This is a genomic window from Algoriphagus litoralis, assembly GCF_003259255.1.
GTDB lineage: Bacteria > Bacteroidota > Bacteroidia > Cytophagales > Cyclobacteriaceae > Algoriphagus > Algoriphagus litoralis.
Map to the genome: position 1 here is coordinate 519042 of NZ_QGOL01000002.1, position 55205 is coordinate 574246.

General features: G+C 43.1%; 63 protein-coding genes (2 of these 63 cut by a window edge). 27 read left to right on the forward strand and 36 right to left on the reverse strand.

Annotated elements, in window-relative coordinates:
* Positions 1-393, forward strand: the final stretch of a protein-coding gene (locus DK188_RS02110) for a capsule assembly Wzi family protein (RefSeq protein ID WP_232825637.1). 1311 nt of this gene lie to the left of the window's left edge; the window shows 393 of its 1704 coding nt (coding positions 1312-1704); the start codon falls outside the window, past its left edge; it ends in the stop codon at positions 391-393.
* Here DK188_RS02110 and DK188_RS02115 read toward each other — a convergent pair.
* Complete coding sequence (locus tag DK188_RS02115) at positions 378-1223, reverse strand: glycosyltransferase family 2 protein (protein ID WP_111669124.1); 846 nt, start codon at positions 1221-1223, stop codon at positions 378-380. The two genes, DK188_RS02110 and DK188_RS02115, sit on opposite strands and share 16 nt — an antisense overlap.
* 95 nt (positions 1224-1318) lie before the next feature.
* Between DK188_RS02115 and DK188_RS02120 the strand changes: the two genes are divergently transcribed.
* Both DK188_RS02120 and DK188_RS02125 read left to right on the forward strand, forming a co-directional pair.
* Positions 1319-1834, forward strand: a complete 516-nt coding sequence (locus DK188_RS02120; RefSeq protein ID WP_111669379.1) for an FKBP-type peptidyl-prolyl cis-trans isomerase — start codon at positions 1319-1321, stop codon at positions 1832-1834.
* Between the two features lie 127 nt (positions 1835-1961).
* Positions 1962-2468, forward strand: coding sequence for a DUF6252 family protein (locus tag DK188_RS02125; protein WP_111669125.1), 507 nt, complete (start codon positions 1962-1964; stop codon positions 2466-2468).
* A gap of 120 nt (positions 2469-2588) precedes the next feature.
* Here the strand turns inward: DK188_RS02125 and DK188_RS02130 are convergent, their stop codons facing one another.
* The gene (locus DK188_RS02130; protein ID WP_111669126.1) at positions 2589-3419 is read right to left on the reverse strand and encodes a hypothetical protein; all 831 of its coding nucleotides are present in this window, start codon (positions 3417-3419) and stop codon (positions 2589-2591) included.
* Positions 3420-3519: 100 nt separating this feature from the next.
* Complete coding sequence (gene rlmH / locus DK188_RS02135) at positions 3520-3993, reverse strand: 23S rRNA (pseudouridine(1915)-N(3))-methyltransferase RlmH (RefSeq protein WP_111669127.1); 474 nt, start codon at positions 3991-3993, stop codon at positions 3520-3522.
* A gap of 186 nt (positions 3994-4179) precedes the next feature.
* On the opposite strand from rlmH, the gene DK188_RS02140 reads away from it, so the two are divergent.
* Entirely contained in the window at positions 4180-4680 is a 501-nt protein-coding gene (locus tag DK188_RS02140; RefSeq protein WP_111669128.1) for a fasciclin domain-containing protein, read from the forward strand.
* A 53-nt stretch (positions 4681-4733) separates the two neighbouring features.
* Here the strand turns inward: DK188_RS02140 and DK188_RS02145 are convergent, their stop codons facing one another.
* Positions 4734-5204, reverse strand: coding sequence for a YcxB family protein (locus DK188_RS02145; RefSeq protein ID WP_111669129.1), 471 nt, complete (start codon positions 5202-5204; stop codon positions 4734-4736).
* A gap of 151 nt (positions 5205-5355) precedes the next feature.
* Here DK188_RS02145 and DK188_RS02150 point away from each other — a divergent pair, with 151 nt between their 5' ends.
* Positions 5356-5586 carry a hypothetical protein gene (locus DK188_RS02150; protein ID WP_111669130.1) on the forward strand — a complete coding sequence of 77 codons (231 nt, stop codon included), beginning with the start codon at positions 5356-5358 and terminating at the stop codon, positions 5584-5586.
* Here DK188_RS02150 and DK188_RS02155 read toward each other — a convergent pair.
* Complete coding sequence (locus DK188_RS02155; protein ID WP_111669131.1) at positions 5583-5996, reverse strand: Fur family transcriptional regulator; 414 nt, start codon at positions 5994-5996, stop codon at positions 5583-5585. The genes DK188_RS02150 and DK188_RS02155 overlap by 4 nt on opposite strands.
* Before the next feature lie 78 nt (positions 5997-6074).
* Entirely contained in the window at positions 6075-8546 is a 2472-nt protein-coding gene (locus DK188_RS02160; RefSeq protein WP_394335834.1) for a zinc-dependent metalloprotease, read from the reverse strand.
* A 161-nt stretch (positions 8547-8707) separates the two neighbouring features.
* Between DK188_RS02160 and DK188_RS02165 the strand changes: the two genes are divergently transcribed.
* Positions 8708-9826, forward strand: coding sequence for an NAD(P)/FAD-dependent oxidoreductase (locus tag DK188_RS02165; protein WP_111669133.1), 1119 nt, complete (start codon positions 8708-8710; stop codon positions 9824-9826).
* On the opposite strand, the gene DK188_RS02170 is transcribed toward DK188_RS02165, so the two are convergent.
* Positions 9827-10723, reverse strand: a complete 897-nt coding sequence (locus DK188_RS02170; RefSeq protein ID WP_111669134.1) for a UbiA family prenyltransferase — start codon at positions 10721-10723, stop codon at positions 9827-9829.
* A gap of 89 nt (positions 10724-10812) precedes the next feature.
* Between DK188_RS02170 and DK188_RS02175 the strand changes: the two genes are divergently transcribed.
* From DK188_RS02175 to DK188_RS02185, 3 genes are read left to right on the forward strand one after another with little or no spacing between them, the layout of a single operon-like run.
* Complete coding sequence (locus tag DK188_RS02175; RefSeq protein WP_111669135.1) at positions 10813-11892, forward strand: type III polyketide synthase; 1080 nt, start codon at positions 10813-10815, stop codon at positions 11890-11892.
* Positions 11889-12593, forward strand: coding sequence for a methyltransferase domain-containing protein (locus DK188_RS02180; RefSeq protein WP_111669136.1), 705 nt, complete (start codon positions 11889-11891; stop codon positions 12591-12593). The genes DK188_RS02175 and DK188_RS02180 overlap by 4 nt, the downstream gene beginning before the upstream one ends.
* Positions 12594-12617: 24 nt before the next feature.
* On the forward strand, positions 12618-13448 hold the full coding sequence (locus DK188_RS02185; protein WP_111669137.1) for a mechanosensitive ion channel family protein: 831 nt from the start codon (positions 12618-12620) through the stop codon (positions 13446-13448).
* Positions 13449-13487: 39 nt separating this feature from the next.
* On the opposite strand, the gene DK188_RS02190 is transcribed toward DK188_RS02185, so the two are convergent.
* The 6 genes from DK188_RS02190 to DK188_RS02210 are packed head-to-tail and all read right to left on the reverse strand — an operon-like array spanning position 13488 to position 17771.
* Positions 13488-14336 (reverse strand): hypothetical protein, encoded by an 849-nt coding sequence (locus DK188_RS02190; RefSeq protein WP_111669138.1) that lies wholly within the window; start codon positions 14334-14336, stop codon positions 13488-13490.
* Positions 14337-14395: 59 nt separating this feature from the next.
* The gene (locus DK188_RS02195; RefSeq protein ID WP_111669139.1) at positions 14396-15073 is read right to left on the reverse strand and encodes a nitroreductase family protein; all 678 of its coding nucleotides are present in this window, start codon (positions 15071-15073) and stop codon (positions 14396-14398) included.
* A 57-nt stretch (positions 15074-15130) separates the two neighbouring features.
* Complete coding sequence (locus DK188_RS02200; protein ID WP_111669140.1) at positions 15131-15958, reverse strand: hypothetical protein; 828 nt, start codon at positions 15956-15958, stop codon at positions 15131-15133.
* 30 nt (positions 15959-15988) lie between these two features.
* Positions 15989-16156: a hypothetical protein gene (locus tag DK188_RS21615; protein WP_198672953.1), complete on the reverse strand. Its 168-nt coding sequence runs from the start codon at positions 16154-16156 to the stop codon at positions 15989-15991.
* 4 nt (positions 16157-16160) lie between these two features.
* Positions 16161-17354, reverse strand: a complete 1194-nt coding sequence (locus tag DK188_RS02205) for a GTP-binding protein (RefSeq protein ID WP_111669141.1) — start codon at positions 17352-17354, stop codon at positions 16161-16163.
* Positions 17355-17357: 3 nt separating this feature from the next.
* On the reverse strand, positions 17358-17771 hold the full coding sequence (locus DK188_RS02210) for a hypothetical protein (RefSeq protein WP_111669380.1): 414 nt from the start codon (positions 17769-17771) through the stop codon (positions 17358-17360).
* 141 nt (positions 17772-17912) lie between these two features.
* Here DK188_RS02210 and DK188_RS02215 point away from each other — a divergent pair, with 141 nt between their 5' ends.
* The 7 genes from DK188_RS02215 (at position 17913) to DK188_RS02240 (ending at position 24237) form a co-directional block, all read left to right on the forward strand.
* Positions 17913-19673, forward strand: a complete 1761-nt coding sequence (locus DK188_RS02215) for a MutS-related protein (protein WP_111669142.1) — start codon at positions 17913-17915, stop codon at positions 19671-19673.
* 65 nt (positions 19674-19738) lie between these two features.
* A complete protein-coding gene (locus DK188_RS02220; protein ID WP_111669143.1) occupies positions 19739-19891 on the forward strand; it encodes a lmo0937 family membrane protein in 153 nt (50 codons plus the stop codon).
* 76 nt (positions 19892-19967) lie between these two features.
* Entirely contained in the window at positions 19968-21113 is a 1146-nt protein-coding gene (locus DK188_RS02225; protein ID WP_111669144.1) for a 5-(carboxyamino)imidazole ribonucleotide synthase, read from the forward strand.
* Positions 21110-21625, forward strand: coding sequence for a 5-(carboxyamino)imidazole ribonucleotide mutase (gene purE, locus DK188_RS02230; RefSeq protein ID WP_111669145.1), 516 nt, complete (start codon positions 21110-21112; stop codon positions 21623-21625). Before DK188_RS02225 ends, purE begins: the two co-directional genes overlap by 4 nt.
* Before the next feature lie 92 nt (positions 21626-21717).
* Positions 21718-21867: a hypothetical protein gene (locus DK188_RS21620; RefSeq protein WP_198672954.1), complete on the forward strand. Its 150-nt coding sequence runs from the start codon at positions 21718-21720 to the stop codon at positions 21865-21867.
* A 136-nt stretch (positions 21868-22003) separates the two neighbouring features.
* Complete coding sequence (locus DK188_RS02235; RefSeq protein ID WP_111669146.1) at positions 22004-23128, forward strand: Fic family protein; 1125 nt, start codon at positions 22004-22006, stop codon at positions 23126-23128.
* Positions 23125-24237: an amidohydrolase gene (locus DK188_RS02240; RefSeq protein WP_111669147.1), complete on the forward strand. Its 1113-nt coding sequence runs from the start codon at positions 23125-23127 to the stop codon at positions 24235-24237. The genes DK188_RS02235 and DK188_RS02240 overlap by 4 nt, the downstream gene beginning before the upstream one ends.
* A gap of 98 nt (positions 24238-24335) precedes the next feature.
* On the opposite strand, the gene DK188_RS02245 is transcribed toward DK188_RS02240, so the two are convergent.
* From DK188_RS02245 to DK188_RS02265, 5 genes are all read right to left on the reverse strand, one after another.
* Positions 24336-24815: a hypothetical protein gene (locus tag DK188_RS02245; RefSeq protein ID WP_111669148.1), complete on the reverse strand. Its 480-nt coding sequence runs from the start codon at positions 24813-24815 to the stop codon at positions 24336-24338.
* A 55-nt stretch (positions 24816-24870) separates the two neighbouring features.
* Entirely contained in the window at positions 24871-25554 is a 684-nt protein-coding gene (locus tag DK188_RS02250) for a hypothetical protein (RefSeq protein WP_157963145.1), read from the reverse strand.
* A gap of 20 nt (positions 25555-25574) precedes the next feature.
* On the reverse strand, positions 25575-27401 hold the full coding sequence (locus tag DK188_RS02255; protein WP_111669150.1) for an AHH domain-containing protein: 1827 nt from the start codon (positions 27399-27401) through the stop codon (positions 25575-25577).
* A 271-nt stretch (positions 27402-27672) separates the two neighbouring features.
* The gene (locus tag DK188_RS02260) at positions 27673-30006 is read right to left on the reverse strand and encodes a M1 family metallopeptidase (protein ID WP_111669151.1); all 2334 of its coding nucleotides are present in this window, start codon (positions 30004-30006) and stop codon (positions 27673-27675) included.
* Positions 30007-30086: 80 nt separating this feature from the next.
* A complete protein-coding gene (locus DK188_RS02265; RefSeq protein ID WP_111669152.1) occupies positions 30087-30665 on the reverse strand; it encodes a HupE/UreJ family protein in 579 nt (192 codons plus the stop codon).
* Between the two features lie 83 nt (positions 30666-30748).
* Here DK188_RS02265 and DK188_RS02270 point away from each other — a divergent pair, with 83 nt between their 5' ends.
* Entirely contained in the window at positions 30749-31240 is a 492-nt protein-coding gene (locus DK188_RS02270; RefSeq protein WP_111669153.1) for a DUF6702 family protein, read from the forward strand.
* A gap of 112 nt (positions 31241-31352) precedes the next feature.
* Here DK188_RS02270 and DK188_RS02275 read toward each other — a convergent pair whose 3' ends face one another.
* On the reverse strand, positions 31353-32819 hold the full coding sequence (locus tag DK188_RS02275) for a glycine--tRNA ligase (RefSeq protein WP_111669154.1): 1467 nt from the start codon (positions 32817-32819) through the stop codon (positions 31353-31355).
* A gap of 211 nt (positions 32820-33030) precedes the next feature.
* Between DK188_RS02275 and DK188_RS02280 the strand changes: the two genes are divergently transcribed.
* Complete coding sequence (locus tag DK188_RS02280; protein ID WP_111669155.1) at positions 33031-33693, forward strand: outer membrane beta-barrel protein; 663 nt, start codon at positions 33031-33033, stop codon at positions 33691-33693.
* Positions 33690-34328: an outer membrane beta-barrel protein gene (locus DK188_RS02285; RefSeq protein WP_111669156.1), complete on the forward strand. Its 639-nt coding sequence runs from the start codon at positions 33690-33692 to the stop codon at positions 34326-34328. The genes DK188_RS02280 and DK188_RS02285 overlap by 4 nt, the downstream gene beginning before the upstream one ends.
* A 53-nt stretch (positions 34329-34381) precedes the next feature.
* Here the strand turns inward: DK188_RS02285 and DK188_RS02290 are convergent, their stop codons facing one another.
* The 10 genes from DK188_RS02290 to DK188_RS02335 form a co-directional block, all read right to left on the reverse strand.
* Positions 34382-34819, reverse strand: coding sequence for an outer membrane insertion C- signal (locus DK188_RS02290; protein ID WP_111669157.1), 438 nt, complete (start codon positions 34817-34819; stop codon positions 34382-34384).
* 53 nt (positions 34820-34872) lie between these two features.
* Complete coding sequence (locus DK188_RS02295; protein ID WP_111669158.1) at positions 34873-35919, reverse strand: Gfo/Idh/MocA family oxidoreductase; 1047 nt, start codon at positions 35917-35919, stop codon at positions 34873-34875.
* A 12-nt stretch (positions 35920-35931) separates the two neighbouring features.
* Positions 35932-36558, reverse strand: a complete 627-nt coding sequence (locus tag DK188_RS02300; protein WP_111669159.1) for a response regulator transcription factor — start codon at positions 36556-36558, stop codon at positions 35932-35934.
* A gap of 64 nt (positions 36559-36622) precedes the next feature.
* A complete protein-coding gene (locus tag DK188_RS02305) occupies positions 36623-37378 on the reverse strand; it encodes a sensor histidine kinase (RefSeq protein WP_111669160.1) in 756 nt (251 codons plus the stop codon).
* Positions 37371-38087, reverse strand: a complete 717-nt coding sequence (locus DK188_RS02310; RefSeq protein ID WP_157963146.1) for a hypothetical protein — start codon at positions 38085-38087, stop codon at positions 37371-37373. The genes DK188_RS02305 and DK188_RS02310 overlap by 8 nt, the downstream gene beginning before the upstream one ends.
* Positions 38088-38096: 9 nt before the next feature.
* Complete coding sequence (locus tag DK188_RS02315) at positions 38097-38459, reverse strand: molecular chaperone DnaK (protein WP_111669162.1); 363 nt, start codon at positions 38457-38459, stop codon at positions 38097-38099.
* Positions 38460-38581: 122 nt separating this feature from the next.
* Positions 38582-41560: a protein translocase subunit SecDF gene (secDF, locus tag DK188_RS02320; protein ID WP_111669163.1), complete on the reverse strand. Its 2979-nt coding sequence runs from the start codon at positions 41558-41560 to the stop codon at positions 38582-38584.
* A 93-nt stretch (positions 41561-41653) separates the two neighbouring features.
* A complete protein-coding gene (locus DK188_RS02325; protein ID WP_111669164.1) occupies positions 41654-41998 on the reverse strand; it encodes a hypothetical protein in 345 nt (114 codons plus the stop codon).
* A gap of 146 nt (positions 41999-42144) precedes the next feature.
* Positions 42145-42765 (reverse strand): uridine kinase, encoded by a 621-nt coding sequence (gene udk / locus DK188_RS02330; RefSeq protein ID WP_111669165.1) that lies wholly within the window; start codon positions 42763-42765, stop codon positions 42145-42147.
* Between the two features lie 21 nt (positions 42766-42786).
* On the reverse strand, positions 42787-43380 hold the full coding sequence (locus DK188_RS02335; protein ID WP_111669381.1) for a non-canonical purine NTP diphosphatase: 594 nt from the start codon (positions 43378-43380) through the stop codon (positions 42787-42789).
* 179 nt (positions 43381-43559) lie between these two features.
* Here DK188_RS02335 and DK188_RS02340 point away from each other — a divergent pair, with 179 nt between their 5' ends.
* Entirely contained in the window at positions 43560-44123 is a 564-nt protein-coding gene (locus DK188_RS02340; RefSeq protein WP_111669166.1) for an LOG family protein, read from the forward strand.
* A 145-nt stretch (positions 44124-44268) separates the two neighbouring features.
* Positions 44269-44772: a hypothetical protein gene (locus DK188_RS02345; protein WP_111669167.1), complete on the forward strand. Its 504-nt coding sequence runs from the start codon at positions 44269-44271 to the stop codon at positions 44770-44772.
* Positions 44773-44822: 50 nt separating this feature from the next.
* Here the strand turns inward: DK188_RS02345 and DK188_RS02350 are convergent, their stop codons facing one another.
* A complete protein-coding gene (locus DK188_RS02350; RefSeq protein WP_111669168.1) occupies positions 44823-45554 on the reverse strand; it encodes an LOG family protein in 732 nt (243 codons plus the stop codon).
* Positions 45555-45713: 159 nt separating this feature from the next.
* Here DK188_RS02350 and DK188_RS02355 point away from each other — a divergent pair, with 159 nt between their 5' ends.
* From DK188_RS02355 to DK188_RS02370, 4 genes are all read left to right on the forward strand, one after another.
* Positions 45714-46298, forward strand: coding sequence for a YkgJ family cysteine cluster protein (locus DK188_RS02355; protein ID WP_111669169.1), 585 nt, complete (start codon positions 45714-45716; stop codon positions 46296-46298).
* 89 nt (positions 46299-46387) lie between these two features.
* On the forward strand, positions 46388-46753 hold the full coding sequence (locus tag DK188_RS02360) for a phage holin family protein (RefSeq protein ID WP_111669170.1): 366 nt from the start codon (positions 46388-46390) through the stop codon (positions 46751-46753).
* Entirely contained in the window at positions 46746-47126 is a 381-nt protein-coding gene (locus tag DK188_RS02365; protein WP_111669171.1) for a hypothetical protein, read from the forward strand. The genes DK188_RS02360 and DK188_RS02365 overlap by 8 nt, the downstream gene beginning before the upstream one ends.
* Positions 47074-47865: a phosphoglycerol geranylgeranyltransferase gene (locus DK188_RS02370; RefSeq protein WP_232825640.1), complete on the forward strand. Its 792-nt coding sequence runs from the start codon at positions 47074-47076 to the stop codon at positions 47863-47865. The genes DK188_RS02365 and DK188_RS02370 overlap by 53 nt, the downstream gene beginning before the upstream one ends.
* Here DK188_RS02370 and DK188_RS02375 read toward each other — a convergent pair.
* From DK188_RS02375 to panC, 6 genes are all read right to left on the reverse strand, one after another.
* Complete coding sequence (locus DK188_RS02375; RefSeq protein ID WP_111669172.1) at positions 47848-48777, reverse strand: AraC family transcriptional regulator; 930 nt, start codon at positions 48775-48777, stop codon at positions 47848-47850. The genes DK188_RS02370 and DK188_RS02375 overlap by 18 nt on opposite strands.
* A 138-nt stretch (positions 48778-48915) precedes the next feature.
* Positions 48916-50055 (reverse strand): acyl-CoA dehydrogenase, encoded by a 1140-nt coding sequence (locus DK188_RS02380; protein ID WP_111669173.1) that lies wholly within the window; start codon positions 50053-50055, stop codon positions 48916-48918.
* 104 nt (positions 50056-50159) lie between these two features.
* On the reverse strand, positions 50160-50852 hold the full coding sequence (locus tag DK188_RS02385) for a zinc metallopeptidase (RefSeq protein ID WP_394335832.1): 693 nt from the start codon (positions 50850-50852) through the stop codon (positions 50160-50162).
* Positions 50853-50885: 33 nt separating this feature from the next.
* Positions 50886-51890: a lysylphosphatidylglycerol synthase transmembrane domain-containing protein gene (locus tag DK188_RS02390; protein ID WP_111669174.1), complete on the reverse strand. Its 1005-nt coding sequence runs from the start codon at positions 51888-51890 to the stop codon at positions 50886-50888.
* Entirely contained in the window at positions 51890-52237 is a 348-nt protein-coding gene (gene panD / locus DK188_RS02395) for an aspartate 1-decarboxylase (RefSeq protein WP_111669175.1), read from the reverse strand. Before panD ends, DK188_RS02390 begins: the two co-directional genes overlap by 1 nt.
* 24 nt (positions 52238-52261) lie before the next feature.
* Positions 52262-53110, reverse strand: coding sequence for a pantoate--beta-alanine ligase (gene panC / locus DK188_RS02400; protein ID WP_111669176.1), 849 nt, complete (start codon positions 53108-53110; stop codon positions 52262-52264).
* A gap of 123 nt (positions 53111-53233) precedes the next feature.
* Between panC and DK188_RS02405 the strand changes: the two genes are divergently transcribed.
* Both DK188_RS02405 and DK188_RS02410 read left to right on the forward strand, forming a co-directional pair.
* Positions 53234-54046 carry a glycogen/starch synthase gene (locus tag DK188_RS02405; protein WP_111669177.1) on the forward strand — a complete coding sequence of 271 codons (813 nt, stop codon included), beginning with the start codon at positions 53234-53236 and terminating at the stop codon, positions 54044-54046.
* Positions 54006-55205: the 5' portion of a DUF4270 family protein gene (locus tag DK188_RS02410; protein WP_111669178.1), read on the forward strand. 171 nt of this gene lie beyond the right edge of the window; only the first 1200 of its 1371 coding nucleotides appear in the window; its start codon is at positions 54006-54008; its stop codon lies beyond the right edge, outside the window. Before DK188_RS02405 ends, DK188_RS02410 begins: the two co-directional genes overlap by 41 nt.

Genomic DNA, 55205 nt, shown 5'->3' on the forward strand with positions numbered 1-55205 from the left:
ATTCATGATCATGTCCGCCATGGGTACACCCATCAGGGACAGGTTCTTGGCATAGGCAACGGCCCGGCTGCCAACCAGCTCTTTGTGGGTTTTGCCTGGGTAGAAGGGCTGAAAAAAATCGGGCTGCAGTTTGAGCGGATCGAATACAACAATGACTTCTACTACTATCGATACGAAGCTTCCAAAGACTTCAGAAACAAGTACGTTGATTTGGTCTTTACCCTTGCTCCGGAATGGAAATTTGGAGACTTCCTGCTCTCTGGCAAATTCCAATACGTCAATACGCTGAATTACAAATGGTTTCTGGAAAATCAGCCGGATCAATACTTCGTGCCGGGGTATGACCGAAAAAACTTTGTAGGAAATATCGGTTTGACTTATTTATTCCGGTAGGGGATTTTCATAAGCAGTGATTTCCACGATTTTTTAAGAATTTCTTTCCAGATCATCCACTTATCCTGACTGGGAATCCGCATGCCAAAAACCGCCTCGGCCATGGCTAAGTATACTGCGGATCGGTTCTTAAAATTATATTTCCACTGGACTGAGAGCGTTTTTACGGTGTAAAATTTCTCGAATAATACTTGGTCCGAACACACAAATGGGCCCAAAGCGGCCATTTTTATTAGCCAGATCAGGTCTAGGGCAAATTCTTTTTCTCCGAATCTCAAGTAATCGATAGGGAGGATGCTTGGAATAAATCTACTCCGTTGCAATCCGTGATAAGCAGCCCACCAACCTTCTACTTCCCAAGTCACCAACGGTTTGATCCGAAGTCCTGCGCAGTCTGAGGTTCCTAAGTTTTGAAGAATAGTACTGTTCATTCGTCCATCGGCATAATTGTTTTTCATGCCGGGAACGCAAAGGGAAGCGTTTGGATATCGCTGCAATAGGTCTACCTGGGCTGCCACAAACTCTGCAAATGGCACATCATCATGAGGCTGGAAGAAGCAGTAATCACTCTCTTTGGCAGCTTTTTGCCATTGGTAGACTGAGGTTTTCCACCAACCCAAGTTTTTTTCATTTTGATAGAATTTGAATCGCTTATCGGTTTTACAAAAATCCCTGCAAACCGAAGCAGTATTGTCTGTCGACGCATCATCACAGATCCAAAGTTCGAGATTGGAATAAGTTTGAACAGCAAGTGCTTCTAAAGTTTTGGAAATGAATTTCTCGGAATTATAGGTGGGAATAAACCCAATGACTTTTGGATCTTGAAGCATAGAATGGATTGTCGAAAGGAGGGTTTAGAAATTCAAGTGAATTACAGAATTTCAAAAGAGAAAAACTTCGATCTTTGGATCGAAATTTAATTGAAATGAAAGCAGACAAAGATAAAGTAGTAGCAGTGGCGTATACGCTGAAGGTGGACGATGGAGAGAGCGGCCAGGAATTATTCGAGACGGTGTCCGAAGATCAGCCCTTTTACTTCTTATTTGGTTACCAGAATGTTTTGCCCAAGTTTGAAGAGGCCATTCTGGGCAAAGAATCCGGAGATACATTTTCTGTAGCAATAGATTTTGAAAATGGCTACGGGGACTACGACGACAGTAAAAAAGTGATAATTCCCAAGGCGAATTTCAAAGAAGAGGGTAAGAAAAATAAGGACTTACTTCGGGTAGGCAGGGTCATTCCGATGCAGGATGATAAAGGAAATCAAATGCGTGGCGAAATCACAAAGGTTGATTACATGGGAGTTCACATGGATTTTAATCCACCTTTGGCAGGTTATGATTTATTTTTTGAAGGGAAAATAATTTCTGTTCGCGACGCAGAGCCTGTGGAAATTGAACACGGTCACGCCCATGGGCCCGATGGCCATCATCATCACTGATTCTCAGCGCAGTTTGACACTTTTTAGATGCCCTATTTCCAAAGAATAGGGCATTTGTCGTATGGTGGGCGGAAGACTGGAAGGATAACTTTGATCCGTTCAGTTAAAAAACCAAACCATTTCTTTTATGAAAAATCTAAGTGAAATTTTGAGAAAAGCCAGTTTGTTGCTTTTTGTGATTGCCTTTATGGCGTGCTCAAATGATGATGGGCAAGATGTATCAGGTGCGGGTGAAGAATTTTCGGCAGAAGTAGCCGGAGTAGGTACTATCACCGCTTCCAAGGACTTTGATACTGTATCTGGGACAAAAATTTCAGCCGGAGGGACTAATGTGGTTGTCCTGCAAGGAACTGATAATTCCGGCAAAGGCTTCATGATCAGATTTACCACCTACAACGGTCCCGGCACATATGACCTTGGCTTTACCAATATCGCCAATACCGCTACGTATATCGGAGGAACGGCCCTGGGTGAACAATATTCCACTTCCTATCAGGGAACTTCCGGGAAGATCATTGTGACAGCGGATGATGGTAAGCGCGTGGAGGGGACTTTTGAATTTGTCGGAAAAGTGAATAATACCTCGGCATCCATGACCGTCACAAACGGTAAGTTCAAAGTCAACCTGCAATAAGCTAAGCCCCTGAAATCAAAAAATAATTGTAAACTTTTTAATGGTTCGCAATTTCGCTTGATTGGGGTGATGAAGCGGAAATTGTTTTGGCCTCTCCATCACTGGAGAGGCCGAATTTTTTTACTTCTTCAATTCGTAGCCATAACTTTTATACGCCAGATCCACACTGAGTTCGCGAAGGCCAAGAATCCGCTCAGAGGGATACAGTAAATAGGCTTTTGACAATTGATCCACAGCTTTGGTATATTCTTGTGAATTGAAATGGACAATAGCATCATTGTAATACTGAAGTCCAGCCAGCTGTTTCAGGTTTACTTTTCTGAAAATGGAATTGTCGCTGAATTCGATTTCAGTACCGGCCAGACTTTGGTTGTAAGATTTCAATAGGGCAAATTCTGCAGGCTTGTAAGAGTCAATGTATTTTTGAACTTCAGAGGGAGTGGTGATCATTCCTCCTATGGGTAGCGTGCTTTCCAAAACTATCTTTTTCCCCTCCAGATTTACTACTAGAAATACATGGTAGTCGGTCTCTACGATATCAAATTCGTATCCGTATCGATCGAGAAGTAGACTAAGTGCTGCAGAACCGCTGACGCAGTCAAATTTACCTTCATTAAGCATCTGGTTGAAGGTGGAGTGCTGCTCATAGGTGTGAAATAGTTTTTGATGAGTTTTTTCAAAAACCTGCCTGATAAACTTGAAGTCATTTCTTTTTTTTGAGGCTTTGAGATCTAATTCATCGACCAATCTTTCCCATTCCGCTAAAGAAGGTGTCTGCTCGGCCTGTACCGCTTGAAACAACGAAAAGGGATTGGTTACCCCTGATTGCCAGAATTCTTTTTCTGCCTTTGTTTGAAAATTGAGGTTTTCATAAAAGGCTACTGATTCTTGAGACCAAGTCACCCGGACTTGACCGATAAGAATGAGGAGTACTAGAAGTGCCTTTTTCATCTTGGATGAAGCTAATGTTAACCAATGTTTTCAAAGTTAACAATTTGGTAACATTAGAAAAGCACTTATGCAAAAACTTAACACTGAGCACTTCAGGTACTCATTCGTGATGATAGGGCTCGTTTCTCAAAATAGTAAAGGCACGATACAGCTGTTCGATCAGGAAGGGTCGGATCATTTGGTGTGAAAAAGTCATTTTAGAAAGCGAAATTTTCCCATTGGCTCTTGCATATACTGCTTCGGAAAATCCATATGGTCCGCCTATCACCAAGACCATTTGCTTCAGGCCAGAATTCATTTTTTTCTGAAGGAAATCCGAAAACTCGACGGAACTGAAGGTTTTGCCCCGCTCATCCAGAAGAATAAGGTCGTCTGAACTCTGAATTTTTTTCAGGATCAACTCTCCTTCCTTGTCTTTTTGGATCACTTCCGAGAGGGATTTTGTGTTTTTGAGATCAGGAATGATCTCTACTTCAAACCGAATGTAAAACCCCAGTCGAGACGAATATTCCTCACTAAGTTTTTGAATAGCCGGATGGTCTGTTTTGCCAATTGCGATAAGCTTGATTTGCATGGGATAAATATCAAAAATCTCATGGAAAGTATTTTCAAAAACTATTGAACAAAAACTAATTTCCTTTTATATCCATTCTATACCGTATTTACCCGAAAATACCCACTTAAGATTCTTAACAAATCTTTGACAAACAATTACTTAAAACAACCTGTTCGACCTCCACAAACCAAAAATATTTCTACCATGAAAAAATTTCTTTCTATTCTGATGGTGATGACGATTTTCCTTGCGTCAGCATTCACCCCTAAAACCACTTCAGTGCATGAGGTCGAAGCAGACATTGTCGATCTGGCTGTGGCCACTGAATTTCTCTCTACCTTGGTAGCGGCAGTAAAAGCCGGTGACCTAGTGGAAGTATTGAAAGGTGACGGTCCGTTTACGGTATTTGCCCCAACTAATGATGCGTTTGCCAAATTGCCCGCAGGTACTGTTGAGAATCTTTTGAAGCCAGAAAACAAAGCACAATTGGTCGCTGTATTGACGTATCATGTGGTACCTGGAAAAGTAATGTCGAAAGACCTTAAGAATGGTCAAAAAGCGAAAACAGTGCAGGGTTCTGAAGTGACTGTAACCCTAAAGGACGGTAAAGCTATGATCAACAATGCAACTGTAACCACTGCTGATATTGAAGCTAGTAATGGTGTGGTGCACGTGATTGACACGGTGATTTTGCCAAAAATGTAAGTTTACCCAAAATCAAAAAATTAGCCCTCTGGATTCCAGAGGGCTTTTTTGTGTTACAGAAGTTCTTTTCGCTTGAGAATCGTTTCCAAAAATTTCTTTTCGTTTTCTGAATTGAAAATTCTGAAAGGCAAATGGATGAATTGGGCTTTGGACAGGTAAAGCACGAATGCATCCTTGGTCATTTCCACTCGCTTGATCATGTTCCATTGCACAGGCATTCCTTCGCGGGCGTTGATTTTCATCAGGATTTGACGGCTGTCAATTTCATAGGCCATTTTCTGAAAAATGGGCTTATTCTGTTCCATTTGGGTTACACCAGTGAATTGAATAGTCCAAAACAAGACATAAAGTCCATAGGCAATCACAGCCCCGATAAACCACCAAATCGACGCAATCCAGAGGTACCCCAAGCAAATGGCAAGTGCAATCAAAATCACCCACCACTGTTCGATCAGGATGGATTTTAGTCCCATTTTGATGTATGTCCCGGTTGGAAGTTGGTATTTTTTGGTTTTAATAATCATCAGTCACGAATTAAGAAGCGCAAATATCCACCTATCCTAGTGATTAAGCAAGTCGAAAAAAATCATAATTCTGGCTATTGAGTGAAAACAAAAAGCTTAATTGATTGATTTTAAATCTGTATTCGATTAACTTATCTCAAAATTTTTAGCCATGAACAGTCTGGTAATCGATCTCTTTATGTGTGGTGTGGCTTATGTCATTCTCATCTATTTTGTAGCCACGATGACGAAGAATTCATTGCGTAGAGGAAACAGCAGCAATGACGATGGGGATGGTGGGATAGAAAATTTCACTCCGCCTAAAATCGATTTGCCTCCCGGAGTGATTTGGCCTGCCGATTCTCCCAAAAAATCAAAGACCCCTGAGCCAGTCGATTATTAATGGCATTTTTCGCAGATTCCCTGCACGAGCAGATTCATTTCTTTCTTTTCGAATCCTGCTGGTAATTTGATCTGAGGCAAAGTAATATCTTCAAGACAGGTTGTTTCGCCGCAAGTTTCGCATTTGAAGTGTACATGCTCATGACTGTGGTTATGCTCTGTTTCTCCGTGCGCGCAGAGGGCATATTTGGTTGCTCCACTATCATCCAAAACCTTGTGAATCAGGTCTTTGTCCAAAAAAGTCTTAAGCGTACGGTAAATTGTCACCCGGTCAAAGCGCTGATTGAGAGTATCTTCTAAATCGGAATGCGAGAGTGCAACATTTTTTTCCAGAAACTCCTGAATAATGTCCAATCGACAATCCGTGATTCGGAGTTTGTGTGATTGGAGTATGGTTAATGGGCTGAGCATGATTTTGATTTGGAATTCAAATTAACTCAAAAAATGGAAGTGAAAAAAAAGGCGCTGAATTCAGCGCCTTTTTCAGTGTTATTCACCGGATTCTTCGGAAAGAATCTTTTCTATCCTTGCCAAAGCATCTTCAAGGTGGAGTTTTGACATGCGGTCCGAGGTTCTGCCAATAGCACCTCTGATCTGGGCCTGAAGCGTTTTGAGTTCGCCTCTGGCCATAGGTCTAATGTCAGATTGGGAGGCATTGATCTGAGGGCCAAAGAACTGTCTGAATTGAGCAGGGACATTGACTTCACCTGTCAAAAGTAGCTCCAGACGCTCAATGTGCGCACGCTGTAGTGCTCTGCGATGCACATCAATGGTCTTGCCTGTAGGAAGTTCTGTCCAGATACCTTTTCTCAAGTCATCAAAGAGCTCGGTGATTTTGTAAGCCTCATTTCCGTTGAGCGCTTCATTTTCGATCACTCGACCCAGTCTTCCCCATTCCAGAATTCCATTGAGGGTTGTTTCCTGAATACCTCTGATTCGCTCCAGCGCACCAAAGTCACTGGTTCTGGCGATAATGGTTTCGTCCATCAGCCATGTCGGTGTAGCAAATAATTGTTTATTCAGGAAGTCAACGGCTGACTTTTGGATTTCTTTGCTGGTGTGGGTGTAGACCGCCTCGTTTTGTCCAGCTGATTTGTAGATTTCTGATACCCCGCCTACATTGGTTCTTACATGGCCCATATATCGGTTGAATTGACCGATGACCTGACCGTACATTTCGGATAAGTCAGCGTAGTCTTTGTAAGGCTTCTCTTTTTCAGCAGTCCATTCTACCAAGTTTGGCATGATCCGCTTGAGGTTTTTGATTCCATACTCAGACGCAAGCATGGCATTGTCTCCCAAATCTTCAGACTGTGTCGTAGGATCATAGCTGTTACCTTGACGACCATATCTGTAGACCGGGTCTCCTTTTTTATCCAAAATCCATTTGTCTAGGATTGGCAGTTCTTCCTCTGGAGTACTAGCCTCCGGAATCGGCCGATATCCCCACATAACGGCATATTTATCATATGGCCCAACATCAGGCATCAGGCTAACACCCTCATCTTCTGGCTGCGCGATGTAGTTGAATCGGGCATAATCCATAATGGAAGGAGCGGTTCCAAATTCTTTGGTGAATGCCGGATCACGGAGTTTTTCTACCGGATAAGCTACGGATGAGGCAAAGTTGTGCGGCAGACCCAAGGTATGGCCTACCTCATGTGCAGATACAAACCGAATCAGTCGACCCATTACTTCGTCACTGAATTTCACACCTCTTGCATCAGGATTGATCGCAGCAGTCTGGATGAAGAACCAGTTTCTCAGCAAGTTCATCACATTGTGATACCATCCGATGTCTGATTCGAGAATTTCTCCAGATCTGGGATCCGATACGTGAGGACCGTAAGCATTCTGAATATCTGAGGCGAAATATCGGATTACTGAAAATCTAGCGTCTTCTGGACTCCAAGATGGATCTTCCTCTGCTGTAGGAGCTTCTTTGGCAATAATTGCATTTTTGAATCCTGCTGCCTCGAAAGCTTTCTGCCAGTCTTCTACCCCCTGTTTTAGGTAAGGAACCCACTTTTTAGGAGTCGCAGGATCGATGTAATAGACGATTTGTTTCACTGGCTCTACCAACTCTCCTCGCTTGAATTTCTCCAGGTCTTCCGGTTTTACTTCCAGTCTCCATCTGTCCAAATATCTACGGGAAGTCGCACGCTGCTCATCAGCACCATAATCCACATAGGATCTAGCAAACCAACCGACTCTTCGATCCGCCAGTCGCTGCTTCATTGGTTCCTTAGGTAGGAGAACCATTGAGGCATTCATTTCCAGTGTAATCAGTCCCGTGGCACTGTTTGAAGGTGGTTCGGAGGCTGCATAGGTCAATACGTACCGTGCTTCTATATTTATTGGATATGTATTGACATGCACGATGTATGATCTGTCATTGTCCAGACGGGAGACTTTGTATTGAGTCCTCCTGTTTCGCTGTAGACCCAGTGCCTGGTTATCTTTGTTGAAAAGATCTGTAGCTTCGATGACGATGCCTGTAGAATCAGTTCCTCTGGATTTGATTGAGAATTTCTGAAGGATAGGCTCTAGGTTTGAAGCTTTTACCGCCAATGAGATCGGTAATGAATCCGCTGCATAGTTATTGACAGAGACTACTTTTAAGAGAATGTCGTCGTTGTTTTTTTCCCAGCGTACCATCAGGTTATTGGTGTTTTCTCCACCATACCCTATTCCATCTGCAGTCTTCGCGATTCGGACCACCATGAGCATGTCACGACCCAAAAGCGAATCTGGGATTTCGTAGAAGTACTTGTCCTCAATCTGGTGGACTTTGAATAGTCCTTCTTTTGTTTTGGCTTTGGCAGTGATTACCTCTTTGTAAGGCTTGGGACCATTGGATGGTGCTGCCGGTTTTGGGGCAGGCGCTGCTACTGGAGTTTCTTTTCCTTTCTTTTTTTTCTTTTGGGCTAAAGAATCTTCTGCATAAAACAGCGATCCCATTACGCCCAAAACAAAGGCTGTTCTCCTCAGTAATTTGGGTAGAGTACTATTCATTTTTTTATAAGTTGTATTTTTGAATTAAAGTAACTTCCAAACCGTGGGATATTCGGGAGAATGAACTTATTTTTTGATAAGCGGTTGAATCATCAAATCAAAGGCTCTTGAAAGCAGAAGGAAAAATAACGGGTGTGATTGGAGGTGGGCTCGCAGGATTGATTTCATCTATTCTTTTGGCCAAACAGGGACTGCAGGTGATTCTTCTAGAGCGGAAAATGTACCCTTTCCACAGGGTGTGCGGAGAGTACATCTCCAATGAGGTGTTGGACTTTTTAAAACGAGAGGGTCTCTACCCGGAGTTTCTCGATTTGCCCCAAATTAAGTTCTTTGAGTTTAGTGATACCGATGGCAAGTCGGTGAAAATCCCCCTTGATTTGGGCGGATTTGGCATTAGCCGCTTTGTATTGGATCAGTGGCTAGTTGATCAAGCGGTCAGGTTGGGCGTCAGTGTACGAACAGGATGTCAGGTGATTTCAGTGGAATTCCATGAGAATTCCGATTCATTTTCCATTGGTCTAGCTGATCATACCGCTGTTCATGCAGATTTTGTTATTGGTGCATTTGGCAAAAGAAGTAAACTGGACAAAGTTCTTCACCGGCCATTTATCCAAAAAAGAAGTCCCTACATCGGAGTTAAATATCATGTCAAAACTGACTATGTCAGAGATGCTGTTGCCCTTCATAACTTCAATGGCGGTTACTGTGGACTGAATGCGATCGAAGACCATCAATTTAATCTGTGTTACCTCGGTAGTCGTGATCAGCTGCGTGAATTTGGGACAGTGGAAGAAATGGAGCGGCAGATCTTATGGAGAAATCCGATTTTGAGGAAGATTTTTAAGGAGAGTGAATTTCTGTTCGAAAAGCCAGAAGTGATCAATGAAATTAATTTTGAACCAAAACTTCCTGTAGAAAATCACATCTTAATGGCGGGTGATTCAGCAGGACTGATCACCCCACTTTGTGGCAACGGGATGGCGATGGCGATACATTCGGGGAAGTTGGCCGCTGAAGCAATCACGACAGGTAGAAGCCGAAAAGAGATCGAAAAACTTTATGAAAAGAATTGGACTGGGGAGTTTAAGCAGCGCCTTTGGGTAGGCAGGAATGTCCAGCGTCTTTTTGGCTCGGGAGGAGCTTCGGTTTTTGCCAGAAATCTAATCGAGCGTACCCCCTTTTTCGCGAAGCAAATCATCAAAAACACACATGGAAAGCCTTTTTGATCAGAATCCAAATACCTGCATCACTTGGGTGTTTTCGAGGAAATAATAAATAAAAAAAGCATTTAGCGCCGCCGCAGAAATGGTGTTCATTCCCATAGCCCAGGAGAAAGAAGCATATTTTTCAGGATTTTGCTGAATAAATCCAAACCAAATCAGAAAGAACAGCAGAATGGGAGCCATAGCCCCCAAATAAACCCAAATAATCTCGAGCTGGGATTTACCATAGAAAAACCAAACAAAAGCAGCACCCGTGATCGCAAAGAAAACTGCGGAGAAAAGGAAAGTGCCTTTGATTCCAAGCGTAATACTAAGTGTTTGATCGCCTCTTCTTGAGTCTTCACCATGCTGGTAGACTTGGGTGAGGGGATAGTTGCCCCAGAGCATCAAGCTTGTCAATATCCCGGGAATAAGTACATGTGGACGAACCATCACCTCCCATCCCAAATCACTCAGGCCGGCATATGCCATAGCAAAAGTGAAATATCCTTGGAAAAATCCGGCAATAAACCAGCTTGCCCAGGGGTATTTTTTGATTCGGATCCGTGGGTGCGAATAGGCCATACTTACCAATGCGTATACCAGCAGCATACTTGCAAAGGTCAAACTGATCATGGCAGCCAGGATAAGTGCCAAAACCAAAAAGCCCTGCGAAAGCCAATACAGATCCGGAGTAACTTTAGGAGGATGTTTCAATCCACCGATGCTCTCCTCATCCCGATCATAGAAGCTATTGTAGCCGTTGCTGCTGGGATAAAGAAACAGGTGAAGAGCAAGAAAAACCAAAAGAAGACGCCCTCCATCCAAGTTGGGCGTAAGTGCCAACGCAAAAAGGAAAACGGGTAAAAGAAATAGGGAGAAGGGAATTCGCAGGTGGCGGATGCTCGAAAGGGTAATCATGGATTTTAAGTTGTTAAATTAACCTTCTTCTGGCAGGATGGTTGTACCTAGTGAGTCCCAATTTAGAAATAATCACTTAACTTGATTTGATGAATTCCAGTATTGTCAGCATTGGGCTCTCCAATCCGGGTGCCCCGATCCCACAGGCAGAAATAGCCCGATTTATGAAACTGGCTCATCAGCTGGACGAGACCGAGAGCCGGAAGTTGGGCTTTTTTTACCGCAAATCGGGAATAGATTTTCGCCACAGTGTTTTGAATGATTTTAATAAGCGAGATGTAGGTGATTTTTCATTCTTCCCAACAAACGAGGAATTGACTCCTTTTCCAGGCACGAAAGCCAGGATGGAAGTTTTTCAGCAAACAGCCCCTGACTTGTCAGCACAGGCCGTGAGCTCATGCTTGAGTCAGGTGGGCGAAAAGGCCAGCTCCATCACACACCTCATCCTAGTTTCCTGTACGGGTATGGTGGCTCCCGGTGTCGAACTTCAGCTGATGCAACTGCTCGGTCTAGAGGAGGATGTAGAGCGATATTGCATCCATTTTATGGGCTGTTATGCAGCATTTACGGGGCTTAAACTGGCGGATAAAATTCTTAGAGCCGAACCCAAAGCTAAGGTGCTGGTGGTCTCCGTGGAGCTTTGCACCCTCCATTTCCAAAAAGAATATACTGAAGATAATATCCTTGCCAACTCACTTTTTGGCGATGGTGCTGCTGCGGCATTGGTCAGGAATTCGGCTGAAGGTCTACGAATCAATTCTTATCTCAGTCAGGTTTTCAAGGAGGGAGAGCAGGATATGGCTTGGGGAATTGGGGATTTTGGATTTGAAATGCGACTGAGTAAGTATATTCCGGCTTTGCTGGATCGAGGAATATCCGACCTAAAAGAAGTTTTTGAACAGAAATTCGGGCTAAGTACCATCCGAAATTTTGCTATTCATCCGGGAGGAAAGCAGATTCTTCAAAAAGTTCAGGAGGCTTTTGAGCTCGGTCCCGAAGTGAATTTTCATGCAAATGAAGTGCTGAAAAACTACGGCAACATGTCCTCTGCAACGATTCTTTTTGTATTGGATCGGATGATGAAAGACCCCAAAATAGGGGGTGAGATCCTCAGCATGGGATTTGGACCCGGGTTGACTTTGGAAACGATGCATCTGACCAAACAATGAGTATGTTCGAAAAGCGAAGCGAGAAAAAAGAACTCATGGACGACTTGGACTGCTCGGGAGAAGAGCTCGCGCAGACCCTGAGGGAACTCAAGACGATCAATCGCTGGCTGGGGGGGAATCATGTCACTACCAATGGACTCAAAAAACTGATGGATCTCCATCCGCAGGACAGCTATCAAATCGCGGATATTGGCTGCGGTGGCGGCGACATGATTCGAATCATGGATCAATGGTCCAAGTCTCAAAAGGTAGCGGTAAACTTCCTGGGAATCGACGCCAATCCAAACATTATTGAACTTGCCAAAGTTAGATTAGCTGATGTGGCCAATGTAGGCTGGCGGGTTCAGAATGTTTTCGAACCTTCATTTTCTGAAGAAAAGGCAGATATTATTACTTGTACGCTCTTTACGCATCATTTTACCGACTCGGAACTCATAGCTCTCCTGAGGTCTTTTCGCGAGAAAGCCACGCTCGGCTTGGTGATCAATGATCTTCACCGACACTGGTTTGCTTTTCACAGCATCCGAGTTTTGACCAAGCTATTCAGCAAGTCTCCCATGGTTCAGCATGATGCTTCCCTTTCTGTTTTGAGGAGTTTTAGAAAGTCCGATTGGGAAAGAATACTAGGAGCCGCAGGGATAAAAAAATACCAAATCAGTTGGTTTTGGGCTTTCAGATGGCAAATTTTAATCTTGTTTTAATTTAAAATCAAACTCGTAAAATTTATGGAATTATCTCCGGAAACCATTAATTCACTTTTAAATCAGGGAATTGAACTTGCATACAAAGTGATTCCTTCGCTGATCTATGCCTTACTCTTTTATATAGTAGGTAAATTTTTGATCAATAAATTTATCAAGGGATTTACTAGGATTCTGGAGAGAAGAGATGCGAATCCTTCCTTGAATACATTTTTGGTGGGGTTGGTGAAGGCCCTGATGTATGTTTCCTTATTCATCGGTATTGCTACAATTTTGGGTGTTCCGATGTCTTCATTTTTGGCGATTTTGGGTGCTGCAGGTTTGGCTATCGGCTTGGCCTTACAGGGATCACTTTCCAACTTTGCGGGAGGGGTATTGATTTTACTGTTTAAACCATTCAAGGTAGGTGATGTGATCACCGGCCAAGGACATACCGGGACAGTCTCCAAAATCGATATCTTGTATACTCACCTCTATACGTTCGACAATAAAGAAGTTGTCATCCCTAATGGGAATTTGGCCAATTCAGATGTAGTAAACATTACCGCACAGCCCACGAGAAGAGTGGATATTAACGTAGGAGTGTCCTATGATACTGACCTTAAAAAAGCCCGAGAAGTAATATTTGATATCCTCAAAAAAGACGATCGAGTCCATGCAGATCCAGAACCGGTAGTTTGGCTCAATGCTTTTGGGGACAGTTCATTGGATTTGGTAGTGAGAGCTTGGGCCGACAAGGAAAACGTATGGCCGGTTTACTTTGAGACCATGGAAAAAATCAAAGAAGCCTTTGATCGGCATGAAATTGAGATTCCCTTTCCTCAGCGCGTGGTTTATCAGAAAAATAATGGATAAAAAAATGCCGGTAGAAGTTCAAACTACCGGCAACTTTTTTTAAGATCTTGGTAAGATGACCGTCTTAGTCTCTCCAGCCCGGGTGATGGATACCTCCCGGTCGCAGGATTCTGATCCAAAATCTATCTGCATTTCCCCTTTAGACTCGAGCCGAAGAGCGATGGTGCCTTCGCTTGGTATTCTGACTCCTGATCGGATACAACGCTCCGAAAAAATAAGCGGAGAAGTGATTTCTACCACATATTCATTTCCGTTTCTATTGATTCCCTTGCTGCCTCCAGAGACTTTATAGATTATTCCTCTTTCTGAATTTGGGAGGAAAATCCGCTTGACATGGCGGGATTCGAAAGTTCGGAAAGTACCATCAGGCCAAGTAATTTTTCCTCCTTCGACCACTGCTTTAAAGGTGAAAAACTTATCGTTCGGATTGAAGCCTTCATTGGTCAACACTCGGATACCTTCGATCTTCCGATCATCCACGTAAAAATCCTCGAAGGTCGAGGTGATCACGGATCCGGGAGTCCAGTATCTTCCGGTGTAGGTGACAATTATTTTTCCTTTTCTGCTGACGCCTCGGGGGCTAGTGCAGCCATCTCCGAAGTCGATGATCATCTTTTTGGCAGTAGGTAGCCATTCGATATTCACTTTTTCACAGAGATCTTCCTCCAAAGTGACCAAGCTCCTGTCTGCAAATCCTTGTCGCTGAAACCCAGTCAAGATCACCTCATCCATATCCTCCAAGGTGGAAGTCAAGTCTACTTCTTGGGAAGTTTCCTCTGTTTCGTTCAACTGACTTGCTGGAAGACTTTCCTCTTTATCACAGGAGGCAAAGAGAAGAATGCCTGAAATTGCCAGGGCTTTGAGCGGGTTGAAAAGTGTTGATTTCATGATAGATAGGGGTTGTTTTTTTGAAATTCAAAGATTAGACCCCAAATGCATCAAGGAGTTTAAAAACGAATTAAAATTTCTTCCAAGGGTTTACGCTCAATATCAGGAACATAGGTTTCTGCTTTCGGATAGCCCACGGGAAGCAAAAGAAAGGGTTTTTCATTGCTTGGTCTTTCCAAAATTTTGCTCAGGAAATTCATAGGGCTGGGGGTATGGGTTACAGTAACTAATCCTGCTTGGTGAATAGCTGCTATCAGAAATCCACATGCGATTCCGACAGATTCCGACACATAGTAATGCTGGACCTTTTCACCTGAAGCAAATCCATAAGATTGCTTAAAGACGACAATCAAATACGGCGCTTCTTCCAAAAATGGCTTTTCCCAATCGGTCCCAAGTGGCTTAAGGTCATTTTTCCAATCTGTTGGCATCCGTTGGGAATAGGAGATTTTTTCTTCCTCTTCTGCTGCAATTCGAATTTGGCGCTTGACCAGAGGATCAGAGATGAGGCAGAATGTCCAGGGTTGCTTATGCGCTCCCGAAGGAGCCGTTCCGGCAGTTTGGATTATATTTTCCATCACTTCCAGCGGTACGGGCCTAGTGTCAAAATCTCGAACAGTTCTTCTTGTGTTCATTGCCGAGTAGAACATTTTAGAATTTTCAATCAACTCAGCTTCCGAAAGTATCGGTCTTACATATCGGATATGTTCAAATCCATTTTTTAGCTTTTTCTCCATATAAAACAAAAACGGCTACCCTGAAAGATAGCCGTTTCCATTGAAATTTTGGGGTTGTTAATCGAGCGTAAGTTCTTTGGTTCCGCCTGGATAGGTCACTTCTACCACTTTATCACAGGCGCCAGTGCCATAATTGACTGAGGCAGCGATTCCTTGAAATGTAAAACCAAGGATCCCGGAGCTCGGAACAAATACGCCGGATCGGGCGCAATCCTCGTTGATGATCAGAGATTCTGTAACAGTTGCGGTATAGTCATATCCCATTCGGCTCACTCCAGAGGCAGTTCCCGTGATGGAAACTTCATACCCGCCGGATCCGAGGCTGACTTGGCGTACCTGATTGCTGGTGTAAGTCACAGACGAATTATCCGGCCAAGTGATCACACCGTTCTCTATTTTCACATTTAGGGTCACTTTGCTATTGATGAGGTCAATACCTCCGTTGGTTATGGTGCGCGAACCTTGAACTTTAAGTCCATCCACTTCATAGCCATCAAATGTGGTAGTGATGGAGGTTCCCGGAAAAAGAAAGTTTGTACCTGTGTAGGCTAGGATTACTTTTCCTTTTCGTACTACACCATTAGGACTTGTACATCCTGCACCGAAGTCAACGGTAATTTTTTTAGCTGACTCGTCATGGGTGACTACAGTATTGGCGCAAATGTCAGCTGTTGCAGTCGTCCGTAGACCGAGTCCACTACTTTGTAGCACGTCCAAAGTAAGAAAGTCTAAATCCTCGTAGGCAGCGTTGATGACAAACTCATCCTCTACCAAATCCAAAGTTGCCTCAGGGGTGATTGGGTCCTCACCGCTTTCACAGGACAGGAGCGCTAGCAGAATGGTCCCCCCAAATAGCATTGAGAGAAAGGGATTGAATTTTTTCATAAGAAATAAGCGTTTAAAAATCAGCTAAATCTAGGATTTATTTTCCGGTTTGGGCTTGTCGGGTTTTGGTTTTTTATTCGTACCACCGACACAGCCCACATTTTGGGTAAATGAAATATCAGAAGGCAGGATACCCATCCCCTCGCTCAAATCCCACTCCTCAGCCAGTGGTTTTTCCTTAGTTTTTGTCTTTGCCATGTCACTAAAACGGCCAATTGTCCTGAAAGGATTTCCCTTCAAAATATAAATTTAACTCTTGTTCTGTCAGCAGGCAGGATTTCAACTCATCCTTTATGGTTTCTTCGTCAGCGTATTGGCCGATCAGCACCAATTCATTCAATCGGTCTCCAAATTGCCTGTCCCACTTGCTCTCGATCCAGCGTTGATTCTCGATGAATGATGCATAGTGAATTCGTTTTTTGAAAGGCATCGAAGCCCACCATACGCCCACAGGATCTGCCTTGAGGCTTCCTCCTGCTTGAGACCAAGAGATTGCTTGGTCTTTTCTGGAAGCGAGGTAAAACAGACCTTTGCTTCGGATGATGCTGGCCGGCCAAGAGTAATTGATGTAATGCCAGAAACGCTCCGGATGGAAGGGCCTCCTATCCCGAAACACAAAACTTGTAATCCCATATTCCTCTGTTTCAGGCCTGTGGTCTTTCTGTAGTTCTTCCTGCCAAGCTTCAGTCCCTTCTAATTCTGCTACATCGTAGAGCCTGGTATTGAGGATGAGATCCGGGGAGATTTTTCCATGATCAGTGGTAAGGATTTTTGCCTTTGGATTCAGCATTTCAAGAATAGCTTTCAATTCTTCCACTTGCTCGGGCGAAACCAGATCGGTTTTATTGAGCAAAATCACATTTGCAAACTCGATTTGGTCGGTGAGAAGATTGACTATAGACCGCTGGTCTTCTACATCGGCATTCATTCCTTTGGAAAAAACTGTCTCAGCACTGCCAAAATCCTTGGGAAAATTCAGGGCGTCCACTACGGTCACGAGTGTGTCTAGCCGACTGAACCGTGATAAGTCAACTCCCTTTTCCTCATCTACAAAACTGAATGTCTGCGCGACTGGTAAAGGTTCAGAGATGCCTGAGCTTTCAATAAGTAAGTAGTCAAACCGATTTTCTCGAGCTAGTTTTTCAATTTCCTCCATGAGGTCTTCCCGCAGGGTGCAGCAGATGCAGCCGTTGCTCATTTCGACGAGTTTTTCTTCGGTTTTTGAAAGGGTGTTTCCCCGAGCGATGATTTGGGCGTCAATATTGACTTCTCCTATATCATTGACTATTACGGCGACTTTCAGTCCATCTTTATTGTGCAGGACATGATTGAGCAGGGTTGTTTTTCCTGCCCCCAAGAATCCACTGAGGACAGTAACCGGAAGTTTGTGTTCCATGAGTCAATTGATGATTTCTGCTTGGTTAATTATGAAGGTCATCTCCTCTACATCCTCGGCATTGAGTTGTAGAATTCCCCGCACGGTGATGATTTGGTCCATTTTTAATTTGCGGGAGGGGAGGTTTTTTAGGTGAGCAACAGCGACACTTTCTGGCCCTGAACCCCCACAGAAGAAACATTCCGCCATGGGGTATTTGGATAGGATGATGGTGGATTTTTGCTGTATGTCCAGCGGGATAAAAAAACCACGCAGCTCTACTGTTTTGCCCTCGAGAGCCTTTAATTCTTCATTAAAATTTGGATAGAAGAAGTACAGACCAATTTTCTTGTTGAGTTTTTCGGTGAATTTGGTAGTGGAAAAAAGGTCCCACAACCGTATAGGAGGAGTTTGGGAGGAACTTAGCGCTAAAAGCATGGCCAAGGCTAGGCAGCGAAAAATAATTCTGGAATTTGTAAGAAAGAGGCCCCTGATTTTTTTATCCATGAAATATATAAATGCAACAATATTGCAAATATAAATCAATTTTTGCCTTGGATACAATAGTTATCTTTGCTCATGATTGATTTTCAGACTGAGCAAATTCCTGAAAAGCTCAAAGCCCTTAGAAGCCAAAGTTCAACCCTGAGTATTTTTCGACTGCTTACATTCTTTGGAATGGGAGCTTTGCTGGTCTTAGGCCTAGCTGAAAGTTCTCTATTGCTGATTCCTGCCGCCATTGCAATCGGGGGATTTGTCAAACTAATCCAGCGCACGAATGCGCTCAAAGATCAGGAGAAGGTTTATTTGGCATTGTTGAAAATGCAGGAAAATCAAATCCTCCGTGAAAACAGAAGGCTGGAACTCTTGGATTCGGGAGCTGAATTTTCAGATAAAAATCACCCTTTTTCCGGTGATTTGGATCTTTTTGGCAGTCATTCGCTTTTTCAATTGCTGAATCACACTACTTCTGCATCGGGAAAAAGTAAGCTTGCCGATTTGATGAAAAGTCACTTTGATCCACAAGCTTCGCAGTCCAGAGCTGAAGCAGTGGCAGAGCTTTCCCAGAAAAAAGAATTTTTGAATGCGATGGAAGCTGTGGGATTGGCATTCCAAAAAGACGAGAAACCGACCCAAACGTGGATTCAATGGTTGGAAAAGGTGGAAAAGGTCTCCGCATTTCACTACGTTTTGGCTTTTACGGGTCCTGTAGGGGGGATTACCATGTTACTATTGATTTTTCTTGGAATTGTACCTGAGGCTGTATTGGGGCTTTGGATTCTGCTTGGTCTGGGTTTTTTAAGTCGAGTTTTCAATCCGCTCAAGGAGGCAGCAGAGTCTATTCCATCCGCATCCATGCTGAAGTCCTATCGTATCCGATCCCGTCAGATCGAAGAAGAGAACTTTTCGGCTCAAGCATTGGTGGAGGAAAGGCAGATTTTTACTCAACCTTCTTCTACTATTTCCGCTCAGTTGGAGGAATTGGACAATCTTGGACTTTGGGCGCAGAACAGGATCAACTTACTTTACCTCCCGATCAATTTGCTGCTCTGGACCGACTTTTTCCTTTTTACGCGTTTGATCAAATGGAAGCAGAAAGTCGGATCATCACTTGGCCACTTGCCACAAACGCTGGAAAATTGGGAAGTTTGGGTGTCTTTGGGTGCTTTTGAATCACAACTCGAGGGAAATGGAACTGTAGTATGGGCCAAAGAACATACTCTTGCAGCTGAAGCACTTGCACACCCGCTGATCTTGCAGGGAAAAGCAATCGCCAACTCGATTGAGTTTGATGCTGAAAACCGATTGGTCCTACTTACCGGGGCAAATATGAGCGGGAAGACGACCTTTATGCGGACTTTGGGGATCAACTGTGTCCTTGCTAATTTGGGATTGAGCCCGTTTGGCAGTAGCCTTACTTTAGGACCGATTCAGCTCTATACCAGCATGCGCAATTCGGACAATCTTGGAGAAAGTGTCAGTTCATTTTACGCAGAGCTCAGTCGGATCAAAACCCTGATCAAGCGACTGGAATCGGGAGAAACGTTGTTTTTTCTCTTGGATGAAATTCTAAAAGGCACCAATACCCAAGACAGGATTTCAGGTTCGGAGGCATTGATCCGGCAAATTCTTCAGACAAATGGACTTGGCATCATCAGCACACATGATATAGAATTAGCCGAATTGCAACAAAGTGTGGAAAAAGTCCACAATTATTCGTTTCATTCTGAGATTATGGATCAATCCATAAACTTTGATTATAAAATAAAAAAAGGCCCCTGTCCTAGCTTCAATGCCCATAAACTGATGGAGTTGATGGGGATAAGATTTAGACAATAGTATGATTTGGCATTTTGATTGACTTCTAACAGGAAATCAATTGTTTAACTAAATCAAAAAAAATCATGAATTCTTTATTGTATCTAATCGCAGTTATTTTGGTTATTGGATGGTTGTTGGGTGTATTTGTATATAGTGTTGGAGGACTTATCCACATTCTACTCGTTTTGGCAGTAGTGTCGATCTTGATTCGAGTCATCAGCGGGAGACGGGTCTGACCCTTATTCTGATATTCTGAGGTATCCGCCTCGACTGTGCTCCATTCTCTGAGAATCTGTTAATTTTGGTCTCGATATGGCCAAATCATCACAACATCAGATTCTCGGAGTATTGGGCGGAGGACAATTGGGCCGAATGCTCATACAGTCCGCCATCAATTACAATCAGGACATCCACATTCTAGACCCGGATCCCAATGCTCCCTGTAGGGATATTGCACAGCATTTTGCGGTTGGGTCGCTCAAGGATTTTGAAACAGTCTATACCTTTGGGCAAAACTGCGATGTCATCACCGTGGAGATTGAGGCAGTCAATACAGCTGCTCTTCAAAAATTAGCCGAAGAGGGCAAGAGCGTATATCCGCAGCCTCACATTCTCAAATTAATTCAGGACAAGCGCGAGCAAAAGCAATTTTATCAGCTGCATGGGATTCCCACAGCTGATTTTGTTTTGACTGAAAATAAGGCCGATGTCATCGCAAAAAAAGACTTTTTGCCAGCAGTAAATAAGCTTGGAAAAGAAGGCTATGACGGTCGAGGAGTGCAGATTTTGCGTAGTGAAGCAGATTTGGATAATGCATTTGACGCTCCGGGACTCTTGGAAAAACTCATCGATTTTGACAAAGAAATCGCAGTGACGGTAGCCAGGAACCAAAGGGGTGACCTGATCGCCTATCCTGCGGTAGAGTGTGCATTTCACCCGACGGCCAATTTGGTGGAATTCCTTTTTGCGCCAGCGGAAATCTCTGCAGAAATAGAAGCTAAAGCACAGGAAATCGCCAAAGAAGTCATCCTGAAGCTAGACATGGTCGGAATCCTTGCAGTTGAGCTTTTTGTGACAAAGTCCGGGGCGGTTTTAGTCAACGAAATCGCTCCTCGACCGCACAACAGTGGTCATCATACGATAGAAGCGAACTTTACTTCCCAATTTGAGCAGCACTTGCGTGCAGTGATGAACTGGCCGCTTGGCAATCCAGATCTGAGATGTCCCGCAGCAATGATTAATCTGCTGGGTGAAGATGGTTTCTCTGGTCCTGCAGTAGTGGAGGGTATGGAAGAAGCACTTTCAGAAAAAGGCGTGTACATTCATCTCTATGGCAAAAAATTAACCAAACCTTTCCGAAAAATGGGCCATGTGACCATTTTGGACGAAAACATAAACGCCTTGAAATCCAAAGCACATCGAATCAAAGAATTGATCAAAATCAAATCCACTCCATGAACCCACAAGTAGGAATAATCATGGGAAGTCAATCCGATCTTCCTATCATGGCCGAAGCGGCTCAGTTTCTCGAAGAACTCGGCATCGCGTACGAGTTGACGGTAGTATCCGCCCATCGGACCCCGCAGCGAATGATTGACTATGCGCATTCTGCGAGAGAGCGAGGAATCAAAGTCATCGTAGCGGGTGCTGGAGGAGCTGCGCATCTTCCGGGAATGGTCGCTTCTTTGACAAGTTTGCCTGTGATCGGAGTGCCTGTGAAAAGCTCGAATTCGATTGACGGCTGGGATAGTATTTTGTCCATTTTGCAGATGCCAAGTGGGATTCCCGTAGCGACAGTTGCCTTGAATGGAGGTAAAAATGCCGGGATTTTAGCCGCTTCGATTGTTGGAGCTTTTGACGAAGAAGTAGGGAAAAAGATGGATGCCTTCAAAACTGGACTTCGGGAAAAAGTGGAAGAATCCGCTGCTCAGATCGAGGAAAAGGGCTGGAAAGCGATGCTCAAAAAATGATTTGAGATTTGAAAATCAAAATTTGAAATTCGGTCCACCTTGGATATTTCAGCAATTTCAAATCTCAAACTTCTAATTTCAAATTCTCAACAATGAATTGGCACAAGCCCATCAAATTCAAAATCGGTGATGTGGACTGGGAAATGCCCCTTTCCACACTGCTATTGCTGATTTTTTTGACCTTGATTCTGATGGCTGGAGGTGCTTGGTTGGGTTTTCGTTTTGGCTCAGGACAGCTTTAAATTCAATTATCTAAATTAGTGAGCCGATTAGTAATCCTAATCGGCTCATATTTTTTTATATTTATGAGCCGAATAAGTTTATTAATCGGCTCAAAAAATATGTATATTTGAGCCGAATAAGAAATCTAATCGGCTCATGAGCTATAATTGGCAACAGGAAGGCTGGCCGGAATTTGAGTTTACCCCGGGAATTCTGGAGGATTTCCAACTCAAGTTTCTGCTGAAATCCGGGCAATCCAGTGGACGGTTTTCCGGAATTAACGAAGCGAAGAAAGACCAACTTCTTGTGGACATTCTCTTGTCTGAGGCCATAAAAACTTCAGCCATCGAAGGGGAATTCCTCAGCCGAGTCGATGTCATGTCTTCCCTCAAAAAGAACCTTGGCATCCATGAGGAGCAGCCTCGATTAGTCAAAGATCATCGGGCCAAGGGTATCGCCAAGCTGATGGTCGCAGTCCGTCAAACATGGAGCGAGCCACTGAGCGAGTCCATCCTTTTCTCCTGGCATGGCATGCTCATGGAGGGTAATCGATACATTCAGGCAGGGAAATGGCGATCCGGATCGGAGCCGATGCAGGTGGTCTCAGGGGCTTTGGGCAAAGAAATTGTTCATTTCGAAGCACCACCTTCTGTGCAAGTTCCAGAGGAAATGAATCGATTCATTGCATGGTTTAATGCCACGAGTCCTGATAGTGAAAAGGCTATTCGAAATCCGATTTTGCGGGCCGCATTGGTTCATTTGTACTTCGAAAGTATTCATCCCTTTGAGGACGGAAACGGCCGAATCGGTCGGGCCTTGGCCGAAAAAGCCCTTCATCAGGGTGTCGATCAACCGATTTTAATCAGCTTGTCTCAAGTCATAGAATCGAAGCGCCAACTGTATTACGATCAACTCAAGCAAGCCCAGCGCAGTCTTCGAGTAGATTCTTGGTTGGGCTATTTTGCCGATGTGGTGATGAAAGCGCAGGAAAATGCTGAAGAACTGATTGAGTTTTCACTTCAGAAAACCAAACTGTTTGATGCATTTGGGAAGGAATTGAATGAGCGGGAACTGAAAGTCCTGAATCGGATGCTGGACGAAGGTCCTGGTGGATTTGAAGGGGGCATGAACGCCAAAAAGTACATGTCGCTGACTGGAGCTTCCAAAGCCACCGCCACCCGAGATCTGCAGCATTTGCGGGATTTGGGGATTTTTGTGGCTGAAGGAGGAGGAAGAAGCGTGACTTATCAAGTCAAATTAAATTTTAAAAACAACTCATGAACAACCTAATCCAACTCCGACATACGCTTCATCAATTTCCCGAAATCGCTTTGGAAGAAAGCCAAACTGCTCAGCGGATTTTGGAATTTTTTGTTCCATTTAAACCGGATCAGGTTTTTGAAAAGTTGGGAGGAACGGGATTGGCTTTTGTCTATAAAGGGAAAAAGCCCGGAAAGCGTATTCTTTTTAGATGTGAATTGGATGGATTGCCTATCGAAGATTTAAAGAAAACTGACCACCAAAGTCAGATTCCGGGTAAAGGCCATCTCTGCGGACACGATGGACACATGGCGATCATTTGCGGTTTGGGAGAAAAACTCGCCGAAAATCGCCCCGAAAATGGCGATGTGATTTTGCTTTTTCAGCCAGCTGAAGAGACAGGGGATGGAGCAAAGGCAGTCATGGCAGACCCAAGATTTGAGCAGATCAGGCCTGATTTTGCTTTTGCGCTACACAATCTCCCTGGGTATCCATTGCATCAAATTGTGATGCGAAGCGGGACTTTTGCGGCTGGAAGCACTGGAATGACCATTACGCTGACAGGTAAAACTTCCCATTCCGCACATCCCGATGCCGGAATCAATCCTGCCCAAGCGATTGCAAAACTCATCCAGGAACTGCCTGAATTTCCGAAACAAGCTTCGGGATTTGCCTTGCTGACCTTGATTCATGCTGAGCTGGGAAGTTTGGCTTTCGGAACAAGTGCCGGAAAGGGAAGTCTGAGTATGACACTGCGGGCATTTAATCAACAGGATTTAGACGTATTGATTGAAAAAGTTAAAGCTAAAGCACTTGAGATAGGGGAATCAGAACACTTGAAAGTAGAGTTCAACTTTGTGGAGCAGTTTGCTGTCTCGGTCAATGATCCGGATTTGTATTCGGTTGTAGAAAAAGCGGCAAAAAATCAGGGGTTTAACCCTACAGAAAAACCCGAACCCTTTCGCTGGTCGGAGGATTTTGGTTTGTTTTCGCAGGTTTGCCCTTCATTCCTTTTTGGGCTTGGAGCGGGAGAAAACTGTCCCCAATTGCATGAAGGAACCTATGATTTTCCAGATGAATTGATCGAAACGGGAGTTGGGATGTTTTGGGGGATTTTGAAGGAAATCTGACAGGTAGAAGCCACAAAAAAAGCCCCGAAGGAATTTCCCTCGGGGCTTGTTTTTACTTTTGTTTTGGACAGATTGTGTCGCCCGGAATTCTATTTCAATCAGATGACTTCCTTGGTAAAAAAAGTACACCCTAACTCATACCAGCTTTCACCCTTTTTAACCGGAATTAGCTCAGCCTCTAGGATATCCTCTCCACGATACCCAAATCCAAGAAGCTCACTTTTTCCCAAAAAAGCTTGAAGCTGTTCCGAGAAGTCGATAGATAATCCATGTTTAATCAAATAGGCACTGGTCAATACTAAGTACCTGGGATCATTGTTCTCGGGATTGGCAAACTTCAATTGGGCAATCTGTTCAAAGATAGAAATCGGCGGATATTCAGTGCTTTCAACTTCATCACGCTCTTCCAGATCTAGCGGCATTTCGGGCAAATTATAGTTCTCAATAAGATAGGTTAGAGCTTCTCGAGCCTGCTCTTCTACAGGCAAATTGGATTCAAATAATTCCGTAGTTTTTTCATTTAGATTCTGATCGGAATCTACCCATTCCTCCAGACTTGGTGCCTGATTTTCTTGCATATATCAATTAGGTTAAAGAGTATCCAGCCCAAAGAATCTTGGGCTGGATACCATTTTATTTATAAAACTTTTTGCGAAGTCCATTTGTCCCTCCCCATTCTTCATCAGAAATTTCCAAAGGTTTGAATTCGATTCCTTTGTCCATTTTCTGTTTTTGGAGTTCGGTTTTTAACTGTTCTGAAATAATAATGTCAAAAACTCCAAAGCTTCTCATATGTAGAAAAGGCAATGAGCAACTTGGTTTCATAAATAGTTTAACCGCTCTAATCTTACTTAAATGATTAAGTTTGGCTTTTTCAAATTCTAATTTTTCATTGAGGTTTTGAAACTTTATTTCTTCGAATTTTTCTCCAAATTCAATGGGTATTCCATTTTCTTCTTTTTCAACCCAGCCTTCACAGAGTTCAAATATTGACCTATCAAAATCAACCTCATCATCATCAAATTGAATAAAATCAGTTATCCAATAGTCATTTAAAGTTTCATTTCCTTGAATTAGCGGGCAGGGTATGTACCTTACGTTTCCTTTTCTATTTTTTTCAAAGAGTTCTTTACATCTAGAGGAAAGGATTTTTCTGCTTCCCAAATCAGAGGAAGGTAAATAAAAATCTTTCAAATTAGATTTAGCTTTAATGACTTGTTTTGGAGAATTTCCAATACTTGGAATACCATCAAAATTCATATACCCTATGATGTTTTTTTCTTCTACTTTAAGCTCCCTTTTCGCACGTTCACACATGATTTGAAGCTGGTAATATTTTATTTCCATATTACGTCATTAATTTTTCCTCCTGGAGGGAGAAGTTCTATTTTGGATCTAATTTTTGCAATTTCCTGATTTAAAAATAAATAAGCTTGTTCAGGCGTTGCGTTGGGATTTGTAAGATTGTAATTTTCTAATACAGCAAAGACCCTTTGATTATAGGCGGGATGATTTGTATTTTGGAGTGACGGAACTGCTATATCATTGTTTAATTCATCCATGTGGAAAGGATTTTCCTTTAATTGTGCTGCTTTCTGGATGACTGGATGATTGGAATGCTCCAAAGGTAAGATATGATGCGCATGTTTGGTAGGGTCGGTTAGGCCCATTACTTTTCTGAGATTGGTTCCTCCAAAAAGAATCTTATTTCCATTTTTGACCCACACGTGGGTAATTCTTCTTGTAGTTCCGGGAATTATACCTTTTAGTCTAATTGCGCCTTTTATGGTTGTCGAAAATAGGCCAATGACGGGAGTAGCAGCTACTAGACTTAGATTTCCGTTCAAGTTATCCCCTTCCAGATAGTACAGGCCGGCATTGAATAAGTCTGCAGGAGTACCAAGCCCTTCTATCATTCCGATCGCATCCAAAGTCAAATGGATTGCTTCCTTTGCCGTTTCATAAAATAGCTTTTCTTGCGACCAACTCGGATTCTGATATTTTAAAATCAAGTACTTGGAGGAAAAATAAGATTGAAACAGTATTCGAAATGGTTCTTGAGTCAAATCAGCTTCTGATTCTTCCATCAGCCCTTCCACTGATAGTATAAATGTTGAGTTAAAATTCCCACTTAATGCCCCGTTCATCCCTGCAGATAGGGTAAACATCGCTGCATCCTGGTCCAAATTTGGATCATTGAATAGCGCAGATCTAAACGACGAGGAAAATGTTGAATTCAAACTCAAATAGGCCATATGCCAATCTGTAAGATTAAAATCAGTAAGAAGATTGTCGATTTGTGTGGCATGTCGGGTTAAGGTGAAGGCTGGAGCTCCGAAGTCAGAAGCTGAACAATCCATGCACATCATCGAAGATTGAGGTCGGTCATATGCTTTTCTCATCATAGCAGAACCACAGTTTATAGTTACAATTTGGTACTGCCCCGGGCATCCACATTGATGAGTATGACCTCCATCACATGTGCATTTTGACCAACTAACTCCCCAAATGCAAGGTCCTGAATCACCACCTCCCGCAGGAATCGTTGCTATGTTTCCTCCAGAAGACCCACCCCCACCGTTGAATCCACCAAAATTTAAGGTCACTTCATCGCAAGTAACAGGATCTCCATTACTGTCAAAAATCCCGTCACACCGTTCTAAGAACCCCGGATTGGAGTCATTGAAAAAGCTGGAAAAAGGAAAGCGCTTAATCGTGACTCCAGATGCTAGTATATCTTGGGTTTGCTCAAAAGCCTGGTATTGAGCGCCATCAAACTCGTATTGTAGCACATATTGCTCCAAGACATTGTCTGCACTGTCAGCGACAATCACAAGGTTAAAGATGCTGTACTTATCCCCTTTTTCCAGAAATGGGACAGTATAAGTTTTTCGCTTTACTGTATCAGAATTGACCAGTGAAGCCTCCAAATCAAAGGTGAAATCTGAAATTTGCCTCATTTGGGCAGATTCGATTACATTGAAGCCGATTCGTTTTTCCAGTTTTTTACCCAATGACTGAATAGTAGTCTTACTTACTGATGTGACTTGATACGGGCCTGTAAGTTGTTCGATTGTTTCTGGCTCAATCGCCAACTCTTCGAAAGATTGCATTTCACAGCTCCAAAAAAGCAGTACAAATGCTAAAAAGATAAGATTTCTCATAAGGTTTTTAGTTTGAAAAATACGGGGGGGGGGAGAATGTCAATACCCTCTAGAGGGTATTTTTAGAGGTTTTTGAAAAAAATGAGGCTATCTCAAAAGGCTTGTTTGTGTCAGCCTGAGCACCTGACCAACGAGAGTTGGGCAGTACGAAGGCCATTTACAGTAAATATAGCTGCATTTCGACTTCGCTCAATGTGACAAGCAGAGCAGCACTATGAGAAATTCTCCTAACCAAAAAAAGCCCCGAAGGAATTTCCCTCGGGGCTTGTTTTTACTTTTTGTTTTGAGCCTTCTTCATCGGATTATCTCCTGTCGAAGCGCCTCTTGCACCACCTGTGCTTTTGAACATCTCAAATCGCGTCGGCTGATATTGTCTTGGCCAGTAATTGCTGCTTTCGTCGATGTCGGCAGTTTCACGCTTAGGATCTAGCACGAAGCGCACGACTTCTTTTTGTTTCGCAAAAACTTTGGTCACCTGGGTTTCATTTTTTCTCCAGATCTCAGCAGGAATCCGCTCAATCTCTGAAGTGCCGTCTGCATAGTGGAATTCGATGATCAATGGCATCACCAAACCTCCCACGTTTCTGAAAGTCATCTCATAGAAGTTCATGTTGCTGTTGAAAACGGCTTTTTCACGCTCGCTTAGACTTGCTACAAAACTCTTGTATTTGGCATCATCTTCCGGAGTGACTGCAAAGCGATTGTAGCTGTTGTAGAAGTCGCGGGTTTTTGGATCCGCTTCCAAAACGGTCTGAGTCACATCTGTTTTGTTGAATTCACGCGTGATGTAGTCTTCTTCCCTGTCGTAAGCTGCTTTTGCTTCAGCAGCTCGCTCAGCAGGAGGCCTGTTGTCCAGCTTGTACCAAGATACATTCTCGATCGAGATATCCACCGGATCAGTTCCGTAGAACCAACCTCTCCAGAACCAGTCCAAATCTACTGCCGAAGCGTCCTCCATTGTTCTGAACAAATCATCCGGGGTTGGATGCTTAAACATCCATCTTCTTGCATACTCTTTGAAAGCATAGTCGAAAAGCTCCCTTCCCATGACAGTTTCACGAAGGATATTCAATGCAGTAGCCGGCTTAGCATAGGCATTTGGACCAAACTGAATGATATTTTCGGAATTGGTCATGATCGGCTCCAGCATGTCTTTTTCACTACTCATGTAAGGAACGATCTTGTGCGCAGGACCTCTGCGTGAAGGGTAATTTCTATCCCACTCCTGCTCGGCCATGAATTGCATGAAGGTATTCAAACCCTCATCCATCCAAGTCCATTGCCGCTCGTCTGAGTTGACGATCATCGGGAAGAAGTTGTGACCCACTTCGTGAATGATTACGCCGATCATGCCGTATTTAACCGCTTCGGAGTAGGTGCCATCTTCATCCGGACGACCGTAGTTGAAGCAGATCATCGGGTATTCCATCCCGTTGCTTGCTTCTACGGAGATGGCCGTTGGGTAAGGATAATCGAACGTATGTGAAGAGTAAGACTTGATCGTGTGAGCTACGACTTTGGTGGAATATTGCTCCCAAAGTGGGTTGCCTTCCTTGCCATAATAAGACATTGCCATCACGTCTTTTCCGCCTTGTTTCACTGCCATTGCATCCCAGATAAACTTTCTGGAGGAAGTCCAGGCAAAGTCACGGACATTTTCAGCTTTATAGATCCAGGTCTTTTTGCCGGAGGCTTTCTTCTTTTCCAAAGCTTCCGCTTCCGCTTGAGTTCGGATGATTACCGGTTCGTCGTAAGTCTTCTTGGCTTTATTCCATCGGTCAAGTTCGGTAGCAGAAAGCACTTCTTCCGGATTCTGAAGCACGCCAGTTGCTCCGACCATGTGATCTGCCGGTACGGTGATGCGCACTTCGTAATTGCCAAAAGTCAGGGCAAATTCACCCGAGCCTAAAAATTGCTTGTTTTGCCAGCCTTGGAAATCTGAGTAAACGGCCATTCTGGGGAACCACTCTGCCATGGTGTAGAGGTAGTTTCCATCCTTGGGAAAAAACTCATAGCCCGGACGTCCACCGATGAAACCCATTCGGTCGTGGATATTGAAGCTCCAGTCGATGGAAAAGCTGAAGCTTTCTCCTGCTTTCAATGGCTGAGGAAGGTCGACTCGCATCATCGTTTTGTTGATGGCCACGTTCAGTGGAGCACCGGAAGCGTCCTTGATGGATGCGATTTTCAGATCGTAGTCATCCGAGTGCCAAAGGATATTTTCCAGTTGGCGAAGGCTCATCTGAGGATTGATGCTGGATTCGGTCACTTTTGGCGTGTCAGAATCTTTGCTTCGGTTATTCTGATCAAGCTGAATCCAGAGATAGGTCAGCTGATCCGGGGAGTTGTTGATGTAGGTGACGGTCTCTGTACCTTTGATGGACTGGTTGTCATCGTTGAGCTCGACATCGATCACGTAGTTGGCTTGCTGCTGCCAGTACATGTGACCTGGTGCTCCTGATGCAGTCCGGTAGACATTGGGTGTACGGAGCATGGTACCCAGCTGCTCAAATCGTACCGCATGATTTTGCTCAGTATCCTGAGCAAGAATAGGTGAAACTCCCAGCAGGGTGAAAGCTGAGAGGGCAAGTAGTTTTTTTATCATAATCTTCACAAAACTAATAGTGCACTAAGTAACGAATTGAAAGCCAAACAGAAAAGAATTCTGTTTTAGCGGGTGATTTATTACCAAAATTTGGTCTCAAGCATCAACATGCACGCAACGCCCAGCACAAATGCCGATACGATTAAGGTCCACTCCTTGCGATTGACTCCGGCAAGATTGACTAGTGATGTCAACAGTAGGAATGAAGCGACAATTACGATTTGGCCTACTTCCAAGCCAAGGTTGAATGCAAGAAGCGGTTGCCAGATGCTGGTTTCTTTTCCAAGTAATTCTTTGAGGTAATTGGAAAATCCCAAGCCATGGATCAAGCCAAAGAAAACGGCAAAGAGGTAGTTCAGTTGGATGCCCCGACCAGTGCTGGGTTTCGGTTTGAATAAGGTGGCCAAAGCAGTAAATGCGATGGTAACCGGAATCAGGAATTCGATGACCTCGGATCGGAAATTGACCACATTGAATGTGGCCAAGGCTAAAGTGAGTGAATGTCCTATCGTAAACGCTGTGATCAGAATCAGGATTTTCCTCCAATCTCTCGCTACATAGACTGCACAGAGCGCCAAAACAAATAGGATATGATCAAAACCCTGAATGTCCAGAATATGCTGTAATCCTAGTTTGAAATATAATTGAAAGGAATTCATAGATGGGGATAAGTACTGCTAAAGAAGTAAATTGCGACGAAAATACAGGTAAATTCCCACAAAAGGCCTAATGCCCTGACCAAATGCAACAGCTTTACATTTTAGTAATTCTATTTACTTGGAAATCAGTTTTCCATCCTTTTTTCATCAGCTTGACGGAGATGCGCTTCAATCCTGAAAGTCAACGGATGGAGATTGCGCAGAAGATTTTTTGGGATGATCTTGAAGTGGCTTTGGGCAGCGAGTTTCAGGAAAAAGTGGATTTTCTCAATCCAAAAGACAAGACCAAGCTTGAAAATCAGCTTAAGCGCTATTTGCTCAAGCATAATCAAGTCATTGTTAATGGTAAAGCTCTTTCCTTGACTTATTTAGGCTACGAGATCGAAGAGGATGCGGCTTGGTTTTATCTGGAATCTTCTAAGGCCGAAGTGCCAAAATCAGTCGAAGTTAAAAACACAATTCTTTTGGATGACTTTGATGGACAGCAGAATATTGTGCATGTGTACTTTCAGTCCAAGTCTCCCCGAAGTTTGCTTTTGGGAAAAGGGGAGGAAAAGGGGAAGATTGAGTTTTAGAAGCAAGAGGCAAGAATCAAGACATAAGATTTAAGATAAAAAAGGAAAAACCGCCAGAAGCTTAATTCTGACGGCTTTTTTAATTCTGAAATCCGAAATCGCAATTCCGAAATCAAAGTTTTTCAAATATCCGTCTAAAGCTAGTCGCCTCAGCGATTCGGCCATGGAGTTCAGAGATGGCTACTCGCTCTTGCTCGGTGGTGTCTCGATGACGAATCGTGACGGTATTGTCTTCCAGGGTCTGATGATCCACGGCGATACAGAATGGCGTACCGATCAAATCCTGACGAGCATATCGCTTACCGATCGAAGCTGCATCTTCATAGATGACATTGAAGTCATACTTCAGCAATTCCATGATTTCTTTTCCTTTTTCAGGAAGACCGTCCTTTTTCACGATAGGTAGAATGGCAGCTTTTACCGGAGCGATGGCGGGATGGAACTTCAGATAGGTTCTGCTTTTGTCTTCCGAATTTTCCTCTGTATACGCGTTGCAAAGGGTCAATAAGAAGAGTCGATCCGCTCCGATCGAAGTCTCGATCACGTAAGGAATGTAATTCTGATTGATCTCCGGATCGAAGTATTGCTGTTTTTTGCGGGAGAATTCCTGGTGACTCTTTAGGTCAAAATCAGTTCTGGAGTGGATTCCTTCCACTTCTTTGAATCCAAAAGGGAATTCAAACTCGATGTCCATCGCTGCATTGGCGTAGTGAGCCAATTTTTCGTGGTCGTGCTTTTTAAGCTTTGCCGAAGGCGTACCCAAAGCCAAATGCCATTTCATCCGGGTTTCAGCCCAGTAGGCGTACCAGTCCATTTCCGTACCAGGGCGGATGAAAAACTGCATTTCCATTTGCTCAAATTCCCGCATTCTGAAAATGAACTGACGGGCGACTATTTCATTTCTGAAAGCTTTTCCGATTTGAGCGATACCGAAAGGAACTTTCATTCGGGCAGTTTTCTGCACGTTCAAAAAGTTCACAAAAATTCCCTGAGCAGTCTCTGGGCGTAAATAAATGGTGGAGGAATCTTCAGCCACTGAGCCCACTTGGGTGGAAAACATCAAATTGAATTGACGCACATCGGTCCAGTTGGAGGTGCCGCTGATCGGACATTTGATGCCTTCGTTTGTAATCAAGTCGCGAACTCCATCCAAATCTTCTGCTTCAAGGAGTCTAGCCAAAGCAGCTGTCAGAGACTTTCCTTTCTCCGCTTGACCTTCTTTTTCGAGTTTGGCGGCATGCTCTTCGACGAGTACATCGGCACGGTAGCGTTTTTTGCTGTCCTTGTTATCAATCATCGGATCGTTGAAGCTGTCGACGTGACCGGAAGCTTTCCAAGTGGTCGGATGCATAAAAATAGCAGCATCGATGCCTACGATATTATCCTGCACGCGGGTCATGGTTTCCCACCAGAGGCGCTTCAGGTTGTTTTTCAGTTCGACTCCGTAAGCTCCATAGTCATATACTGCCTGCAGACCGTCATAGATCTCTGAGCTTGGGTACACAAATCCATACTCTTTGGCATGGGAAATAATATCTTTCAGTTGGGCGTTTTCGCCGGGAGTTTCTGTCTTTGCCATAGGCCGCAAAAATAAGGAAACAAAATGATTTGAACTGACTTCTTCCTTGTTCTAATGGTCTACATTAAAGATTTTTCGCCCATATATGAATAAAAGAAGAAAACAAAATGATTCATTTTTGAACTGTGAGGATATTATTACTGAAAAAAACGATAACTAATTAAAAAGACTTCCGTTGATCTTTTTAAAATTTAACTAAACCCTCTACAAAATGAACAGAACCCTTTTACTCATTTTTCCACTATTGCTGCTGTCATTTAGCGGCTTTGCCCAATTACAAAAAGGGAATAAGATTTTCGGAGGGACGCTTAATTATTCTACTACAAATAGCGATATAAATGATACACAAGGAGTATTTAGTCAAACGAGTGAATCTAATAATTTCTATATCGGCCCAGTACTTGGGGTATTTTTTTCTGATCGAACAGTCGTTGGATTAGCATTCAATTTCTATTCATTTAATAATGAAACTACATTTCAAAATGGTGAACTTTACAACAATAAATCAAATCAATTTGGCTTTGGTCCATTTGTGAGACGCTATTTTCCTGTCAAAGAATGGGTTGCTTTTTATGGTCAGGCTGAATTGGGTTACAGTTCAGGGAAGATAAAACAGACCTATTCCTCTTTCCCTGACCAAAATTATGAGCGAAGTACAAGTGTTTTTAATTTTCGAGGAACTTTGGGCTTGGCATTTTTCCCAACCAACTGGATGAGTGTTGATTTATCTATGAATCCGCTTTCTTTTTCGCACTCAGTGAATAAAAATGAAGTGGGGTCAAGTTATCCGGACCAGAATTCCAATTCGTTTAATTTCAATCTCAGTAGTGAGTCATTTGGTATCGGCGCTCACTTTTTCCTGAATAAGAAATGAAAAAGTTATTGATATTGATTTTAGCAGTCGGCTTTTGGTCAGCAGAATCAAAAGCTCAAATGCAAAAAGGTTCATGGATGCTGGAAGGAAGTGCAGGATTGGAAAGAAGTAGAAGCTATTTCCCGGATACAGATGAAAAGTCAAATCCTGTCTCTGGTTTTACCCTTCATCCTAAAGCGGGCTATTTTGTAGCGGATAATCTTGCAATTGGATTATCTGGAATATTGGGAAGTTCATGGAGTAGAAATAAAGACTACGATCCAAATATCCCTTATAATTATAAAAAAGGGAATACTCTGAACTATGGGGGAGGTCTTTTTCTAAGGAAGTATTTCCCAATCAACGAAACCCTTTCTTTTTTTGGAGGAATTGAATCAGAGATCTTTTGGGTTAGGCAAAAGACAATAAGTAATGAACCAAGCGGAAAAATGATTGAAGTTCAGCAAAGAGCAATATCAGCAAACGGTACCCTCGGATTACAATACCTGATCAGTCCCAAACTTGGAGTTCATATGCAGACAAATCTTATTCAGTATGAAAAAACTAAGTTTTTACTGGAGGGAAACCGTTCTAGATCCGAATTCCGAGCTGGATTTCTGATTAATCCGCGCTTTGGATTTACCATTTTCTTATAAATGAAAAAGCCTCCGAGACTCGATCTCGGAGGCTTTTGAATGAAAATTGATTTTTACCTAAACGTATATTTTACCCCTATTCCACCTCGGAGATAGCTGCCATATTCGTCATAGAAAACCGGTGCTGCTTCGATAAGAAAGCCGAAGTTTTTGTTGTCAAAAGGTTTGATCAATACACCGACCGGGATAGCCAGGTAAACCTCATTGTAATCCCTGTCCCTGCGAGGGTGATAATGGTCAAAGAGGCCCAAGCCCAAGCCTACGTATCCGTTGACATCGGTTTTTTGCACAAAATTATAGGCACCGACGAGCTCCAGACCTACATTGCGACCGAGACCCAGTCGGCCTTCCCCAAAAAACTCCTTGTCTGGATCTGTCCCGACGGTGATGAAGGTTCTAGAACTTTGGAAATTGATCCCTACACTTACTTGAGCCTGCGAGATCGAAACAATCCCAAGAAATAGGATTGAGAAAAAGAATAGCTTTTTCATGCTAGTTTATCGTTGGTTAGGCCTCTAGAAAGACAAAGGCCAAGCCAAACCGGTTACCAGCCTCCTTCCTGTATCCAGATTTTACGGCCTTCCGCGGAACTTGTGAATGCAGCTTCGATGATTTTCAGTACGGATAGGGTTTGGGGCAAGGTCACCTGAAGCGGAGTTTGCTTCAGAATGGCATCAGCCACGTTTTGATAAAAAATCCTGTAATCACCATTTACACTCGGATAGGGAACAGTTTCATTCTCCAGAAAAAGTCTGCCCCACCGCTCTTCGGGCTCTACTCCCCAATGTTCACCTTCCGGTTTTAGTCCATCTTTGAAGGCTTGCTCCTGTACATCTAAAAAGAACTTTTGGTAGCTTCCTTTTTCACCTAAAAGCAAAAATTTGGGTGTCGGGACATTGACCAATACTCCTGCTGTCACCCGAGCTTTGAAGTCAGGATAGAAAAGCAAAATGTCAAAATAATCGTCTGCAATCGCATTTTTTCGCTGTTTCTGGATATCTGCAAAGATGGAATCGGGTTTTCCAAAAAGCAGTACCACCTGATCAAGGAGGTGGGATCCTAAGTCATAGGTGATGCCGTTTCCAGGCACGTTTTTCTCCCTCCAGTTTTCAGAGACCTGCGGTCTGAAGCGATCAAAATGAGATTCCAGGTAGACCAGATTTCCAAGGATTTGCTCTGCAACCAACTTTTGTAATGTGCGGAAATCTCCGTCGAATCTGCGGTTGTGAAAGACGCTACAGATAAGATTTTTTTCTTGGGCAATCTGCTCTAGCTCCTCCGCTTCGTACGAAAAGACTGTTACAGGTTTATCCACGACGACATGCTTTCCGGCAAGCAGACATTGCTTGGCCATCGGAAAGTGAAATTCATTGGGTGTTGTGATACAGATGAGATCTACAAAATCGTTCTCTAGTAGTTCATCGAGGCTTCGAAACGTCCGCACATTGGGGAATTTTTCCTCACATCGATTGCCGTTTCGCTCCACAACTGCCACGAAATCCAAGTCTGGACAGGCAGAGATCAAAGGAGCATGCATTTTTTCAGCTACCGAACCATAGCCAATCAGTCCGGTGCGAATGGGGGTAGTCATATCGATTTAAGTTTAGAGTTGCATTTCATTCACCTTTTTGAGCAATTCGACCCGGGAAGTGACTTGAAGCTTCAGGTGAATGTTTTTTCGGTGAGTCTCAATTGTCTGAATGCTTAAGCTTAGGGCATCAGCGATTTCTCGGTTGAGCATGCCGTCGCTGATCATCTTTAGGATTTGAGTTTCGCGGCGCGACAGGCGGTACTTTTCCCGGAACGCATCAAAAAAAGGCAGCAAATCCGCCTGTTGGATCACTCTATTGTAAGCCAAAAGATACCTCCCTTCATATACTTCATTGATAGTAAAGATCAATTCGTCAGGATCTGCATCTTTTAAGATAAAGGCTTCTGCGCCCAATTTGATGCATTCTTTGAATATCTTCTCGTCATCATACATGGATAGGACGATCACTTTTAGCTCGGGATGATGTTTTTTGCAATGCTTGATCACTCCGAATCCATCAATGATAGGCATATTGAGATCGGTCAATACGATATCAACTTCTTCTGTGTCGAGGTATTCAAGCAATTCTTTTCCGTTTGGAAAAAGTCCAGTTACCAAAAATCCCTCATGTTCTTCAATGAGCCCTTCCAGTCCTTTTGCAAATAATTTATGGTCATCGGCAAGCGCGATTCGGATCATAATACTAATGTGTAGTTAGGCAATAGGAGTGATTACTAAAGATTTGGAAGTTAACTAGGGAAATTCAAAATGGCAACTCCAATGTGATATGGGTTCCATTTCCGACTGCAGATGTCAGATAGAATTTTCCACCGATGGATTCCATTCGCTTTTTGAGGTTATACATCCCACTTCCTTGGGATTGGATTGTCGTGTCAAAACCCTTGCCGTCATCCTTGATCTCAATCTTCCTAAACGTGTCATGTTGACTTACCTGAATGGCAATTTTACTGGGCTGAGCGTGCTTGAGGGCGTTATTTAGTGATTCTTGAATGACTCGAATGAGGACCAGTTTTTGGTCTTTTTTCAGTTCTAGAAAAGAACCATCAGATTGAAATTGGACTTCACAAAGTCCTGTCCTTTGGATTTTGTCCAATTGCTGCTGAATAAAATCATCCAAAGAAACTGACTCGACCCAGTCCAGATTGAGGGATTTGGATAAGACACGAACTTCCTTGATGATTTGATTGATGTATTCTTTGCCTTCGGATTGTCTCTCTGGCTTGACAGAATGAAGACTGATTTTGGCCAGTGAAAGCAGCTGACCTATGTTATCATGTAGTTCACGACCGATATGCGTAAGGGTTTCCTGCTGGATTTCGTTTTCTACATAGAGCAGCGTCTTTTCGTGCTCGACTTTTATCTGATTAAGCTTTTCACGGCTTCTGACTTGCTGCTGACGATGAATAATGACCATTGCAACCACAAAAACTGACATGAGGAATGCAAAGAATATCCCGCCAAAGAGAATTAAAAGAAACTGACTTTCCTGCTCAGACATGGATGATTTCTACCTGGAATTTAGCTTTTAAAACTAAGGCATAAATACTTAAACAAAGAAGGAGGTTGCAAAGTATCGCCATGATTCTTGGGATTTCCCTGACCATCCAAAAGATATCCGGATGATTGGTATATAAATAGGTGAAGGAAATGTAAATCATGAACGAAGAGGAAAAATAAAATAAAATCGCAGTTGAAGCCCAAAAACTAAATTCTCTCAATGGATTCACTTCAAGAAATTCATCCATGGTAATCAATTCATAAAAATACAAGCCACAGCTGCATAGGATCAGGACAGTATTCAAAAAAGAAATGTACTCCCCTCCGTCATTGTAATGCGAAATTCCTTTGAGATGCAAAACAGTAGAAACAGAGAGAAAAAAAACGATAAATACGTTAATTGAAATCTGGTGATTTCTTTGCTTCAGGAAGCTTTTGATTAATAGAAGGAACAAAATCGTAGCAACATGTGAATTAAATAGATTGTAGACCCAAGAGTTACTTATTCCTTGAGAAACAATTAATCCACCCAGGTTTTCGTAGAAGGCGATCAGGACTACAATCCAAAGGGATAGTTTAATTGCCTTACTTTTTTTTTGCTCCTTTGGCAATAGAAAATATCCAAAAAGACCAAGTAAGGCAGTTCCAATTAACGCAATTGGATAGTAGTCCATTCTGCCAAAAAACGATTCTAGATTTAATTCTATCATTTTAGAATTTTACTGGCATGCAGGTGGGCAGATCTGTCCCCTATCGTAGTACGGTCCCGATGAATCCATTGACTGGTCTTTATCAGAGGAATCATAAATTGGAGAATAGACTATGCCCAGTCTGCCTACATACAGATCGGCCTGGTCACCATAGAATTCTTCGGCGACTTTTTGAGTGTATTCCGTAAAGTGAAACTTGATTCCTATTACGCCATCTTGGCCAAGAACCTCCAGTAGGTCCTCTTTGGTATAGGAAACCCAATTGGTCTGATTGTCAATGTCTTTATTTTTGTTCTTACCGGATTTTCCTTTTTTCACTTCCTGATCATACTTCGCTTTCATTTGTTCGAAGTCCGCCTTGCTGATTTCCATACTAGAGTTAAGTTTTTTAGAGGTTTTAATATTGCAAAAGATACTGGTTTTTGTCCAATCTGCGCAATGAAAAAAGGAGCGAGATAACTCCCGCTCCTTTAAATTATTGTTTAGATTTTAACTTAGACTACTTTCTTCACCTCTTTAGGCGCTGGGTTGCCTTCATTCTCGATTTCTCGCTTCATCAAATCCACCACAATAGGCGTAGCTATGTAGATGGAAGAATAAGTACCTACTGCGATACCAACGAAAAGTGCAAAAGAGAAACCTCTCAATACCTCTCCACCAAAGAATAGAAGCACAATCACCACAATCAAGGTCGTGAAAGATGTGATCAAGGTTCTGCCCAAGGTCTGATTGATCGAATCGTTGAAAACTTTCACCAGCTTGTTGGTTCCCCTGTTTTCGATGTTTTCCCGAATACGGTCAAATACAATCACGGTATCGTTGATCGAATAACCGATAACTGTAAGCACCGCAGCGATGAACACCTGATCGATCTCAAATGTAGCTCCAAATACGCTTGCGATCGCGAATGCTGCAATCACGAAAAGCGTATCATGAACCAACGCTACAATAGAAGCAAGGGAGAATTGCCACTTACGGAATCTAAGTAAGATGTAGAGGAAGATGGCAATCAGGGCCACGATCATTGCTTCAGCTGAGGAGGCTTTGATGTCGTCTGCTACAGTTGCTCCCACTTTGGAGGAGCCTGTAATGGAGAACTGACCATCGGTGATTTGCTCGGCATTTTCAACATAAGTAAATCCTGTAACTGCAGCAATACCTTCTTTCACTTTGGCTTCGACTTCCTTGTTGGAGGCATCGTCGTCTTCATTGATCAGATAGGAAGTGGTGACTTTCAGTGTATTATTTGATCCGTAAGTCTTCACTTCTACCGAACCGTCAAATTCACCATCCAAACCTGTCTTCAGATCAGAGGAAACGACAGGTTCGTTGAATGCAACGATGTAGGATCGTCCACCGGTGAAGTCTACACCGAATTTCAATCCATTGATAGCAGCTATTCCAAGACCAACTACGATAATTGAAGTAGAGATCAAGTAGGCCACTTTCCTTTTGCCCATGAAGTCGATGTTCAGACCGGAAAGTGCATTTTTGGCAAATGGAGCAGTGAAGTTAATGTTACTCTTGTCGCCTTTGGAAGTCATCCAAGACACGATCACCCGGGTGATGAATACTGAGGAGAAGAACGAGCAGGCGATACCGATCATCAATACGATAGCGAAACCTTTGACAGGGCCTTGACCCAAAGCATAAAGAATCGCTCCAGTAAGGAATGTAGTCACGTTGCCATCCAGGATCGCTGAGAAGGCTTTGCTGTATCCAGCATTTATAGCAGCCATCAGACCGACACCATTCCGAAGTTCTTCTTTGATTCGTTCAAAAATCAACACGTTGGCATCGATCGACATACCAATGGTCAATACTATACCTGCGATACCAGGCAAAGTCAACGCTGTTCCCAGCTGAGCGAGGATTCCAAGGATAAAGAAGATGTTGAAGACCAATGCTGCGATGGCAACCAATCCACCTTTGGCATAGTATGCCACCATGAAAAGTACTACGAGCGTGAGACCAGCGATCATGGAGAATACACCTTGGTTTTGTGCTTCCTTACCCAAAGTAGGGCCGATGATGCTTTCCTCCACGATTTGGGTAGGAGCAGGAAGTGAACCTGACTTTAGGATATTAGCCAAATCCTGGGCTTCCTGAAGGGTAAAGTTTCCGGCAATCTCTGATTGTCCACTAGGAATTTCACCGTTTACGACTGGTGCTGTGTAAACATAGTCATCGAGTACGACAGCGATTCTTCTACCGACATTCTGACCGGTTAGGTTTCTCCACTTTCTTGCCCCGTCTGCATTCATTTGCATGGATACAGCTGGACGAGAAGTCTGATCCAAGGTCTGTCTGGCGTCTGTCACCACATCACCTTCCAACGGAGCTTGATCTGAGCCACGGACGGTTTTGATGGCATAAAGTTCCAAAAGCTCTGCACCGCTTCCATCTGTAGCCTGGGTAGGTTTTACGCCCCAGAGTAGCTTAAGATCTCTCGGTAAGAAGGACTTGTAACGCTCATTTTTAATAATCCTATTGATGGTGATGGTGTCACGCACGTCATATACCAGGCCATAGTTGGCTTTCATCAAGCTAATCAGCGGAGATACGTTGGCAGCGTTGTTGATTGGGTCAAGTTGCTCCAATTGCTTTTCCAGTGCGTTTCTCAGAGAATCCTCAGAAGAAAGTTCTTCTGATGAAGTCGTATCTGCTGCTGTTGGATTTGCTTTTTGATCTGCTACCCAGGTGGAATTGATTGTTTCGATAGCTCCACCGTATTCGTTAAGCTCCAATACTTCCCAGAATTGTAGTTTGGCAACACCCTGGAGCATGTTTCTCACTCGCTCCTGATTGTCCACTCCCGGAAGTTCGATTTGGATTCTGCCAGTTCCTGCGATTCGCTGAATGTTTGGCTGAGAGGTCCCAAATCGGTCAATACGCGTTCTGAGGATATTGAAGGATCTACCGATGGCGTTTTCAACTTCCGTATCGATGATGTCGAGGATTTCAGAATCGGAGGATTCGAGAGAGATTCGGCCTCTGTTGGCAGCTGTAGCGAAAATGCTGCTTAGGTTTTTTCCGGGATTGTTTCTCTGCCAAGCTGCATAGAATAAGTCCACAAACTTCGAGTTTGAAGTTTTTGCTTCTTCTCTTGCCTCAGCCACGGATTTGTTGAATCCTTCATCCTTTGGATTACCGGCAAGTCCTTTGACAATTTCTACTGGAGAAACTTCCAAGGTCACATGCATCCCGCCCTGAAGGTCAAGACCAAGTCCTAATTCGGTTTCTTTGATTTCCTGATACGTGAAGTCACCGCCCAGAAAGCTGTAGACAGGTTCCCTCCACACTGAGTCGAGGTAGGCCCTTTTTTTGGCAAAATCGATATTGCCAGAGGCGTCCGTTGCATAAGCTTCTGCTTTTTGCTGGATTCCATTTGATACGAATGTGAATGACAGATAGTACAGACATAATGCTGTAACAATCACCGTCAAGAACACAATGATACCTTTGTTTTGCATGATAAATGAATAGTTAAATTGATTAGGAAATACAAGTGAAGACCAAACCTATAGTGGTTTGGCGTTGGTAATTATCCAGTAAAAAAATGGTGATCAGGGGCCCTTGGTAGAGATAATCCTAGTGAAAAGGATCTCTACCAGCTGATTGGGTATAAAAGCTGAAACTGCCTGAAGGCTAGGGATTTTCAGTTCAAAACTGAAAATCTGATAAATTAAATAGAGAACTGTATCGGCCACATGAAGCACGAAAGGCACTACTGCATCTACCGCTACACTGATAAAAGTCTGGTCTGGATTCTCAGATGATTGCTCTGATTTGCTCGCCGCACCATCCTGAGGCACATATTCCACACTGGAGATAAACAGGCAGAACAGCAATGCCATCAACAGCGTAAATCGCTGCTGAAAGAGACTGTTATGGATGATCCTGTTTTTCACTTGTTTACTTTTTGGAATTCAGTGCTTTTTGAAATGGGACTTGAGTCGGGTTTAACGTGAGACCATGGTCTCTCGAGAACTCGCTTCATGCGGGGCAAATATAGACAATATTTGAAAATCAAACTTTTTAGGCTGGGATTTTTGAGTTATCGTCCCGATTTAGCCCGCAAATAATTGCGGATGACATCCAGAGCCATGTCAAAACTGGAATTATTGGGAACTATTAAGTCTGCTTCATTTTTGAAAGGAGCAATGTACTTTTCATAGGTCGGCATCACGTGCATTTCATACCGATAGAGTACATCGTCTAGGTCATAGCCCCGTTCGATTTTATCTCTAATGATCCGACGCTTTAGTTTGATGTGATCTTTGGCATCAATAAAAATCTTCAAGTCAAGCAGATCAGTCAATTCCGGATAATAGAGTACAAAAATCCCCTCCACTACAACCACTGGGGCTGCGGAGAAGGTTAACATCTTCGGGGTTTTAGCGGCGTTGTTGAAGGTATATTCTTCTCTGTAGACAGTTTCACCATCCTGGATTTTGCGAATATCAGCTGCGTACTGCTCGAAGTCAATACTGTGAGGTGTATCAAAATTGTACACCCCCTGAGCATCTATCGGCTGCTGATGGCGAGGTTTGTAATAGTTGTCCTGAGAAATGAGACAGACTTCTCCGGGATCAAAACTGCTAAGGAGTCGTTCTAAAAACAATGTTTTGCCTGAGGCCGAACCTCCCGTGATCCCGACGATGAATGGTTTTTTCATTGCTGCCAAAGTTAATTCATTTTAAGCTTTATCTCCGATATTTCTGTTTCTCAGAAAGGAAATCAAAGCTTTGACGGCTTTCCCTCGATGACTGATTTCATTTTTTTCCACTAGGCTCAATTCAGCAAAAGTTCTGTCAAATCCATTGGGTCTGAAGACGGGGTCATATCCAAATCCACCCGAACCGACTTTTTCCCCCAAAATCTCACCCGAAGCTACTCCTTCAAAGGCGTACTCTCTATCCTCTAGGATTAAGGCAATGACTGTACGGAATCGTGCCTTTCGATCACTTATGCCGCTCATTTTGTCTAAAAGTAGCGCGATGTTTCGCTCGTCACTTCTAGGTTCACCGGCGAATCGTCCGGAATAAACCCCCGGTGCACCGTCCAGGGCATCCACTTCCAATCCAGTGTCATCTGCAAAGCAGTCTACCCCAAAATTTGATTTGACATACCGGGCTTTTTGAAATGCATTGTGGTCAAGCGTATCTCCTGTCTCTGGGAGTTCTTCGAAGCATCCGATATCTTGAAGGGAGACGATTTCAAATTCAGAACCCAAAGCGGCTTTTACTTCCTCTATTTTTTTTAGATTATTAGTGGCGAAGCAGATTTTCATGGAGGGTGGATTTTGGTTAGCAGTGACATCCAATCACAAAGGTCGGCCAGAAAATTGAAAATTGATCCAAAATTATATTTCTGTGAATTATTCAACAATTTCTTATTTCTGGGTGGATTAAGGCTTCCATGACTGATGTGTCATAGGAGTCGTGAGCCAAAATCCATTATTTTCGGGGTATGAAGAAAATCACAATCTACTGCGGATCAAAAAAGGGAAACAGCACTGTCTATGAAGCAGGAGCTAGAGCATTGGTTATGGAGATGATTCGTCGGGAGCTTTCTTTGGTGTACGGGGCAGGAAGAGTAGGCTTGATGGGAGTCATTGCAGATGAAATGCTGGCCGCTGGTAAGGAGGTACTAGGTATCATTCCGCAGAAATTGGTGGATCGGGAAGTGGCACACACCGGATGTACTGAGCTGATCATAGTTGAGACCATGCGGGATAGAAAATGGCTGATGGCGGAGCGTGGGGATGGATTTATCGCGATGCCCGGAGGAATAGGTACTTTGGAGGAACTCTTTGAAGTTATGACACTCAATCAGCTGCATTACATCCAAAAGCCTCTTGCTCTATATAATGTCAACGGATATTACGACAAGCTCATTGATTTTTTGAATCACGCCATGGGGGAAGGTTTTCTCTATCCCGAGCAGGAAGAAATGCTCATTGTCTCTGATGATCCTGTGGACTTGCTGGATCAAATGTCAGCCTACCAAGCAAAAAGACCGGCGGACTGGTAAAAAAAATTAAGGTACAATTAGCCTTTCTATTCGGCCTAATGGTCTAATTCATTAGGGTTTAGTGTTTAGTTTTTCTTTGAATTCGATCTGTATTTTCGAATTTAAAAAAGATAAATTGTACTTTTGCCAGAACCCTGATGCATACATGATAGATAAGCTTTTTCCGCTGGACAAAAATTACATTCTCAGACAAGCGCAGTTTGTTCTGGAGGAGGAATTGATAGATCAGATGATCTATGAGCTCAAGCGGTCTTATACATACATGTACAATCCACTTCGATTGATGGATCAAACCTACGCCTTGATTCTGGATACCTTTGATTTTCCAAAAGACCGGGTGCAACTGATTTATCGACAACTTTGTGGAATTTATCGGTTCAAAAACCGGGACAACCAACTGGAATTGTTATTCGACGGGCGTTCACACTTTGACAAATTCAAGGAAGAGTGGGAGGCAGGATTTATATCTTGGATAAAGGAACTGGGCCAGCACGAACAGTATGTAAAAACCATGCTCCGAATGACCCTACTCTATGATACTGAAACCCGTGCCGAGTGGGCAGAGAACCACTGCAAGGCATTCATCAATCAGTATTTTGAACTTAAAGTAGTCAAAAGGCAAGGAGAACTCCGGCTCAAGGTCGGATAAAGAGATAAAGCAAAAACCACCGCAAAAGGTGGTTTTTGCTTTTCGATCCATCAGAAATTGGGACTGAGTAGATACTTACTATAAAATTCATCGATCACCCGTACCGCTTCGGTGGCGTCATCTACAACACAGAACAGATCCAGATCCTCTTCTTTGATGTAGTTGTTTTCTGCCAAAAGCGTCTTTTTGATCCAGTCTACCAGACCTTCCCAATATGATTTTCCAACAAGTACAATGGGGAACCTGCCGATTTTATTGGTCTGGATCAAAGTCAGCGCTTCAAAGAATTCATCCAGCGTACCAAATCCTCCCGGTAAAACTACAAATCCCTGTGCATAGCGCATGAACATGACCTTTCTCACGAAAAAATAGTCGAAGGTTAATAGTTTGTCCCGATCGATATAGATGTTGTTGAACTGTTCAAAAGGTAGGACAATATTCAGCCCAACAGATTTGCCTCCTTCTGAATAGGCTCCTTTGTTGCCCGCTTCCATAATACCAGGTCCTCCTCCAGTGATCACCCCATATCCATGACGGACGAGCTTTGCGGCGATTTCTTCAGCCATTTTGTAATATTCATGATCCCTCGGAGTCCTTGCGGAGCCGAAGATAGATACACAGGGACCGATCTTTGCCAGTTTTTCATATCCCTCGACAAATTCTGACATGATTTTAAAAATTGCCCAGGAATCCTCGCTTCTGATTTCACTCCAATCCCTTTCTTTGAAGGCTTTCCTGATTCGTTCCTCTGCGTCGTTTTGTTCCAAGTTGCTCATGTTCATTTTGATTTTGCTTTCAAAAAAACGATTCTCCTAGGGAAAAGGTGGTGAAATACCAAGGCGTAATTTCAAGTCCCTGATAGTCAGTGAGAAAAAATGACCTCAACATGGATATTTATGGGCAATACTTAAGCTACTTTTGCCGACAGAATCAACTGAAGTATGAACTTATTAGAAAAGTCCCAAGCGGTCCGAAAACTCTTTCTGGAACTCGATGAAGAATCGAAACAATTTCATGCAGAGTCGGGAATGAGTTGTATTTCAGGTTGTGGATTTTGTTGTGCCAATCCGGATGTTCCAGCATATCCCTTGGAATTTTTACCCCTTGCTTTTGATTTATATGAGAAGGGAATCGCTGAAGATATCGCAAATCAGCTTTCACTGCAGGATCAACTGGGCAATTGTATCGTTTACCGATCCCAAAAGACAGATCCTACCAAAGGTTTCTGCGGAAACTATGCCAATAGAGGGCTGATCTGCAGGCTCTTTGGTTCCTCCGCACGCAAGACAAAATATGGACAGAAGGATCTGATTACTTGCAAGATCCTGAAAACTGAAAAAAAGGAAGCCTATGAGCTTACCGTCACGCGGATCAATTCAGATTTGGAGATTCCGATGGCTACTGCCTATTATACCCAGCTGGCTGATATCGATGAATCTTTGGCCAATCAGTATCCTGTCAATCAAGCTATTCTGATGGTTTTGGAGTTGGTTTTGAGGTTCAAGTTTTATGAGAGTGCCGAGTAAAGGGAGGCTTCCTTATTTTTTTGGGGCTTAGTTTTCCAGTATATTCGGTCAAAAGTAACTGAAGCCAGGGTCTTAAAATCCCCACTATTATGTTGAAAATTCCCGAAATGATCCAAACTATCAAGAGTCTTATCGAAACTCGGGTAAGCTTGGTCAAGCAAGAAATACAGGATGAATTCGTTGGGATTCTGTCCCGAATAATTCTGCTGACTGTAATCGGAAGTATGTTGTTGTTGGTATTTTTATTTTTGTCGTTGTCACTGGCATTTTTCCTGAGTCAAGTCACCAAGAGCCCTTATATGGGATTTCTTTTAGTTGCCCTTGCTTACTTTTTGGTTGTATTGTTGATGGTACTCACGCGGGATTCACTTCAGCTTCAAAAAAGAACTGAGGATTTGTTGAAGAATTTCATTTTTCAAATCAAAAAGAAAAAAGAAGAAAATAACGATGAGTAAGGACCTGGAAAAAAAATCAGAGGAATTGGAGCAGACGCTTGCCAAGCAAATGGAAATGCTGAAAAAAGATTCAGAAGAATGGCTCAAAGTAGGTGCTGTAGTGGCTGTGGGTGCACTGTTGACATATGGTATTCTTAAAGCCACAAGCAAGAAAAAAGATAAGACTACCGATAAGGCCCTGGAGGTTTTGGAAAAAGAAGGCCTCCTCAATGAGGAGATCAAACAGCGACTTACCAAACCAAAAAAATCAACGTTTTGGCCTGCGCTTACCCAGCGCTTGTTGATTCTGGGTCTTGCCTTGGCTAAAGACAAAATATACAATGAAATCTTTGCGCCAGCAGAAGATGCTAAGCCGGGTGAAAAAAGTAAGTAGACTGCTCAAAAATCTAGCTAAAAGCCGACGAAAGGGGATTGCTTGGCTGGTTGATCCTGAAAAAGAGATCGATTTGAATCAGTTTTATTGGATCAAAAATTCCGGACTTGATTTGATTTTGGTAGGAGGCAGTAGCTTGGTAGGTGGAAATTTTGATCGAATCATCCAATCCCTAAAAAAGATAGCAGGAAGCATCCCAATTTGTATTTTCCCCGGTTCTCATCTTCAGTTTTCCCATTCTGCAGATGCTATATTGTTTTTGACGCTCATTTCCGGGCGTAATCCAGAGTATTTGATTTCCCATCAGGTGCAGGCTGCGCTAACAGTGCAGCAGTCCAAACTGGAAGTACTACCTACTGGATACATTCTGGTCAACAATGGGGAGCTACTAAGCGTCCATGCCGTGAGCCAGACTTTACCTCTTTCCAATGAGGATCCGGAATATGTGAAGGCGACTGCTTTGGCGGGTAAATTTATGGGGATGCGATTTTTTTACCTGGATGCAGGAAGCGGAGCTCAGGCACCGGTAAGTGCTCAGGTCATTTCGGCGGTGAAAAATGCCCTAAAACTCCCCGTGATAGTGGGTGGAGGATTGTCAGATTCCCAGCAAGTAAGGGCAGCATTTGAGGCGGGTGCAGACTTGATAGTTTTAGGCAACGCCATAGAAAAAGACCCCGGATTTTTGTCCGAGGTCTTGGATATCAAGGATGCCTATAATCACTCATTGAACATTAATTAGCGACTCTCTTCTGCGCATTTTGCCTGCAGGGACGCCATACATCATTTTGAATCGACGGCAGAAATAGGCCGTGTCTTTGTAGCCAACTTCTTTACCGATATCCCGGATCGATTTTTTGGAAGTTCTCAGTAAGACCACAGCGGCTTCCATTCGTTGGTATTCGATGTAGTCTTGCGGATTGATTCCGGTTAGCATTTTGAAATATTGCCCTACATAGTCTTCGGATACATTGGCGATTTTTGCCAATACTTTATTGGAAAGATCACCTCCGATATTTGCTTTGATAAAATTGAAAAGGTCAATCAATCGAGGATCTTTGAAATAAGTCGAATTCGTTGATAGCTCCTCAGTGAAGAGTCTGTTTTTAAGAATATGCCGCAAAAGTTCAATGACCAATACCTCAGTTTGAGCTTTTAAGGAGCGTTCTTTTCCCACGTTTGAAACTTCTAACTCCTTCATGATATCTTCCACAAGTGTGGCGATTCGGTCATTGAATCGGATGATAAAAGGAGGGATATCCAGCGAATTGAAAAAATTAACCACATCAAATACTTTGGATTCAAACTGGATCACGGAGATGCAATCCTCCTCTGTGGATTTGATTTCTTTTATGCTGAGACTTTGCAGGAATTTTCGTTTGCTTTCTTGGAATTGCTCTATATCCAACTCATTTTTTTTGGTCCCGGTGCCAAAGGTGAGTTGTGTTTTTTGTCCTTTTGGAAGAAATAGCACTTCACCCTCATTGACGATCTCCTGATCTTCCCCAAATTTTAAAGTTCCATGGTGCAGCAAAATCATGCTGTTTTCATTTTCTTCATAGTTTGAAACCGTAGCAGGCTTTTCAATCTTGAAGTTGTTTCCTTTCAAAAATCGGACGTGTACCGATTCAATGACTTTGTTGTAATAATCCATGGCGGGGTAAATTGTGGTAGGAGACAAAAATATAATTTTTCCAAAGGAGAAACAGGAATATTTTGGAAATCACGGCACAAAAATAAAAAAAGGGTATAATTATTTGCAATTATACCCTTCAAAAATAATTGGAACTTGCTACTTTAAAATTCCTCTAGAAATGACAATTCGTTGAATTTCAGATGTTCCTTCGTAAATCTGAGTGATTTTGGCATCTCTCATCAGCCGCTCCACATGATATTCTTTCACATAACCGTAGCCTCCATGTACTTGTACAGCTTCGATGGTCACATTCATGGCAACTTCTGAGGCATAGAGTTTTGCCATGGCTGAGGCATGTGCATAGTCCTGTTCCTGATCTTTGAGCCAGGCAGCTTTGTATACCAAAAGTCTGGCTGCTTCAATTTGGGTAGCCATGTCTGCCAGCTTAAACTGGATCGCTTGATGTTGGCTGATGGGTTTGCCAAAAGCTTTGCGTTCTTTGGAGTAGGCTAGGGACAATTCATAAGCTCCTGCAGCAATACCCAGCGCTTGGGCGGCAATTCCGATCCGACCTCCATTGAGTGTTTCCATAGCGAATGTAAACCCAAAACCTTCCTCACCAATGCGGTTTTCTACTGGGACCTTTACATCGGTAAACATCAGGGAGTGTGTATCTGAGCCTCTGATTCCTAGTTTATCTTCTTTTTTTCCGATGACAAATCCTTCCCAACCTTTTTCCACGATAAACACCGAGATTCCTTTGTGTCCTTTAGAAGCATCAGTTTGGGCTATAACCAAGTAAATACTTGCAGAAGATCCGTTGGTGATCCAGTTTTTGGTACCGTTTAGGATATAGTGGTCTCCCTTGAGTTCGGCGTTGGTTTTTTGAGAAGTAGCATCTGAGCCAGCTTCGGGTTCGGACAGGCAGAATGCTCCTAAAACTTCACCACTAGCAAGTCGGGTGAGGTACTTTTGCTTTTGCTCTTCCGTGCCGTATTTTTCCAATCCCCAGCAGACAAGGGAATTGTTCACTGACATCGACACAGAGGCGGAGGCATCAATTTTTGACAGCTCTTCCATTGCGATGACATAGGAGAGCGTATCCATTCCCCCACCGTTGTATTTGGGGTCCACCATCATTCCCATGAAGCCCAATTCCCCCATCTTTTTGACTTGTTCTTTTGGGAATTTTGCTTCAGTATCCCGTTCGATGACACCGGGTAGAAGTTCTGATTTTGCAAATTCTCTGGCTGCTTCCTGTACCGCCAAATGCTCTTCAGTCAGTTGAAAATTCATAGGTAATATTTATTTTTTTGGGTCTATATTCCGATGGAAAAGATAGCCTTAAAAAAGAAAAGGGGCAAAAACTTGCCCCTTTCGGAATATTATTTTGATCTGGATCAATCTCTGCTGCCAAAGAAAATATAAATATAGTAGGCCAATGTGGCCAAAGAAGCCAAGGCCGCTACCACATACGTCATCGCCGCCCAGTGAAGTGCATCCTTTGACATGTCATATTCACTTCGGTTAACGATGTTTCTGGTTTGAACCCAGGCTAACGCCCGATTTGATGCATCAAATTCGACAGGCAAAGTAACCAAAGTAAACAAGGTCATAATTCCGTAAGCACCTACTACTACAAAGCCAATCAATTCATTGGGTAAGCCTAGAGCAAAACCACCAAGCAATGAAGCGATCAAAACGAAGTTGAGAATCTTGCCAGAAATGTTCTGGATAGGCACCAGTGCAGACCTCATTTTTAGCCAAGCATAGGAAGTGGCATGCTGTACTGCGTGACCGCACTCGTGTGCTGCTACTGCTGTGGCGGCCGCATTTCTTCCATAGAATACATCAGGAGACAGATTTACAGTCTTATTCATCGGATTATAGTGGTCGGTCAGCTGACCTTCTACGCAGACTACTTGTACATCATGGATATTATTGTCAGCCAGCATCAATCTGGCGATCTCTGCTCCTGACAGGTTAGCCTGCAGCGGAGTCAGGGAGTATTCTTTGAATTTTCGCTTCAGCTTGTTACTCACGAAGAAGCCTAGCCCTGCAAATACTACTACGATAGCGATTAGAATAATCATCTTTTTATGGTTTAACTGGGTGTGAATACGAAGTTATGTCTTGTCGGGTTTAATCCAAGCGCGGATTCTCATCATTACGATCCAGCTGATGAGTCCAGCTACCATGACCATCATCACTTGAGTTCCGTGGATAATAGCCGCGAAGATTTTACCGTCTGTTTCTGACACTCCAAATTGGATCAAAATGTAGGCCACGAGTGCATGGAAGGTACCAATACCTCCCTGTACAGGAGCTACCATGCCAATACTTCCCATTACCATTACCAATAGCACTTCACTAGGTGTCAAGTTGGCAGTACTCTGGATTCCAAGTGAGACGGTGTACATCGTCAAAAAGTAGATTATCCAGATCGCTATCGAACTAGCCCAAAATCCCAGCGGGTTTTTAAGTGTAGAGATACTTTTTACACCAGTCCAAAGCTGGCGACCGAAATTTTGAAGTTTATTGATGGCACCGTGATTTCTGAATCTTCGGAAGAGCAAATAGAAAAAAATCACGCCTATGACGGCACCACCGACAAGTAGGGGCAAGTTACTGAACAAGGATCTGCCAAGATTATCGACGTCGATTAAATCTCCCGAGAGTGAAAGGAAGAGTTTATTTTCTAAAAGGAATGCCAGGAAGATGGTGCCAATCAGGAAAAGCAAATCAATACTTCGTTCCAAAATAACTGTCCCGATCAGATGGCCAACTGAAATCCCGTTGGTCCGGGAAAGAACTCCACAGCGGGCCACTTCTCCAGCCCTTGGAACCAGCAAATTCGCCAAATACCCGACCATAACTGCATGATAGGCACGATTGGAAGTAACAGGCTTCCCCTCCTCTGCTTGAATCAACAAAGCCCACCTCCAGCCCCTGATCCAAAAACCCAAGAGTGAAATAACCAAGGACAAAAAAATCCAAAACCAGTTAGATGACTTTACTTGTGCTATCAAACTGGCCAATTCGATGTCTTTGTATAAAAACCAAAAAATCCAGACTGCAACTGCTAGAGAGAGTGCTATCTGGATTCCCTGTTTGACCTTCGGATTGAGCATCAGATTATTTTGTTTCTTTCGTCAGGGAAAATAAGTACTGGCTTGTGTTTTTTGGCCTCTTCCAGTTCCATTCCCGCATAGGAAATGATAATAACAATATCACCCACTGCTGCCTTTCTGGCTGCTGGGCCATTGAGACAGACTTGCCCGCTGCCTCGCTCACCTTTAATCACGTAAGTTTCTAATCGTTCACCATTGTTGACGTTGACTACCTGCACTTTTTCATTTTCGATCAAGTTTGCAGCATCCATCAGGTCCTCGTCAATGGTGATCGAACCCACATAGTGAAGTTCTGCCTGAGTGATTTTTACCCGGTGTATTTTGGATTTTAAGACTTGGATATTCATTGGCTTAGTTTTTCGGCCGCAAAATTAGGAAATAATCGGCAGGTTATCTATCAAACGTATGTCTCCCATAAAAGCTGCCACACAGATTGAAGATTTTTTTGCTGGATCAAAAATAGAATAGGTGTCAAAAGTATCCGGATGTACCAAATCGAAATATTCTAATCGGGCGAGTGGTTCTGCATTAAAATCAGCCTCAATTTGCTCTTTTATAATTTTCCAGTCTGTCCCTTTGGTAAGCTCAGCTCTTGCCTTTTCCAGACTACGGATGAGCAGTAATGCTTTTTCTCTTTCTTCTGGATTGAGTCGCAAGTTTCGGGAAGACATCGCAAGCCCATCTAATTCCCGTCGGGTTGGGACTATAGACAGGTTCACCTCAAAGGAAAGATCATTTACCAATCGTTTGATTATAGCGACCTGTTGCAGGTCCTTTTGTCCAAAGAATGCGACATGCGGTCGGATCATATGAAAAAGCTTGGATACCACAATACCCACACCATTGAAGTGACCGGGTCTGAATTTCCCCTCCAGTACATGTTCCAAAGCACCAAAATCAAATTTTAAACCCGTAGCAGCGGGATACATGACCTGCTCCGATGGCAAAAATACATAGTCCACCCCTGCCAAGGCTAATTTGGCTAAGTCTTGCTCTATAGTTTTGGGGTACTTGTTAAAGTCTTCCGGATTGTTGAACTGGGTGGGGTTGACAAAAATGGAAACAATGGTCACTTGGCACTCTTCTCGAGATTTTTTGACCAAATCCAAGTGGCCATCATGCAGGGCTCCCATTGTGGGAACCAGTCCAATTTGCTGATTAGTGCGAAGATGATTGAGCCATAGGGGGTTCCATTCGGCTGGATTGTGGATTAGCTTCACGCTTGGGTATGATTTCGGCTAATTGGGGCAAAACTAGATTAATATCCAGAAATACAATGCTTTTAGGCTTTTTTTATTTACCTTTGTGCCGTTGTTTATCACGTTCATTAAAATCCCATAAGCATGTCCAAACTACGTATCCTCTACGTTGCAAGTGAAATCAACCCTTTCTTACAAACTTCTGAAGTCGCAAATTTCCTAAGATCACTACCACAGGCTATGCAAGAGCGTGGGATGGAAATCCGTATTTTGGTTCCGAAGTTTGGGTTGATCAATGAGCGCAAAAACAGACTCCATGAGGTCGTAAGATTGTCCGGAATTAATATCGCAGTAGGTGAGGAAGAAAAGCCGCTAATTATCAAAGTTGCCTCCATTCCCAATGCAAAACTTCAGGTGTATTTCATCGACAATGAGGACTATTTTCAGCGAAAGCATGTATTTCATGATAAACAGCAGAAGTTTTACGAAGACAATGATGAGCGGGCTATCTTCTTCTGCAAAGGCGTAATTGAAACTGTAAAGAAACTCGGATGGGCTCCGGATATCGTGCATTGCAACGATTGGATGACTTCACTTATTCCGATGTACCTAAAGACTACATACAAAAATGAGCCACTTTTTAAAGACACTAAAACTGTGTTTGCGATCTATAACAATGGATTTTCGCATACCTTTGGCGATGATTTGTTAAACAAGGTTAAGATGGTGGATATCGATGACACTATTTTGGCATCTTTGAACAGCAAAGACTTCGCAGGCTTCATCAAGATCGGAATGGAATATGCCGATCTCGTAGTAAAGGGCAGCGGCGTATCTGCAGAATTAAACCAACTTATCGAGGATTTCTCAAAAGACAAACAGTTTGAAATTAGTATCGAAGAAGAGCAGCAAGCTCATGACGAGCTTTTCGGCATCTATAATAGCCTTGCCGGGTAAACTGGCCGTTACCGCATTATTATCCATCCTTCTTATCAGTTCTTGCAGCGACCCGGCATCTGTTGGGCTCGAGTTGGCACCTGGAAATAACCAAATTGGGGTATTTTACCAAGAATTTAATTTGGATGCGCAAGTCGTACTGTTGGATTCATTTAATACCGTAAACTCTGGTGTACTTGTAGTAGGTAACGAATCCGACGATTTCTTTGGTAAAACAGAGGGCATAGGATACAGTAGATTGAATTTTGATCCGAATGCAGAGCGGCCAGCAGCGACAGCCATATTGGATTCCATGTTTTTCCGATTGGATGTGGTGAGCGTCAATGGATCAAATCTGGATCAGCCCAAAACTTACTCCATTCATAAGTTAACGGAGCCAATTTTGGACACCCTGTATTATAATTTTGATGCACTTTCTTTTGAGGAAACACCGTTTTCCTCGATTGATTTCACTTTTGATGAAGTGAAGGATACGCTAATCCAGATGCCTGTTACGGAAGATTTTCAAAATGAATTTTTCGGAGCTTTAAAAGAAGGTCGAGGAAATGAGTTTGACAATCTGTTTACCTTCAGGGAATATTTTCCTGGTATTGCTGTCAAATCAAAAGAAGGAGATAACACCACGATTGGTGTAGCTATTGGGCGGAATACAGGAATTCAAGTTTATTATCACGATCTGGGAGACACGATCGCCAAAAGATTTGATGTAAATACCTTTTCGTCGAGAAGTTTCAACGGTATTCATTCAGATAGATCCGGTACACCTACGGAGGTTATCACTGAAAGCGGGAAGTCTTACGATGTAGGTCAAGTCGTGGGCATGAAGTCTACCCTAGCTTTGGCGATGAGAATAGATACCAGTCCAATAGACATGTTTTTGGATACACTTTCAGGAGTGACGTTTAATCAGGTTTTGTTTTCACTTGGCGAAATAGAGCCTCAGGATGAGGATAATACACCAATCTCCGGGATGGTCATGATTTTTGTCGACGATGAAAATGAACCAATTACAAGTAGTATTAATGGAGTTCCTCTCTATGTACAAACAGATAATCAGCCACAGGTGATTCCTGATTCAAATGGCGATGAGGTTCCAAACAATCTGTTTGCATCATCAGCAATCCTGAGATATGACTCTGAAACCAGAAAATTACAAGCA

Excerpts from the sequence above, each read along its gene's own strand:
- DK188_RS02115 (WP_111669124.1), bottom strand. The coding sequence starts at position 1,223 with ATGCTTCAAGATCCAAAAGTCATTGGGTTTATTCCCACCTATAATTCC.
- DK188_RS02120 (WP_111669379.1), top strand. The coding sequence starts at position 1,319 with ATGAAAGCAGACAAAGATAAAGTAGTAGCAGTGGCGTATACGCTGAAG.
- DK188_RS02125 (WP_111669125.1), top strand. The coding sequence starts at position 1,962 with ATGAAAAATCTAAGTGAAATTTTGAGAAAAGCCAGTTTGTTGCTTTTT.
- DK188_RS02130 (WP_111669126.1), bottom strand. The coding sequence starts at position 3,419 with ATGAAAAAGGCACTTCTAGTACTCCTCATTCTTATCGGTCAAGTCCGG.
- rlmH (WP_111669127.1), bottom strand. The coding sequence starts at position 3,993 with ATGCAAATCAAGCTTATCGCAATTGGCAAAACAGACCATCCGGCTATT.
- DK188_RS02140 (WP_111669128.1), top strand. The coding sequence starts at position 4,180 with ATGAAAAAATTTCTTTCTATTCTGATGGTGATGACGATTTTCCTTGCG.
- DK188_RS02145 (WP_111669129.1), bottom strand. The coding sequence starts at position 5,204 with ATGATTATTAAAACCAAAAAATACCAACTTCCAACCGGGACATACATC.
- DK188_RS02150 (WP_111669130.1), top strand. The coding sequence starts at position 5,356 with ATGAACAGTCTGGTAATCGATCTCTTTATGTGTGGTGTGGCTTATGTC.
- DK188_RS02155 (WP_111669131.1), bottom strand. The coding sequence starts at position 5,996 with ATGCTCAGCCCATTAACCATACTCCAATCACACAAACTCCGAATCACG.
- DK188_RS02160 (WP_394335834.1), bottom strand. The coding sequence starts at position 8,546 with ATGGGATCGCTGTTTTATGCAGAAGATTCTTTAGCCCAAAAGAAAAAA.
- DK188_RS02170 (WP_111669134.1), bottom strand. The coding sequence starts at position 10,723 with ATGATTACCCTTTCGAGCATCCGCCACCTGCGAATTCCCTTCTCCCTA.
- DK188_RS02175 (WP_111669135.1), top strand. The coding sequence starts at position 10,813 with ATGAATTCCAGTATTGTCAGCATTGGGCTCTCCAATCCGGGTGCCCCG.
- DK188_RS02180 (WP_111669136.1), top strand. The coding sequence starts at position 11,889 with ATGAGTATGTTCGAAAAGCGAAGCGAGAAAAAAGAACTCATGGACGAC.
- DK188_RS02185 (WP_111669137.1), top strand. The coding sequence starts at position 12,618 with ATGGAATTATCTCCGGAAACCATTAATTCACTTTTAAATCAGGGAATT.
- DK188_RS02190 (WP_111669138.1), bottom strand. The coding sequence starts at position 14,336 with ATGAAATCAACACTTTTCAACCCGCTCAAAGCCCTGGCAATTTCAGGC.
- DK188_RS02195 (WP_111669139.1), bottom strand. The coding sequence starts at position 15,073 with ATGGAGAAAAAGCTAAAAAATGGATTTGAACATATCCGATATGTAAGA.
- DK188_RS02200 (WP_111669140.1), bottom strand. The coding sequence starts at position 15,958 with ATGAAAAAATTCAATCCCTTTCTCTCAATGCTATTTGGGGGGACCATT.
- DK188_RS21615 (WP_198672953.1), bottom strand. The coding sequence starts at position 16,156 with ATGGCAAAGACAAAAACTAAGGAAAAACCACTGGCTGAGGAGTGGGAT.
- DK188_RS02205 (WP_111669141.1), bottom strand. The coding sequence starts at position 17,354 with ATGGAACACAAACTTCCGGTTACTGTCCTCAGTGGATTCTTGGGGGCA.
- DK188_RS02210 (WP_111669380.1), bottom strand. The coding sequence starts at position 17,771 with ATGCTTTTAGCGCTAAGTTCCTCCCAAACTCCTCCTATACGGTTGTGG.
- DK188_RS02215 (WP_111669142.1), top strand. The coding sequence starts at position 17,913 with ATGATTGATTTTCAGACTGAGCAAATTCCTGAAAAGCTCAAAGCCCTT.
- DK188_RS02220 (WP_111669143.1), top strand. The coding sequence starts at position 19,739 with ATGAATTCTTTATTGTATCTAATCGCAGTTATTTTGGTTATTGGATGG.
- DK188_RS02225 (WP_111669144.1), top strand. The coding sequence starts at position 19,968 with ATGGCCAAATCATCACAACATCAGATTCTCGGAGTATTGGGCGGAGGA.
- purE (WP_111669145.1), top strand. The coding sequence starts at position 21,110 with ATGAACCCACAAGTAGGAATAATCATGGGAAGTCAATCCGATCTTCCT.
- DK188_RS21620 (WP_198672954.1), top strand. The coding sequence starts at position 21,718 with ATGAATTGGCACAAGCCCATCAAATTCAAAATCGGTGATGTGGACTGG.
- DK188_RS02235 (WP_111669146.1), top strand. The coding sequence starts at position 22,004 with ATGAGCTATAATTGGCAACAGGAAGGCTGGCCGGAATTTGAGTTTACC.
- DK188_RS02240 (WP_111669147.1), top strand. The coding sequence starts at position 23,125 with ATGAACAACCTAATCCAACTCCGACATACGCTTCATCAATTTCCCGAA.
- DK188_RS02245 (WP_111669148.1), bottom strand. The coding sequence starts at position 24,815 with ATGCAAGAAAATCAGGCACCAAGTCTGGAGGAATGGGTAGATTCCGAT.
- DK188_RS02250 (WP_157963145.1), bottom strand. The coding sequence starts at position 25,554 with ATGTGTGAACGTGCGAAAAGGGAGCTTAAAGTAGAAGAAAAAAACATC.
- DK188_RS02255 (WP_111669150.1), bottom strand. The coding sequence starts at position 27,401 with ATGAGAAATCTTATCTTTTTAGCATTTGTACTGCTTTTTTGGAGCTGT.
- DK188_RS02260 (WP_111669151.1), bottom strand. The coding sequence starts at position 30,006 with ATGATAAAAAAACTACTTGCCCTCTCAGCTTTCACCCTGCTGGGAGTT.
- DK188_RS02265 (WP_111669152.1), bottom strand. The coding sequence starts at position 30,665 with ATGAATTCCTTTCAATTATATTTCAAACTAGGATTACAGCATATTCTG.
- DK188_RS02270 (WP_111669153.1), top strand. The coding sequence starts at position 30,749 with ATGCAACAGCTTTACATTTTAGTAATTCTATTTACTTGGAAATCAGTT.
- DK188_RS02275 (WP_111669154.1), bottom strand. The coding sequence starts at position 32,819 with ATGGCAAAGACAGAAACTCCCGGCGAAAACGCCCAACTGAAAGATATT.
- DK188_RS02280 (WP_111669155.1), top strand. The coding sequence starts at position 33,031 with ATGAACAGAACCCTTTTACTCATTTTTCCACTATTGCTGCTGTCATTT.
- DK188_RS02285 (WP_111669156.1), top strand. The coding sequence starts at position 33,690 with ATGAAAAAGTTATTGATATTGATTTTAGCAGTCGGCTTTTGGTCAGCA.
- DK188_RS02290 (WP_111669157.1), bottom strand. The coding sequence starts at position 34,819 with ATGAAAAAGCTATTCTTTTTCTCAATCCTATTTCTTGGGATTGTTTCG.
- DK188_RS02295 (WP_111669158.1), bottom strand. The coding sequence starts at position 35,919 with ATGACTACCCCCATTCGCACCGGACTGATTGGCTATGGTTCGGTAGCT.
- DK188_RS02300 (WP_111669159.1), bottom strand. The coding sequence starts at position 36,558 with ATGATCCGAATCGCGCTTGCCGATGACCATAAATTATTTGCAAAAGGA.
- DK188_RS02305 (WP_111669160.1), bottom strand. The coding sequence starts at position 37,378 with ATGTCTGAGCAGGAAAGTCAGTTTCTTTTAATTCTCTTTGGCGGGATA.
- DK188_RS02310 (WP_157963146.1), bottom strand. The coding sequence starts at position 38,087 with ATGATAGAATTAAATCTAGAATCGTTTTTTGGCAGAATGGACTACTAT.
- DK188_RS02315 (WP_111669162.1), bottom strand. The coding sequence starts at position 38,459 with ATGGAAATCAGCAAGGCGGACTTCGAACAAATGAAAGCGAAGTATGAT.
- secDF (WP_111669163.1), bottom strand. The coding sequence starts at position 41,560 with ATGCAAAACAAAGGTATCATTGTGTTCTTGACGGTGATTGTTACAGCA.
- udk (WP_111669165.1), bottom strand. The coding sequence starts at position 42,765 with ATGAAAAAACCATTCATCGTCGGGATCACGGGAGGTTCGGCCTCAGGC.
- DK188_RS02335 (WP_111669381.1), bottom strand. The coding sequence starts at position 43,380 with ATGAAAATCTGCTTCGCCACTAATAATCTAAAAAAAATAGAGGAAGTA.
- DK188_RS02340 (WP_111669166.1), top strand. The coding sequence starts at position 43,560 with ATGAAGAAAATCACAATCTACTGCGGATCAAAAAAGGGAAACAGCACT.
- DK188_RS02345 (WP_111669167.1), top strand. The coding sequence starts at position 44,269 with ATGATAGATAAGCTTTTTCCGCTGGACAAAAATTACATTCTCAGACAA.
- DK188_RS02350 (WP_111669168.1), bottom strand. The coding sequence starts at position 45,554 with ATGAACATGAGCAACTTGGAACAAAACGACGCAGAGGAACGAATCAGG.
- DK188_RS02355 (WP_111669169.1), top strand. The coding sequence starts at position 45,714 with ATGAACTTATTAGAAAAGTCCCAAGCGGTCCGAAAACTCTTTCTGGAA.
- DK188_RS02360 (WP_111669170.1), top strand. The coding sequence starts at position 46,388 with ATGTTGAAAATTCCCGAAATGATCCAAACTATCAAGAGTCTTATCGAA.
- DK188_RS02365 (WP_111669171.1), top strand. The coding sequence starts at position 46,746 with ATGAGTAAGGACCTGGAAAAAAAATCAGAGGAATTGGAGCAGACGCTT.
- DK188_RS02370 (WP_232825640.1), top strand. The coding sequence starts at position 47,074 with ATGAAATCTTTGCGCCAGCAGAAGATGCTAAGCCGGGTGAAAAAAGTA.
- DK188_RS02375 (WP_111669172.1), bottom strand. The coding sequence starts at position 48,777 with ATGGATTATTACAACAAAGTCATTGAATCGGTACACGTCCGATTTTTG.
- DK188_RS02380 (WP_111669173.1), bottom strand. The coding sequence starts at position 50,055 with ATGAATTTTCAACTGACTGAAGAGCATTTGGCGGTACAGGAAGCAGCC.
- DK188_RS02385 (WP_394335832.1), bottom strand. The coding sequence starts at position 50,852 with ATGATTATTCTAATCGCTATCGTAGTAGTATTTGCAGGGCTAGGCTTC.
- DK188_RS02390 (WP_111669174.1), bottom strand. The coding sequence starts at position 51,890 with ATGCTCAATCCGAAGGTCAAACAGGGAATCCAGATAGCACTCTCTCTA.
- panD (WP_111669175.1), bottom strand. The coding sequence starts at position 52,237 with ATGAATATCCAAGTCTTAAAATCCAAAATACACCGGGTAAAAATCACT.
- DK188_RS02405 (WP_111669177.1), top strand. The coding sequence starts at position 53,234 with ATGTCCAAACTACGTATCCTCTACGTTGCAAGTGAAATCAACCCTTTC.